The organism is Prochlorococcus marinus XMU1411 (assembly GCF_017696075.1).
Taxonomy (GTDB): Bacteria; Cyanobacteriota; Cyanobacteriia; order PCC-6307; family Cyanobiaceae; genus Prochlorococcus_A; species Prochlorococcus_A marinus_V.
In genome coordinates, this window is the sequence record NZ_JAAORI010000004.1 from 1 (window position 1) to 52,871 (window position 52,871).

At 30.6% G+C, this 52,871-nt stretch carries 82 protein-coding genes, 1 tRNA gene and 1 pseudogene (1 of these 84 running past the window's edge); 34 read left to right on the forward strand and 50 right to left on the reverse strand.

The window, feature by feature from the left end; all coding sequences use genetic code 11:
• Positions 1-78: 78 nt before the first annotated feature.
• Both HA145_RS06000 and HA145_RS06005 read right to left on the reverse strand, forming a co-directional pair.
• Positions 79-453 (reverse strand): annotated as a pseudogene (locus HA145_RS06000) (porin); the annotation flags it as partial.
• A gap of 144 nt (positions 454-597) precedes the next feature.
• The gene (locus HA145_RS06005) at positions 598-768 is read right to left on the reverse strand and encodes a hypothetical protein (protein ID WP_209128321.1); all 171 of its coding nucleotides are present in this window, start codon (positions 766-768) and stop codon (positions 598-600) included.
• Positions 769-1,387: 619 nt separating this feature from the next.
• On the opposite strand from HA145_RS06005, the gene HA145_RS06010 reads away from it, so the two are divergent.
• Positions 1,388-1,461, forward strand: a tRNA-Pro gene (locus HA145_RS06010).
• Between the two features lie 235 nt (positions 1,462-1,696).
• Positions 1,697-1,984 (forward strand): hypothetical protein, encoded by a 288-nt coding sequence (locus tag HA145_RS06015; protein WP_209128322.1) that lies wholly within the window; start codon positions 1,697-1,699, stop codon positions 1,982-1,984.
• Between the two features lie 76 nt (positions 1,985-2,060).
• Here the strand turns inward: HA145_RS06015 and HA145_RS06020 are convergent, their stop codons facing one another.
• The 10 genes from HA145_RS06020 to HA145_RS06065 form a co-directional block, all read right to left on the reverse strand.
• The gene (locus tag HA145_RS06020) at positions 2,061-2,438 is read right to left on the reverse strand and encodes a DsrE family protein (RefSeq protein WP_209128323.1); all 378 of its coding nucleotides are present in this window, start codon (positions 2,436-2,438) and stop codon (positions 2,061-2,063) included.
• Positions 2,439-2,907: 469 nt separating this feature from the next.
• The gene (locus HA145_RS06025) at positions 2,908-3,225 is read right to left on the reverse strand and encodes a hypothetical protein (RefSeq protein ID WP_209128324.1); all 318 of its coding nucleotides are present in this window, start codon (positions 3,223-3,225) and stop codon (positions 2,908-2,910) included.
• A gap of 2 nt (positions 3,226-3,227) precedes the next feature.
• On the reverse strand, positions 3,228-3,662 hold the full coding sequence (locus HA145_RS06030; protein ID WP_209128325.1) for a hypothetical protein: 435 nt from the start codon (positions 3,660-3,662) through the stop codon (positions 3,228-3,230).
• Positions 3,659-3,859 (reverse strand): hypothetical protein, encoded by a 201-nt coding sequence (locus tag HA145_RS06035; protein WP_209128326.1) that lies wholly within the window; start codon positions 3,857-3,859, stop codon positions 3,659-3,661. The genes HA145_RS06030 and HA145_RS06035 overlap by 4 nt, the downstream gene beginning before the upstream one ends.
• Positions 3,856-4,161: a hypothetical protein gene (locus HA145_RS06040; RefSeq protein ID WP_209128327.1), complete on the reverse strand. Its 306-nt coding sequence runs from the start codon at positions 4,159-4,161 to the stop codon at positions 3,856-3,858. Before HA145_RS06040 ends, HA145_RS06035 begins: the two co-directional genes overlap by 4 nt.
• Positions 4,162-4,509: 348 nt before the next feature.
• Positions 4,510-5,094 (reverse strand): hypothetical protein, encoded by a 585-nt coding sequence (locus HA145_RS06045; protein ID WP_209128328.1) that lies wholly within the window; start codon positions 5,092-5,094, stop codon positions 4,510-4,512.
• 23 nt (positions 5,095-5,117) lie between these two features.
• On the reverse strand, positions 5,118-5,507 hold the full coding sequence (locus HA145_RS06050) for a hypothetical protein (protein ID WP_209128329.1): 390 nt from the start codon (positions 5,505-5,507) through the stop codon (positions 5,118-5,120).
• A complete protein-coding gene (locus HA145_RS06055; RefSeq protein WP_209128330.1) occupies positions 5,507-5,887 on the reverse strand; it encodes a hypothetical protein in 381 nt (126 codons plus the stop codon). Before HA145_RS06055 ends, HA145_RS06050 begins: the two co-directional genes overlap by 1 nt.
• Positions 5,884-6,165: a hypothetical protein gene (locus tag HA145_RS06060; protein WP_209128331.1), complete on the reverse strand. Its 282-nt coding sequence runs from the start codon at positions 6,163-6,165 to the stop codon at positions 5,884-5,886. Before HA145_RS06060 ends, HA145_RS06055 begins: the two co-directional genes overlap by 4 nt.
• A gap of 413 nt (positions 6,166-6,578) precedes the next feature.
• Positions 6,579-6,911, reverse strand: coding sequence for an AIR synthase (locus tag HA145_RS06065; protein WP_209128332.1), 333 nt, complete (start codon positions 6,909-6,911; stop codon positions 6,579-6,581).
• Positions 6,912-7,105: 194 nt separating this feature from the next.
• Between HA145_RS06065 and HA145_RS06070 the strand changes: the two genes are divergently transcribed.
• From HA145_RS06070 to HA145_RS06100, 7 genes are all read left to right on the forward strand, one after another.
• Positions 7,106-7,888 (forward strand): GTP-binding protein, encoded by a 783-nt coding sequence (locus HA145_RS06070; RefSeq protein ID WP_209117969.1) that lies wholly within the window; start codon positions 7,106-7,108, stop codon positions 7,886-7,888.
• 6 nt (positions 7,889-7,894) lie between these two features.
• Positions 7,895-8,710, forward strand: a complete 816-nt coding sequence (locus HA145_RS06075) for a metallophosphoesterase family protein (RefSeq protein WP_209128333.1) — start codon at positions 7,895-7,897, stop codon at positions 8,708-8,710.
• A complete protein-coding gene (locus HA145_RS06080) occupies positions 8,707-9,429 on the forward strand; it encodes a phosphoesterase (RefSeq protein ID WP_209117971.1) in 723 nt (240 codons plus the stop codon). The genes HA145_RS06075 and HA145_RS06080 overlap by 4 nt, the downstream gene beginning before the upstream one ends.
• A 385-nt stretch (positions 9,430-9,814) precedes the next feature.
• On the forward strand, positions 9,815-10,024 hold the full coding sequence (locus HA145_RS06085) for a high light inducible protein (protein ID WP_025948082.1): 210 nt from the start codon (positions 9,815-9,817) through the stop codon (positions 10,022-10,024).
• Positions 10,024-10,284, forward strand: a complete 261-nt coding sequence (locus tag HA145_RS06090) for a chlorophyll a/b-binding protein (protein ID WP_209128334.1) — start codon at positions 10,024-10,026, stop codon at positions 10,282-10,284. Before HA145_RS06085 ends, HA145_RS06090 begins: the two co-directional genes overlap by 1 nt.
• Positions 10,285-10,512 carry a M protein gene (locus tag HA145_RS06095; protein WP_209116504.1) on the forward strand — a complete coding sequence of 76 codons (228 nt, stop codon included), beginning with the start codon at positions 10,285-10,287 and terminating at the stop codon, positions 10,510-10,512.
• 297 nt (positions 10,513-10,809) lie between these two features.
• Complete coding sequence (locus HA145_RS06100; RefSeq protein WP_245151818.1) at positions 10,810-11,022, forward strand: DUF3721 domain-containing protein; 213 nt, start codon at positions 10,810-10,812, stop codon at positions 11,020-11,022.
• A gap of 721 nt (positions 11,023-11,743) precedes the next feature.
• Here HA145_RS06100 and HA145_RS06105 read toward each other — a convergent pair.
• Complete coding sequence (locus tag HA145_RS06105; RefSeq protein ID WP_042850619.1) at positions 11,744-12,061, reverse strand: ArsR/SmtB family transcription factor; 318 nt, start codon at positions 12,059-12,061, stop codon at positions 11,744-11,746.
• Positions 12,062-12,176: 115 nt separating this feature from the next.
• Here HA145_RS06105 and HA145_RS06110 point away from each other — a divergent pair, with 115 nt between their 5' ends.
• Together HA145_RS06110 and arsJ are read left to right on the forward strand one after the other, a co-directional pair.
• The gene (locus tag HA145_RS06110) at positions 12,177-13,205 is read left to right on the forward strand and encodes an ArsJ-associated glyceraldehyde-3-phosphate dehydrogenase (protein WP_042850620.1); all 1,029 of its coding nucleotides are present in this window, start codon (positions 12,177-12,179) and stop codon (positions 13,203-13,205) included.
• A gap of 5 nt (positions 13,206-13,210) precedes the next feature.
• The gene (arsJ, locus tag HA145_RS06115; RefSeq protein ID WP_209128335.1) at positions 13,211-14,467 is read left to right on the forward strand and encodes an organoarsenical effux MFS transporter ArsJ; all 1,257 of its coding nucleotides are present in this window, start codon (positions 13,211-13,213) and stop codon (positions 14,465-14,467) included.
• On the opposite strand, the gene pstS is transcribed toward arsJ, so the two are convergent.
• A complete protein-coding gene (gene pstS, locus HA145_RS06120) occupies positions 14,435-15,406 on the reverse strand; it encodes a phosphate ABC transporter substrate-binding protein PstS (protein ID WP_209128336.1) in 972 nt (323 codons plus the stop codon). The two genes, arsJ and pstS, sit on opposite strands and share 33 nt — an antisense overlap.
• Positions 15,407-15,983: 577 nt before the next feature.
• On the reverse strand, positions 15,984-16,154 hold the full coding sequence (locus tag HA145_RS06125; protein WP_209128337.1) for a hypothetical protein: 171 nt from the start codon (positions 16,152-16,154) through the stop codon (positions 15,984-15,986).
• Between the two features lie 297 nt (positions 16,155-16,451).
• Between HA145_RS06125 and HA145_RS06130 the strand changes: the two genes are divergently transcribed.
• From HA145_RS06130 to HA145_RS06140, 3 genes are all read left to right on the forward strand, one after another.
• On the forward strand, positions 16,452-16,622 hold the full coding sequence (locus HA145_RS06130) for a hypothetical protein (RefSeq protein WP_209128338.1): 171 nt from the start codon (positions 16,452-16,454) through the stop codon (positions 16,620-16,622).
• Between the two features lie 71 nt (positions 16,623-16,693).
• Entirely contained in the window at positions 16,694-16,852 is a 159-nt protein-coding gene (locus HA145_RS06135) for a hypothetical protein (protein WP_209128339.1), read from the forward strand.
• A gap of 297 nt (positions 16,853-17,149) precedes the next feature.
• Entirely contained in the window at positions 17,150-18,142 is a 993-nt protein-coding gene (locus HA145_RS06140) for a hypothetical protein (RefSeq protein WP_209128340.1), read from the forward strand.
• Positions 18,143-18,321: 179 nt separating this feature from the next.
• Here the strand turns inward: HA145_RS06140 and HA145_RS06145 are convergent, their stop codons facing one another.
• Entirely contained in the window at positions 18,322-18,921 is a 600-nt protein-coding gene (locus HA145_RS06145) for an outer membrane beta-barrel protein (protein WP_209128341.1), read from the reverse strand.
• A gap of 313 nt (positions 18,922-19,234) precedes the next feature.
• On the opposite strand from HA145_RS06145, the gene HA145_RS06150 reads away from it, so the two are divergent.
• Positions 19,235-19,450, forward strand: a complete 216-nt coding sequence (locus HA145_RS06150; protein WP_209128342.1) for a hypothetical protein — start codon at positions 19,235-19,237, stop codon at positions 19,448-19,450.
• A 371-nt stretch (positions 19,451-19,821) separates the two neighbouring features.
• Here the strand turns inward: HA145_RS06150 and HA145_RS06155 are convergent, their stop codons facing one another.
• The gene (locus HA145_RS06155; RefSeq protein ID WP_209106613.1) at positions 19,822-20,130 is read right to left on the reverse strand and encodes a hypothetical protein; all 309 of its coding nucleotides are present in this window, start codon (positions 20,128-20,130) and stop codon (positions 19,822-19,824) included.
• A 338-nt stretch (positions 20,131-20,468) separates the two neighbouring features.
• Positions 20,469-20,882: a hypothetical protein gene (locus HA145_RS06160; RefSeq protein WP_209128343.1), complete on the reverse strand. Its 414-nt coding sequence runs from the start codon at positions 20,880-20,882 to the stop codon at positions 20,469-20,471.
• A gap of 782 nt (positions 20,883-21,664) precedes the next feature.
• Between HA145_RS06160 and HA145_RS06165 the strand changes: the two genes are divergently transcribed.
• The gene (locus HA145_RS06165; protein WP_209128344.1) at positions 21,665-22,033 is read left to right on the forward strand and encodes a hypothetical protein; all 369 of its coding nucleotides are present in this window, start codon (positions 21,665-21,667) and stop codon (positions 22,031-22,033) included.
• A gap of 597 nt (positions 22,034-22,630) precedes the next feature.
• On the opposite strand, the gene HA145_RS06170 is transcribed toward HA145_RS06165, so the two are convergent.
• The 7 genes from HA145_RS06170 to HA145_RS06200 form a co-directional block, all read right to left on the reverse strand.
• Positions 22,631-23,653, reverse strand: coding sequence for a hypothetical protein (locus tag HA145_RS06170; protein WP_209128345.1), 1,023 nt, complete (start codon positions 23,651-23,653; stop codon positions 22,631-22,633).
• A gap of 568 nt (positions 23,654-24,221) precedes the next feature.
• Complete coding sequence (locus HA145_RS06175) at positions 24,222-24,560, reverse strand: DUF3303 domain-containing protein (RefSeq protein WP_209128346.1); 339 nt, start codon at positions 24,558-24,560, stop codon at positions 24,222-24,224.
• A gap of 454 nt (positions 24,561-25,014) precedes the next feature.
• Positions 25,015-25,320 carry a DUF3764 family protein gene (locus tag HA145_RS06180; protein WP_209128347.1) on the reverse strand — a complete coding sequence of 102 codons (306 nt, stop codon included), beginning with the start codon at positions 25,318-25,320 and terminating at the stop codon, positions 25,015-25,017.
• A gap of 55 nt (positions 25,321-25,375) precedes the next feature.
• Positions 25,376-25,525, reverse strand: a complete 150-nt coding sequence (locus HA145_RS06185) for a hypothetical protein (RefSeq protein ID WP_209128348.1) — start codon at positions 25,523-25,525, stop codon at positions 25,376-25,378.
• Between the two features lie 62 nt (positions 25,526-25,587).
• Positions 25,588-25,767 carry a hypothetical protein gene (locus HA145_RS06190; RefSeq protein WP_209128349.1) on the reverse strand — a complete coding sequence of 60 codons (180 nt, stop codon included), beginning with the start codon at positions 25,765-25,767 and terminating at the stop codon, positions 25,588-25,590.
• Entirely contained in the window at positions 25,764-26,027 is a 264-nt protein-coding gene (locus HA145_RS06195; protein ID WP_209128350.1) for a hypothetical protein, read from the reverse strand. Before HA145_RS06195 ends, HA145_RS06190 begins: the two co-directional genes overlap by 4 nt.
• Positions 26,028-26,153: 126 nt before the next feature.
• On the reverse strand, positions 26,154-26,378 hold the full coding sequence (locus HA145_RS06200; RefSeq protein WP_209128351.1) for a hypothetical protein: 225 nt from the start codon (positions 26,376-26,378) through the stop codon (positions 26,154-26,156).
• 237 nt (positions 26,379-26,615) lie between these two features.
• Between HA145_RS06200 and HA145_RS06205 the strand changes: the two genes are divergently transcribed.
• The gene (locus tag HA145_RS06205) at positions 26,616-26,870 is read left to right on the forward strand and encodes a high light inducible protein (protein ID WP_209128352.1); all 255 of its coding nucleotides are present in this window, start codon (positions 26,616-26,618) and stop codon (positions 26,868-26,870) included.
• 224 nt (positions 26,871-27,094) lie between these two features.
• On the opposite strand, the gene HA145_RS06210 is transcribed toward HA145_RS06205, so the two are convergent.
• The 5 genes from HA145_RS06210 to HA145_RS06230 all read right to left on the reverse strand — a co-directional run bounded on the left by HA145_RS06210 (position 27,095) and on the right by HA145_RS06230 (position 31,772).
• The gene (locus tag HA145_RS06210) at positions 27,095-27,343 is read right to left on the reverse strand and encodes a DUF1651 domain-containing protein (RefSeq protein WP_209128353.1); all 249 of its coding nucleotides are present in this window, start codon (positions 27,341-27,343) and stop codon (positions 27,095-27,097) included.
• Positions 27,343-27,594, reverse strand: a complete 252-nt coding sequence (locus HA145_RS06215) for a hypothetical protein (RefSeq protein ID WP_209128354.1) — start codon at positions 27,592-27,594, stop codon at positions 27,343-27,345. Before HA145_RS06215 ends, HA145_RS06210 begins: the two co-directional genes overlap by 1 nt.
• Before the next feature lie 760 nt (positions 27,595-28,354).
• On the reverse strand, positions 28,355-30,109 hold the full coding sequence (locus HA145_RS06220) for an FAD-dependent oxidoreductase (RefSeq protein ID WP_209128355.1): 1,755 nt from the start codon (positions 30,107-30,109) through the stop codon (positions 28,355-28,357).
• Between the two features lie 205 nt (positions 30,110-30,314).
• The gene (locus HA145_RS06225; RefSeq protein WP_209128356.1) at positions 30,315-31,037 is read right to left on the reverse strand and encodes a pseudouridine synthase; all 723 of its coding nucleotides are present in this window, start codon (positions 31,035-31,037) and stop codon (positions 30,315-30,317) included.
• Between the two features lie 96 nt (positions 31,038-31,133).
• Positions 31,134-31,772: an SOS response-associated peptidase gene (locus tag HA145_RS06230; protein WP_209128357.1), complete on the reverse strand. Its 639-nt coding sequence runs from the start codon at positions 31,770-31,772 to the stop codon at positions 31,134-31,136.
• 191 nt (positions 31,773-31,963) lie between these two features.
• On the opposite strand from HA145_RS06230, the gene HA145_RS06235 reads away from it, so the two are divergent.
• The 3 genes from HA145_RS06235 (at position 31,964) to HA145_RS06245 (ending at position 32,723) form a co-directional block, all read left to right on the forward strand.
• Positions 31,964-32,110: a hypothetical protein gene (locus HA145_RS06235; RefSeq protein ID WP_209128358.1), complete on the forward strand. Its 147-nt coding sequence runs from the start codon at positions 31,964-31,966 to the stop codon at positions 32,108-32,110.
• A gap of 251 nt (positions 32,111-32,361) precedes the next feature.
• On the forward strand, positions 32,362-32,547 hold the full coding sequence (locus HA145_RS06240) for a hypothetical protein (protein WP_209128359.1): 186 nt from the start codon (positions 32,362-32,364) through the stop codon (positions 32,545-32,547).
• Positions 32,548-32,558: 11 nt separating this feature from the next.
• Positions 32,559-32,723, forward strand: coding sequence for a hypothetical protein (locus HA145_RS06245; RefSeq protein ID WP_209128360.1), 165 nt, complete (start codon positions 32,559-32,561; stop codon positions 32,721-32,723).
• A 68-nt stretch (positions 32,724-32,791) separates the two neighbouring features.
• On the opposite strand, the gene HA145_RS06250 is transcribed toward HA145_RS06245, so the two are convergent.
• Together HA145_RS06250 and HA145_RS06255 are read right to left on the reverse strand one after the other, a co-directional pair.
• Positions 32,792-32,959, reverse strand: a complete 168-nt coding sequence (locus tag HA145_RS06250) for a chorismate-binding protein (protein WP_209128361.1) — start codon at positions 32,957-32,959, stop codon at positions 32,792-32,794.
• Positions 32,960-33,020: 61 nt separating this feature from the next.
• Positions 33,021-33,329 (reverse strand): DUF3303 domain-containing protein, encoded by a 309-nt coding sequence (locus tag HA145_RS06255; protein WP_209128362.1) that lies wholly within the window; start codon positions 33,327-33,329, stop codon positions 33,021-33,023.
• A gap of 296 nt (positions 33,330-33,625) precedes the next feature.
• On the opposite strand from HA145_RS06255, the gene HA145_RS06260 reads away from it, so the two are divergent.
• The 5 genes from HA145_RS06260 (at position 33,626) to HA145_RS06280 (ending at position 35,788) form a co-directional block, all read left to right on the forward strand.
• Positions 33,626-33,886 (forward strand): DUF1651 domain-containing protein, encoded by a 261-nt coding sequence (locus HA145_RS06260; protein ID WP_209128363.1) that lies wholly within the window; start codon positions 33,626-33,628, stop codon positions 33,884-33,886.
• 930 nt (positions 33,887-34,816) lie between these two features.
• The gene (locus HA145_RS06265) at positions 34,817-34,960 is read left to right on the forward strand and encodes a hypothetical protein (protein ID WP_209128364.1); all 144 of its coding nucleotides are present in this window, start codon (positions 34,817-34,819) and stop codon (positions 34,958-34,960) included.
• A 112-nt stretch (positions 34,961-35,072) separates the two neighbouring features.
• The gene (locus tag HA145_RS06270) at positions 35,073-35,303 is read left to right on the forward strand and encodes a hypothetical protein (RefSeq protein WP_025933759.1); all 231 of its coding nucleotides are present in this window, start codon (positions 35,073-35,075) and stop codon (positions 35,301-35,303) included.
• Between the two features lie 2 nt (positions 35,304-35,305).
• Positions 35,306-35,527: a DUF3721 domain-containing protein gene (locus HA145_RS09575; protein WP_245151819.1), complete on the forward strand. Its 222-nt coding sequence runs from the start codon at positions 35,306-35,308 to the stop codon at positions 35,525-35,527.
• The gene (locus HA145_RS06280; RefSeq protein WP_025979844.1) at positions 35,528-35,788 is read left to right on the forward strand and encodes a hypothetical protein; all 261 of its coding nucleotides are present in this window, start codon (positions 35,528-35,530) and stop codon (positions 35,786-35,788) included. It abuts the gene before it with no gap.
• A gap of 27 nt (positions 35,789-35,815) precedes the next feature.
• Here HA145_RS06280 and HA145_RS06285 read toward each other — a convergent pair whose 3' ends face one another.
• The 7 genes from HA145_RS06285 to HA145_RS06310 all read right to left on the reverse strand — a co-directional run bounded on the left by HA145_RS06285 (position 35,816) and on the right by HA145_RS06310 (position 38,670).
• Positions 35,816-36,013: a DUF2839 family protein gene (locus tag HA145_RS06285; RefSeq protein ID WP_209128365.1), complete on the reverse strand. Its 198-nt coding sequence runs from the start codon at positions 36,011-36,013 to the stop codon at positions 35,816-35,818.
• A 408-nt stretch (positions 36,014-36,421) separates the two neighbouring features.
• A complete protein-coding gene (locus tag HA145_RS06290; RefSeq protein ID WP_209128366.1) occupies positions 36,422-36,712 on the reverse strand; it encodes a hypothetical protein in 291 nt (96 codons plus the stop codon).
• Between the two features lie 191 nt (positions 36,713-36,903).
• Entirely contained in the window at positions 36,904-37,074 is a 171-nt protein-coding gene (locus tag HA145_RS06295; RefSeq protein ID WP_209128367.1) for a hypothetical protein, read from the reverse strand.
• Positions 37,075-37,263: 189 nt separating this feature from the next.
• Positions 37,264-37,539, reverse strand: coding sequence for a hypothetical protein (locus HA145_RS06300; RefSeq protein ID WP_032516569.1), 276 nt, complete (start codon positions 37,537-37,539; stop codon positions 37,264-37,266).
• A gap of 367 nt (positions 37,540-37,906) precedes the next feature.
• Complete coding sequence (locus HA145_RS09625; protein WP_257469985.1) at positions 37,907-38,041, reverse strand: hypothetical protein; 135 nt, start codon at positions 38,039-38,041, stop codon at positions 37,907-37,909.
• Between the two features lie 180 nt (positions 38,042-38,221).
• Positions 38,222-38,437 carry a DUF2839 family protein gene (locus HA145_RS06305; RefSeq protein ID WP_209128368.1) on the reverse strand — a complete coding sequence of 72 codons (216 nt, stop codon included), beginning with the start codon at positions 38,435-38,437 and terminating at the stop codon, positions 38,222-38,224.
• A gap of 2 nt (positions 38,438-38,439) precedes the next feature.
• Positions 38,440-38,670 carry a hypothetical protein gene (locus HA145_RS06310; protein WP_209128369.1) on the reverse strand — a complete coding sequence of 77 codons (231 nt, stop codon included), beginning with the start codon at positions 38,668-38,670 and terminating at the stop codon, positions 38,440-38,442.
• Between the two features lie 154 nt (positions 38,671-38,824).
• Between HA145_RS06310 and HA145_RS09630 the strand changes: the two genes are divergently transcribed.
• Positions 38,825-38,950, forward strand: a complete 126-nt coding sequence (locus HA145_RS09630) for a hypothetical protein (RefSeq protein ID WP_011863239.1) — start codon at positions 38,825-38,827, stop codon at positions 38,948-38,950.
• Between the two features lie 224 nt (positions 38,951-39,174).
• Here HA145_RS09630 and HA145_RS06320 read toward each other — a convergent pair whose 3' ends face one another.
• The 4 genes from HA145_RS06320 to HA145_RS06335 form a co-directional block, all read right to left on the reverse strand.
• Positions 39,175-40,479, reverse strand: a complete 1,305-nt coding sequence (locus tag HA145_RS06320) for an NRAMP family divalent metal transporter (protein ID WP_209128370.1) — start codon at positions 40,477-40,479, stop codon at positions 39,175-39,177.
• A 362-nt stretch (positions 40,480-40,841) separates the two neighbouring features.
• Positions 40,842-41,198: a hypothetical protein gene (locus tag HA145_RS06325; RefSeq protein WP_209128371.1), complete on the reverse strand. Its 357-nt coding sequence runs from the start codon at positions 41,196-41,198 to the stop codon at positions 40,842-40,844.
• A gap of 77 nt (positions 41,199-41,275) precedes the next feature.
• Entirely contained in the window at positions 41,276-41,575 is a 300-nt protein-coding gene (locus HA145_RS06330; protein WP_209128372.1) for a hypothetical protein, read from the reverse strand.
• A 16-nt stretch (positions 41,576-41,591) separates the two neighbouring features.
• Positions 41,592-41,873, reverse strand: a complete 282-nt coding sequence (locus HA145_RS06335; protein WP_209128373.1) for a DUF3764 family protein — start codon at positions 41,871-41,873, stop codon at positions 41,592-41,594.
• Positions 41,874-42,006: 133 nt separating this feature from the next.
• On the opposite strand from HA145_RS06335, the gene HA145_RS06340 reads away from it, so the two are divergent.
• Both HA145_RS06340 and HA145_RS06345 read left to right on the forward strand, forming a co-directional pair.
• Entirely contained in the window at positions 42,007-43,350 is a 1,344-nt protein-coding gene (locus HA145_RS06340) for a sodium-dependent transporter (protein ID WP_077142384.1), read from the forward strand.
• A gap of 166 nt (positions 43,351-43,516) precedes the next feature.
• On the forward strand, positions 43,517-45,220 hold the full coding sequence (locus tag HA145_RS06345) for a protein adenylyltransferase SelO family protein (RefSeq protein WP_209128374.1): 1,704 nt from the start codon (positions 43,517-43,519) through the stop codon (positions 45,218-45,220).
• Between the two features lie 42 nt (positions 45,221-45,262).
• On the opposite strand, the gene HA145_RS06350 is transcribed toward HA145_RS06345, so the two are convergent.
• The 3 genes from HA145_RS06350 to HA145_RS06360 all read right to left on the reverse strand — a co-directional run bounded on the left by HA145_RS06350 (position 45,263) and on the right by HA145_RS06360 (position 46,155).
• Positions 45,263-45,685 (reverse strand): cupin domain-containing protein, encoded by a 423-nt coding sequence (locus HA145_RS06350; RefSeq protein WP_209128375.1) that lies wholly within the window; start codon positions 45,683-45,685, stop codon positions 45,263-45,265.
• Between the two features lie 52 nt (positions 45,686-45,737).
• The gene (locus tag HA145_RS06355; protein ID WP_209128376.1) at positions 45,738-45,899 is read right to left on the reverse strand and encodes a hypothetical protein; all 162 of its coding nucleotides are present in this window, start codon (positions 45,897-45,899) and stop codon (positions 45,738-45,740) included.
• Between the two features lie 73 nt (positions 45,900-45,972).
• Positions 45,973-46,155 carry a hypothetical protein gene (locus tag HA145_RS06360; protein WP_209128377.1) on the reverse strand — a complete coding sequence of 61 codons (183 nt, stop codon included), beginning with the start codon at positions 46,153-46,155 and terminating at the stop codon, positions 45,973-45,975.
• 149 nt (positions 46,156-46,304) lie between these two features.
• On the opposite strand from HA145_RS06360, the gene HA145_RS06365 reads away from it, so the two are divergent.
• The 3 genes from HA145_RS06365 to HA145_RS06375 all read left to right on the forward strand — a co-directional run bounded on the left by HA145_RS06365 (position 46,305) and on the right by HA145_RS06375 (position 49,000).
• Positions 46,305-46,574, forward strand: a complete 270-nt coding sequence (locus HA145_RS06365) for a DUF1651 domain-containing protein (RefSeq protein WP_209128378.1) — start codon at positions 46,305-46,307, stop codon at positions 46,572-46,574.
• Between the two features lie 163 nt (positions 46,575-46,737).
• The gene (locus HA145_RS06370; RefSeq protein WP_209128379.1) at positions 46,738-48,261 is read left to right on the forward strand and encodes a ferredoxin--nitrite reductase; all 1,524 of its coding nucleotides are present in this window, start codon (positions 46,738-46,740) and stop codon (positions 48,259-48,261) included.
• 10 nt (positions 48,262-48,271) lie between these two features.
• Positions 48,272-49,000: a hypothetical protein gene (locus HA145_RS06375; RefSeq protein ID WP_079296528.1), complete on the forward strand. Its 729-nt coding sequence runs from the start codon at positions 48,272-48,274 to the stop codon at positions 48,998-49,000.
• A 9-nt stretch (positions 49,001-49,009) separates the two neighbouring features.
• On the opposite strand, the gene moaB is transcribed toward HA145_RS06375, so the two are convergent.
• Positions 49,010-49,504 (reverse strand): molybdenum cofactor biosynthesis protein B, encoded by a 495-nt coding sequence (gene moaB / locus HA145_RS06380; protein WP_209128380.1) that lies wholly within the window; start codon positions 49,502-49,504, stop codon positions 49,010-49,012.
• A gap of 35 nt (positions 49,505-49,539) precedes the next feature.
• Here moaB and HA145_RS06385 point away from each other — a divergent pair, with 35 nt between their 5' ends.
• Complete coding sequence (locus HA145_RS06385) at positions 49,540-49,791, forward strand: MoaD/ThiS family protein (protein ID WP_079296532.1); 252 nt, start codon at positions 49,540-49,542, stop codon at positions 49,789-49,791.
• Positions 49,784-50,236 carry a molybdenum cofactor biosynthesis protein MoaE gene (locus tag HA145_RS06390; protein WP_209128381.1) on the forward strand — a complete coding sequence of 151 codons (453 nt, stop codon included), beginning with the start codon at positions 49,784-49,786 and terminating at the stop codon, positions 50,234-50,236. Before HA145_RS06385 ends, HA145_RS06390 begins: the two co-directional genes overlap by 8 nt.
• Here the strand turns inward: HA145_RS06390 and HA145_RS06395 are convergent.
• Both HA145_RS06395 and moaC read right to left on the reverse strand, forming a co-directional pair.
• Complete coding sequence (locus tag HA145_RS06395; protein WP_209128382.1) at positions 50,231-51,493, reverse strand: molybdopterin molybdotransferase MoeA; 1,263 nt, start codon at positions 51,491-51,493, stop codon at positions 50,231-50,233. The genes HA145_RS06390 and HA145_RS06395 overlap by 6 nt on opposite strands.
• A gap of 12 nt (positions 51,494-51,505) precedes the next feature.
• Positions 51,506-51,985 (reverse strand): cyclic pyranopterin monophosphate synthase MoaC, encoded by a 480-nt coding sequence (gene moaC, locus HA145_RS06400; RefSeq protein ID WP_199534171.1) that lies wholly within the window; start codon positions 51,983-51,985, stop codon positions 51,506-51,508.
• Between the two features lie 107 nt (positions 51,986-52,092).
• Between moaC and HA145_RS06405 the strand changes: the two genes are divergently transcribed.
• Positions 52,093-52,554 (forward strand): nitrate reductase associated protein, encoded by a 462-nt coding sequence (locus tag HA145_RS06405; protein ID WP_209128383.1) that lies wholly within the window; start codon positions 52,093-52,095, stop codon positions 52,552-52,554.
• Between the two features lie 9 nt (positions 52,555-52,563).
• On the opposite strand, the gene HA145_RS06410 is transcribed toward HA145_RS06405, so the two are convergent.
• Positions 52,564-52,871, reverse strand: the end of a protein-coding gene (locus HA145_RS06410) for a molybdopterin oxidoreductase family protein (RefSeq protein ID WP_209128384.1). The gene runs 1,804 nt beyond the window's last position; 308 of the gene's 2,112 nt are visible here — the last part of the coding sequence; its start codon lies beyond the right edge, outside the window — the gene reads right to left on this strand; it ends in the stop codon at positions 52,564-52,566.

Here is a 52,871-nt window from a genome sequence, read left to right on the forward strand (position 1 = left end):
TTCAATTAAAGAGATAGTACCAAAATACCTTTTACCTCTAAGAGGAGTTATTGACTCTACAGATATACCTCTAAATGTTGTAGAAGTAGCATTACCAGCATCAATTGAAATATCTAATGAATCTTCACCAGTGAAACTAGTGTTTAGATCAATTTGGAAACCATAGATAACACTGGTAGCTTCCTGACCATCAGTTGTAGATATAGTTAAACCTTGGCCATCAATAGCACCGATTGCCATATCAGCAGAGAATGATGCAGTTGTTGTTTCAGAGAAACTTCCAGCTTCAATGTTGTTTAATCTCGCTTCTAAGCCATCTACACGGCTGTTAGTTATAGCAAGCTGTTCTGCTGGAGTGAAATCACTAATAGTAATTTCATTTGCTGTAGCAGACATTGGGGCTAGTAAGCCTAATGTTGCAGGAGCTACAAGCAAGCTTTTGAAAAGCTTCATAAATTTCCTCACACGAAATTTAAAGTACACCTTAAAATAGTGTAATTTCGCAATAAAAATCAAGTGTTATAGGCTACTTTTTTTAAAATAATGTGCCAGTTTAATATCTGAACGTTTTAATTTTTGTATTTTAACAAACAAATTTTAGTTTTTTTGTTTTTTAGAAATCGTAAAAGGAACCTCTTTTGTTTTATACTTTTTTCTTTTACTATTTCCTAAAGAATCTACGTACCAACCAGAAGCCAATCTAGTATCTATTTCTTCATAACTCGCGCTACAACTGAGTTTATTTAGTGATTTCTTTTTATAATCCATCTATAAATTAAAACTTTTCCTAAAATATAGCATTCATGAAAGTTTTTCTACAAATATTCACATATTATGTACAAAAACTAATTTAAAACAAGAGAAACCGTTTAAAAATAAAATTTTTCTAAATTCTTTAGAAAAAAGAAAAATATATATAAATTTGTCTCAACTTAAAATTTTTTAAGTTAGATTTCCCGAAATATAAACCTGAGGAGCACAAGGTCAAATGACTCAACTTAAACTTATCGTCAATTCTCTTCCTAGAGATTTAACTGAATTTACTTTTTTTCTAATTATTGGATTTACTGCAGGATCAATGGGCCTTATTTAATTTCAAAAATACACTTTAATTTTTTTTATCAATTAATCCACAATATTACTATTTTAATTTTTTCGAGAAAACTACTCACAATTTGATTTTTTTTTAAATTCTATCCAAATAATTTGCTCGAAATTATTCATACCTTGAAATTTAAAATTTGGAAAAATTTGCAAAATTAAATTTAAAGAATTAAGAAAGAAATTTATTGAAAAAGAACTTGTTTATGGATAAATAAATTTTTTTATAAAATTTTTAGCAATTTACTCTTTTATAGATGTCTCCTATGAACTAAGATCTTATAAGCGGGGCGTGGCGCAGCTTGGTAGCGCGGGTGCTTTGGGAGCACTAGGTCGCAGGTTCGAATCCTGTCGCCCCGACTCAATCAAATCCAAGTCATACTAGCGAGTTTCCCAGACTCGCTTTTTTTTGGAAATTTTTGTCCACGCCTTAAGTGGACAGATAGTGGACAACTTCAATTCTGCTTAACGATAATTTTCTTGCTTTTTTCTTATATCTTCGTAAATATGCGTGTATAGGCTCTAATTTTCTCTAAATAGCTCTATTACTGGCTTATTTAGGCTTATTTTCCTCTAAAAAACATTCGCATAGGGGTTGACGATTATGCAAATTCCAGAAGAAATGTTGAAAGAAATTAGAGAAAGTGGATACGATCAAGAGCTTGTATTTACGCAAATAAGAAAGCTATTAGACAGCGATAAACCAATTAACGAAAACGAGTACAATCTAGAGCTTATAGACAATTACTTATTAGACAAAGATCCACAAGAACTATCTAAAAATACTGCTGAGATAGTGATGGCAGCAGAGCTTATAGACAATTACTTATTAGATAAAAGATTTATGAGAGAGCTTGAAGATGAAGAATATGATGCTGCATAAAAATAACTATTAAATATAGATGTTTTCTTCCAGCCATTGACAGTCGATCTAAATTGGGGAGCAGTTAGCTCCTTTTTTAATAGCAAAGTACGCTATCCGCTTTAATTGATTCTTCAACTAGGACATCGGGCATTACAAACTCTGCTGAATAACCATCTAGAAGCTTCTCATCGTAACCCCTAGATTTAGCAGACATACCTGAAACATATATGGTAACTTTTGATTTCTTCAAATTTTGAAGATGTTCGTATAAATCTCCAGTACCTTGACCAACTATTTCACCAGCTTTTTTGCAATCTAATATTTGTACTCCGTCCCCTGCTAGAAAAAGAGTTACTTTATGATCGTTTTTTTCTGCAGTAAGGGCAACCAATAAACCTAAAGTTACTTTATTTTTGGATTCTAAACCGCTGTAAATATGAACTAACACTGTATTGTCGGTAATGATAGACATTTTATACTCCCTAAATTTTTTTTATCTTAAATAAAATCTATTATCATTAGCTGTTTTTTTGTGAAACGATTACTACTTGCATAAAAAAAAGCTAGGGCTGCACATGATTCTGAAAAAGTGGACAAATAGTGGACAAATGTTGCTTAAATTCTCAGGACAAACTACACAGAACTAAGCAAAAAAATAGTCATAGCTTGAAAGCCTAGTGCTGCACTAGAGCTGTTAAGTGCTTTGGGAGCACTAGGTCGCAGGTTCGAATCCTGTCGCCCCGATCAGTTATAGCAGTAAGTCTCAGCTAATAATATATTTACCCTAAAAAGTAGAGTGCCCAAAAAGTGCCCAAAAGTTATTTCCCCAGAATAATTAGCATAACTTTAGAAGGAAGTTTGGTATTTGGTTCTGCCCGACTTATGGCGTAACTTTCTAGGGGTTTTCTGTCGCCACTTTTTTTATGCAAGTAGTAAGCATTTTATTTAATACCTATTCTTTGGCAAAAAGCTGCTGGTTGTTCTTGCGATTCAAGTGGTGGATATAAATTCAACTCTTTTTCTAATTCCAATTTTAATTTTTTGATATTTCTATTTAATTTATTAATGGCCTTTTCTAGATTTTTTTCTTCTCCTGAATCTTTGCTTATTAGGGCATAAGACTGCTCTTGAGATAATACGTAATCCCTACATAAGTTATACAAATAAGCTTTTCTTGATATTGGAATTAATTGAACAGCAATTATAGAAGTGCTTAAAGCAATCACAAATAAAAGAGCTTTTTGTATTGAACTATTCAAAATCAGTACTTAAAGTATTTAAGAATCCTAAAATTACTGAATTTTTTATCATATAAAAGATCAGATGAATAATAAATAATATCGTTTTTTATGGCTTTGACACCATAACCCAATATTTGCCTAGTTTCCCTTTCTTCTGTGCAATATCTCTTAAATTTAATTTGTTCAATAGATTCTAAATTTCTTTTTGCTAATCGTTTTTTTTCATTGTCCATGAAAAAAGTAGAGTCTTTAATTTTTTCATATTGTTTTTTTAACTTTGAATACTTTTTATTTTTATTAGAAGAATCAATAGAGGAGTAACTAATTAGATCATTCTTCCATTTATTACAAGCTTCCAAAGCTTCAGCTTTTGAATTGTATTTACCAAACCAATTTGCTTCCACAGCAGCAGGTAAAGCGAAAGCTGCTAGTAGTGGGAGTAGTAAGCGTTTCATTTTAAGTACCCTTTATATCTACAAGTTCCGATCAATCCAGATCCACTTCCATATCTTCCACCCCTCATTCTCCACTTTGCTGTCGCTTGTTCTTCTGTATATCTTCCATCATAAAGTCTTTGGCAAATATCATCTTTTGTAGGGAAAAACCACCAAATCCCTGCAAATCCTATGATGATTCCAAAAAGAATTTTCATAGAGCTTTTTTAATAGCGTATATTGCTGCTATTGGTAATGGCATTCGCAATAAATGAAAAACTATTGTGTTTATACCTAAGGTTGTTGAAAGACCCTTTTTAGCTAACTCCTCATTCAGGCTGTCTTTAACCCCATCACTACCAGTAAAAGTTACGTAAGCCCAAAAAGCTAGTAAAGCAATAACCCACCACGAAAAGAAACGTAAATTAAAGAAAATTATTCCAACATAAATGTAATTAGAAAAAGGTAGGAAAAAAGGTATTCCTAAAATAAAACCAATAATAAGTAGTAAAGGTCTCAAAAAAAAAGGAGCTAATTGCCCCTTATTTTAGATCGACTGTCAATAAAAAACTAAATAGACTATGTGCCCAAAAAGTGCCCAAAATCCAAGACATTAGTCCGAACTAGTCCATACTTGTTTCTCTAAACGGACTGTTATAGCTGTAAGTCTCAGTAATAGCCTTGTTGGTGCAAGTGCTTTGGGAGCACTAGGTCGCAGGTTCGAATCCTGTCGCCCCGATCAGTTATAGCAGTAAGTCTCAGCTAATACCTAATTCACGCAAATTATTGCTTCACGCAAAACTCACGCAAAAGTAATATGAGAGCGACTAAATTCTCTAATTTCTTATTTACAAAAGCAATCGCAGTTCTACCAGTCTTTTAATTTATATTTTCTTTTAAATTCTTCATCACCATATCTATCCTTAAACTCATATCCATAAAGTCTGCATAATTCATCCCTTGTATCTGCGCCACTTTCACCATGACCATAATAATCTTGCCCAATACCAAACTCTTCGACTTTGTTTAAATCAATAATATTATGTTTGCTCCTAACTTCCTCCATACCAGCGGTGTAATACCAAAGATAAAACTTAGGTTTTTCATAACCAGCTAGCTCTAATATTGGAACTAAAGTTCTTGCGTAAGCATCCCTTTTTTCTCTACTAATTGCGTTTAATCTTCTATGTTCTTTTCGTATAGATTTATAGGGTTCATCAACTACAGACCAATCCCAAAGTTTTTCTCCTCTAGCTTCAAATTTTTTTTGTTCTTCCTTAGCGGCAGGAAGCCAAACATTCATAGAATAATAAATACTTTTATTAGATGCTCTGAAGCTAACATCATAAGCAGTCTGACTTTTTAAACATAAAATTTTTGGATCTCTTACTAACTCAGCAATTACTTGTGAATCAAATAGAAATAGAATAGTTAACAGAAGTAAGCGTTTCATTTATAAATCGTTCATCTTTTAAGTTATCTTACCCAACCATCTTTAGTACATTTTCCATATCCATGATCCCAAGAGCTGTATCGAGAATATGTAGCTATAGGGTTAGCTTTGTTTACTGCCTGTATATGCTCTTCTGAACAGTAATATCTTTCTGTCCCATATCTATTAACTTTGATGATATCTTTATTTATTATTTCTGCTTTTACGTTGGTCTTTATCCAACAACCATTGGATCTAATATCACATCCGTCAGCAGATGCACTATCGGCTGAATTAGTGAACCAATAAAAATATCCTTCTGAATCAATTATTCCTGACCAAGAACTTGGCGGTCTTTCAGTCGTATAAATCGTATATTTTTCTGCTAATACAGGACTAGAAAATAATATTATTGCAAATAGTAAGTTTTTCATTAGTTCCACCCATAGCAACGTTTAATCCTTGTTTCAAAGCTACCTGAGTAACAAACGTCTTTTGCTTTTTTTATATAAAATTCTCTTTCTTTTTTAGTAAGTTCTCTTGAACTGCAATGAGTGCCCGCAGTACTTGGAAAGTACGAATATCGCTTATCAATTTTTTCAGGCCATAGAAAACTTTTTGGAAATTTATATTTTTCATCACCATCATCTTCAAATAACATCGCTCTTCCATTTTTAAAAAAAATTGCATGTCTTGGTTCTTCATCATCACATCGAATTTCTACACCATTTTGATAGAAGGGATGATAATAAATACCTGCATTAGCTGAAGGAATTAAGCCTAAAAACAATGGTGCAAGTAATAAACGTTTCATTCGTATCCTAAGTGATTACAAAATCTGTAAGCGTTGGCTTCGGCAACTTGTTTAAGTGTTATTTTGCTTTCTCCATCATCACCATAAGCGGGATTTACAGTAAATTCTTCAGTTAAGTTTCTTATACATTTATTTTTATACTTTGCTTCTTGTATAACTGGACTTAAGTACCAAGCAAACAAAATTAAAAAACCACCAAAAGTAACTACTCTTCTATGATTTCTCCACCATTCATAAGTATTTAAATTAAAAACTTTTTTCCAATCTTTTTTTGGCATAAGAAAGGAGCTAATTGACCCTTATTTTAGATCTATTGTCAAATAAATCTCACGCAAAACTCACGCAAATCAGGACTAAATAGTCCGAATTAGGCTACACTTTTTTCTCTAAAAGCCCTGATATCAAAATAAGTCTCAGTTATAGCCTTGTTTCTGCGGGTGCTTTGGGAGCACTAGGTCGCAGGTTCGAATCCTGTCGCCCCGATTGACTTCTCACGATTCTTAAATAGTCCTTGGGCGATCCCTGGGCGATCATTTGCTATACCTTGCATAGCTTTGCATACTGCATCGCCCGCTAAAACAACTAAATAAGCAATATTAAACAGACCATTGCTCCAATACTAAAAATTAAGATCTACCCTTGCGAGTTAATAGTCTTTCAAAATAATCATTTTTTCATTTTAAATAGGTTTTTATTTATTAAATTTAAAACCCGAACCACAAGAACTTTTTGTCGCGCCTTTTGGAGTACTAATCAAGAATCCTCCTCCGGATAAATCCTGATAATGATCAAGTGATAGTTCATCTAGTAAACTTTTTTGAGATTCTGGAGCGTAGACAGTTAAGCCATCAGTTCTTGCAATCGGAATTCCTGATTTTTCCCAGGTATTAACTCTCAGAAACATCCATCCATCATCAAGAATATCAGGTTGCAAATATAGGAATATTTCTCCAGGTGTACCACGATAAATTGATTGCCTGAGCAATTCATTTGAAGCAGCCTTGGTAATAGTTAAAGAACTCAATTTTTAAATACACTTAGTACATAGATTAATTATTTTTTAATTCAATAACAAGCATTCCATAATGTTCTCACTTTATTAGCTGCGTAATTTCTCTGATTTTTTTTATTTCCTCTCATAAGAAATATCTAAAAACACAAACAAAAATGATTTTCATTTTCATTTTGGTGTAAATTTTATACATCAGGTAGTTTTTTATGAGTCAAACTTGGATAATATCAGGGCCTCCAGGATGCGGTAAGACAAGTTGGATACTAAATACTTTTAAGAATCACTCTGGAAATTGTGGTTATGTACGTCTTGGCGGATATTCAGAAATTAATTTAGAGCAAGCAATAAATTCAAAAATTGATTTTGCTTTTTTGAAAGATCAAATTCCTAATTTATTAGATTTGTCAAGTTCAAAATTGCCCTTAGAGGTAGAGAAAGAGAATATTTTGATTATTATTGAATTTCCTCAATTTTTCATACCTAAATTTCAGGGTATTAGTGGTATTGATTTGAGAGTTATAAAAGAGCTTGAAATAAATAATCTTCAACCAAATAAATATTTGCATTTTGGCAGAGATCTAGAATTACCAATAAAGGATACTTTAGATTTTAAAGCAATTGAATCATGTAGTATTGACCTCAAAAAAAATATTTGGGATCCTGCAAGTTTAAATACTTTTTGGTTCGAATTAGTGAACGGTGCTTATGGAGACGTATATAGAGCAAAAGCATTAATGAACTTACCAGATGGTCGTTATATCTTGTTTAACTGGATATTGACTCAGAAAGGTTCTCAATATCAAACCTTAAATCAAGTTGCTCCTCTTAATGGAAGACCAGAAAGACACTCTGAAATTGTCATACAGGGGAAAAACTTAAACTTCCAATTAATAAAATCAACTATCAATAATTGCCTTCTTAGTGATGCTGTTCTAGAGCATCATCAAGCCACACTTAGAAATTCACAATTACAAACTTCTCGAAATTAATTAAAAATGAATCAAGCTGTTATTTCATGTTTACATGCAAATCTACCTGCAGTAGAAGCCGTATTAAAAGATATTGAATTACAAGGGATTACGAATATTACCTGCCTTGGAGATTTAGTAGGTTATGGTCCTCAACCTAATGAGGTTATTGAGTTAATCAAAGAGAAAAAAATTGCCACTTGTCAGGGTTGTTGGGACGAAGATGTAGTTGATGGATTAGATGCCTGCGATTGTAGTTACCCTTCTCAGATCGCTGAAAGGAGAGGTCATTTCGCTCATCAATGGACTACGGAAAAATTAACAAAAGAAAATAAGGATTTTTTAGCTAATTTACCCTACTCAATTCGTAAAGATAAATGTCTTTTTGTTCATGGTAGACCTAATAGTCAACATGAATATCTGCTGCCCGATATGGATGCATTCGCAGCTCTTGAGAGAGTTGAAAATGCCAAAGCCGAGATTCTATTTTGTGGACATACTCATCAACCTTATATACGTGAACTAGCAAATGGTTCAATTGCCGTAAAGGTCAAAAACAGTGGTTCGAAAGATATTCAAAAGAAAGAAATGAATTTGCCGATGCGAAGAATAGTAAATGCAGGTTCAGTGGGAGAGCCACGGCATGGAGGAACTAAAGCTACTTATGTGGTTTATAACGACATCACTAATGACGTAAAAATTAGAGAAGTTGAATATGATATCGAACTTACCTGCAAAGCAATAATAAATGCTGGTCTTCCTCCGATTTTTGCATGGCGTTTAAAAAACGGATTTGAATTTGCCGAACGAGCTGAAGATGCTTCTCATGTTTGTGAAAGATGATAGAACGCTGGGCACTTATAAGTGGGTTAAAAGGGGATCTAGATACTTATGAACTTATTCAAAAAGATTTAAAAAAAACTCCTGGGAACATAACCCTCTTTGTTTTGGGGGATATGATAGGCCCTGAAAAAAACTGTAATAAACTTCTACACAGATTAATTAATCCAAAAAGTAATGATTTACAACCATGGTGCATATATGGTTGGTGGGAAGAACAAATCCTCTTAGAAAGTGGTTACCGTGGCAATCAAAGAGCTGAGGCTTTGAGAATAAATAAAGGTGAAGAAGTGGTCAAATCTCTAATAAATGCTGTTGATAAATCATTTCTTGATTGGATAGCAGCACTTCAATTTGGATTTGTTGAACTTGATTGTGGTTTAATTCACGGGAGCTCAAAAGATGTTGGCGACGATTTAACATTAGATACCCCGCCATTAACACTCCTGGATAGACTTACACGTCTTCAAGTAAACAGATTATTTACTGCGAGAAGTACACAACAATTTCATTTGGAATTAACAGAGGGGATTCTTAATTCGGAAGTACACGATTTAACCGGAAATCATAAGAAGGAGCAGAAGGTTCCTCAAAAAGCTGTCATTGGTGTTGGAGCAGGCAAAAATTATACTCTCTATGATGTAGGGACTGATAATACTCAATTCGTAAGGGCTGGATATCAATCAGTAAAGAAAAAAAATGGATTTGGATTACATTTTTAAACACTAGGTCGCAAGCGGGCGATCCTCGGGCGATCAAATGCTTAACTTTGCAACACTTTGCTGCATATAAGACAATTCTTGAGACTCATTTTGATAACAAATATTTCAAACTAAAGTCATAGCCTCACTTCGTTCTCATGGGTGCTGTCGCATTTTGCTGATCGAGTGCTTTGGGAGCACTAGGTCGCAGGTTCGAATCCGGGAAGCTTTTTCTTGTCTCCATGATCTCTTAATTATTAGCTTCAACTATAAAAATAAATAACTAACTGTTACGGATCTGTATCAAGATTGCCTTAAAAGTACCGAAATACACATATTTTAAACCTTTTTCTTTACATTAGTTAATAAGAATGTTACGTTTGTTAACAATTAAATTCTTTAACTAATGACTAATTCTTCATACATCACTACGGAATCAGGCGGAAGGCAAAATATTTTTCCAACTGAGCCTCGTCCTTATGTTGATCAATCTGTTTCTTATGATGGATATCCTCAAAACGCAGAAAAAGTTAATGGACGATGGGCAATGATTGGTTTGGTTGCACTTTTGGGAGCTTATGTAACTACAGGTCAAATAATTCCTGGTATTTTTTAATGTCGCCTCTTTCAGGCTTTCTAGCTGTAATCGTATTCTTAACAGCTATCCTCGTTGCTTATCTAACCAAGCAATTTCAAAACGAAAATTTAAACTATCTAACTTCAAATCCAATGACAAATTCAAACCCTAAAGTAAAAACAATCGAAAAAGAAAAAGTTGTTGCAGAAACTCTTAATGGCAGATTCGCAATGCTTGGATTAATTGCTGCTGTTGGAGCTTACTTAACAACAGGTCAAATAATTCCTGGTTTCGTTTAAATGCTTTTACTCTCTGTACCATTCTACGATTTTCCATCTTCGCCCATACTCATAATTGGCGCGATAGGGATTGTTGTAGCACTAGCTGTATTTTTTCTCGCTTACAAAAAGTACTTCAATTCTCCATTTAACAAAGAACTTCAGTTAAAGAAAAAAGCTCTATTGAAGGAGAAAACAGAACTAAACAAAAAACTTGAAAAAATAGAGCAAGATTTAAAAAATTTATAGTAAAAACCAATGAACATTGACATTTTCTTAATCTCTTTCTTTACTTATCTCTTAGTACCAGTAGTAATGATCGCTAAGGGGAAAAAAGCAACTAACTAAGAAAGATTTAGACTCCCAAAAATAAGAATTTAAACTCTATTCAATACTTACAAGGTATTAATAATTTACGCATTAAAAAAGAGGGTTTTATCCCTCTATAATAAATTGACTGTCAATCGATATATATATGTAAAGAATTTAAGTTTTTAAATATTTCCAAAGATGTTAAATACTAAGCTGCATTGATTTAAACTAATTTTGAAACACATTATTTCTCTTATTCCTTTTCTTTCGATATCAATTCTTATATTCGGATGTTCAAATAAACCAGTAGAAAAAGAAATGAAAATGCCAATGTTATTTAATACGAAAGAAGAGGCAGAAAAAGAGGCCTATAAATTTGAATGTGAAGGCGCTCATCAAATGGGTGATAAATGGATGCCATGCAGAATGCACAAACATGACCATTAAAAAAAATAGGGTTTTATTTCTCTATGTTAGATCGACTGTCAATCAATTAGTAATTAATTAATTTTCTATTTTCATCTCTTTTATTTATTCTTAACCCAATAAACAGCATCCATATAACTGCAAAGACAATTGGTAAGAAAACGATAGCAAGTTTCATCATTTTTTAAAAGTGTTATTTGCTGAAAATAATAACCTTTAAATAAAAAATTAAGGATAGGTACTTTATCTAAAAAAATGTAGCTAATTGCTCGATAGTTTAGATCGACTGTCAATCAAAGAAATTATGTCATATTTATGTCATAGGAGGGTTTATTTGTCAGGAGAAATAACGCACTAATGAGCAAGATATTAGAAATAGCTCGAGAACGTAATGCTGGCTTGTGGGCGTCGAGTGCTTTGGGAGCACTAGGTCGCAGGTTCGAATCCTGTCGCCCCGACCATTTAAAAACCAAGTCATACTAGCGAGTCTCCCAACTCGCTTTTTTATTTCTCAGAAGTCTCAATAATTTAAATAGCGATTAAATAGCGATTATTTGTATAGCCTTGTATAACTTTGTCCAGTTAATCGCTAACCATCACTAGGTTTATTAAACCTCTAAATAAATAAAATAATCAATAAAGTACCAATACTGAAAATTAAACTCCAACCCTGAGAATTAATTTTCAATTTAAAAATTATTTATATGTAATGAGTAAAAAACCTAAATAGGTTAAAAACCATTTATTCACAAGACCTTTTGCTTGATGATGACTGAATTAAATTACCCATCCAATTTTTAATATCTGATAATACTTCCAAATCTAATTTGTAGTAAACCCATCTACCTTCTTGTCTATCAGAGATAAGACCTGAATCCTTAAGGATTTTTATATGATAGGAAATTTTAGATTGAGATAATCCAGTTACTTTAACTATGTCGCAAACACATATCTCTCCACCCATCATTAATTCAAGAATATTTATTCTAATCGGATCTGAGAGGGACTCCATTATCCCAATAAATTGATCACTATCAATCTTTTTAAGTTGTTCTAACAAAATCAAAAGATCATTAACTTTTTAAATACTAACCTAAAAAATTTAATTACACATATCAAGAATTATTGATATATCAATTATTTTTGATATATATTATATTAGATTTGATATTTCTATGAAAATTGGAATTAACGGATTTGGAAGAATTGGCAGGTTAGTTTTAAGAATTTTATGGGAAAGAAAAGATATTGAAATAACTCATATAAATGAAATTAATGGGGATTCTTTAACTGCATCTCATTTACTAGAGTTTGATTCTGTTCATGGTAAATGGAATAAAAAAATAGCTTCGAATGACAACGAAATAATAATTGAAGATAAAAAAATTTCCTTTACATCAATAAAGAACTATCTTGATGTTCCATGGAATAAATCTTCGGTTGATCTTGTTTTAGAATGTACAGGTAAAAACAAAGCTCCTAAAGAATTAAATCCATACTTTGATTCTCTTGGAATAAAAAAAGTAATAGTTGCTTGTCCTGTGAAAGGAATTGTGGGAGGGGAACAAGCACTTAATATTGTTTATGGAATTAATCAAGCCCTTTATAAACCTGAAAAACATAAATTAATTACAGCAGCATCCTGTACTACAAATTGCTTGGCTCCCATCGTAAAAGTTGTTAATGAAAATTTCTCAATTAAACATGGGGTTATAACAACTATTCATGACGTTACAAATACACAATCTCCAGTAGATTTTTACAAAAGTGACTTAAGAAGAGCAAGAGGATGCATGCAAAGCTTAATACCTACTACAACTGGATCAGCTAATGCGATTGCTGAAATTTTCCCTGAATTAGAAGGAAAACTAAATGGTCATGCAGTAAGGGTTCCACTTCTAAACGCCTCATTAACCGATATAGTTTTTGAATTAAATAAGGAAGTAACTGAAGAGCAAGTAAATAATGAATTTAAAAAAGCATCTGAAACATACTTAAAAGGTATTCTTGGATACGAGGAGAGACCCTTAGTATCCGCTGATTACTTAAATGACTGTAGAAGTTCAATAATTGATGGGCTTTCAACGATGGTTGTAAATTCTAATTTATTAAAGATTTATGCCTGGTATGACAATGAATGGGGTTATAGTTGCAGGCTTGCAGATCTTACTTCTTATGTAATTGAGAAAGAAAATAAATTTTAGTTTTTATGAAGTTATCTAGCCTTCAACAATATAGTGTCGTTACCGCAAACTATTGGGCATTTACTCTTACTGACGGTGCATTGAGAATACTAGTTGTTGGTCATTTTCATGAACTTGGTTATTCAACTCTGCAAATTGCTTTACTTTTTCTTTTCTATGAATTTTTTGGAATAATTACAAATCTTTTTGGAGGATGGATAGGGGCAAGATATGGGTTGAGACTTACTTTATGGATAGGAACGATTCTGCAAATTCTTGCTCTTTTCATGCTGATTCCAGTCAAAGAGAATTGGTCAATAATCTTTAGCGTCTCATACGTTATGTTAGCCCAAGCACTTAGTGGGGTAGCAAAAGATTTAAATAAAATGAGTGCAAAAAGTGCCGTTAAATCAATAGTTCCAGATTCAGAAGAGAATAATCAAAATAGTCAAAAACAATTATTTAAGTGGGTTTCAATTTTAACAGGATCTAAAAATGCACTTAAGGGTGTTGGTTTCTTCCTAGGGGGTCTCTTATACAAGCTATTGGGCTTTAATAATGCAGTTGGAATAATGGGTTTAGGTCTATGCTTCGCATTCTTTTTAACTTTATGTCTTCCTAAAGATTCAGGGAAAATGAAAAGAAAGCCAATTTTTAAAGACCTTTATTCAAAGTCTAAAGGTATTAATATTCTTTCAAGTGCAAGGTTTTTCTTATTTGGTGCAAGAGATGTCTGGTTTGTAGTAGCTCTTCCAGTATTTTTAGACATTTCTTTTGGATGGGATTATTTAGAAATAGGGCTGTTCTTGGGTGGATGGATAATAATCTATGGTTTCTTTCAAGTATTAGCTCCATTACTAAGAAAAGTATGGGGGAAAAATAATAGCCCAACAAAAACTACCGTTCAATTTTGGGGACTTATCTTGACGGTTATTCCTTTATTTATTGCAGGAGCATTAAACGGTGATAAATCATTAGGTCCTGTAATTGTTATTGGATTAATAATATTCGGCTTTATTTTTGCAATGAATTCATCTACTCATTCCTACTTGATTTTGGCTTATTCAGATAATGAGAAAGTAAGTTTAAATGTTGGTTATTACTATATGGCTAATGCAGCAGGAAGATTATTTGGAACCCTACTATCGGGCTTATTATTTATGCTCGGTAAAAATGCCACTATTGGTATGCAGTATTGTTTATATACTTCATCTATTTTGATTTTTATTGCTTGGCTTACTAGTTCTAAACTACCTTCCTATTCTTCCAACAGCTTCAATTGATTTTTTTAAAATTTCACCTTTCAAGGGAACGAAACCCAAGGCAGGAGCTTTATCTTGGTATTCATCGCTGAGCAATTTATAGAATGTATCTTGAATTGCCTTAGTATTCCTTCCATTGCCTGTTTCATAAGCAAGTATCCAAGTTAAGGTTGCTATTGGATAAGCTCCTTTAGCAATGGGGTTTGGATTTTTACCAGCCAAGTTCTTATCAAGAGTTATTCCATTTAAAGCTATCGCGCCTGATTCAGTATTAGGGGTAACGAATTCACCAGATAGGTTTTGAAGTGCAGCAGCTTTAACATTGCCTTTAATATATGACTGGTTTACATAACCGATTGCGCCAGGAGTGTTTTGAATAACACCTGCAACACCAGAATTCCCTTTTGCTCCAACTCCCGAAGGCCATTTAACAGATTTACCAGTACCTAGATTCCAGGTTTTAGAGAAAGCCTCCATAGAATTTGTAAAAGCTTTAGTCGTGCCTGAGCCATCAGAACGATGGGCCCAAGTTAATTTACCTGACTTACATCCTAATTCCTTCCAATTTTTAATCATTCCCATTGCTACTTGAACAGCTTGTTCTTGTGTTAGTTTCAAGTCGCAATCGTAGTTATATCCAAACGCAATTGTTCCACCTACCATCGGTATTTGAACAAGTCCTCTAGTAACTTTTTTTATATCAGAATCTTTCATTGGATCGTCAGAGGCTCCAAAATTAACAGTTTCATCTATGAAAGCTTTTCTTCCAGATCCAGAACCTACTGCTTGATAATTAACTCTAGGGCCTCCAGATTTAGCTAAGTCAAAAAACCACCTAGTATAAATCTTCGAAGGGAATGATGCACCAGCACCACTCAATCTTTTTGAAGCAATCGCAGATGGAGAAAGCATTAATGAAATTGCAGAAGATAAAATGAGAGTTTTTTTGAAAATACTCATTAGCCACTTAGATTGAAGACAATTTATTTATAGCATCAAACAAAAAGCGAAATACAAAGATTAAGAAATACATCAAAATATTTTGATATAATCAATAATTATTGATATATACGACCTGTTCGCTCTTTTTAAACGCTTATTACTTGCATAAAAAAGAGGGTTTTATCCCTCTATGTTCGATCGACTGTCAATCAATGATATTTTACAGCTCCTAAAGCACTAGGTCTTTGTTTAGCGATTATTTAGCGATTAATTGTATATCTAAGGATAATTTTGTATAACTTTGGCCTATTTTTAAGACTCGTAATTTTGTAGATATAGCAACTAACAAGCTATAGCCTGACTTGTTTATTTAACCCACTGTCTCAAATTGGAGGGCGGGTGCTTTGGGAGCACTAGGTCGCAGGTTCGTATCCTGTCGCCCCGACCATTTAAAAACCAATTCATACAAAAGATTTTTTTCGAGACTCTCTTTTCATTGCCAACTATAAGAAATATAAGAATTAGCAATTATATAGCGATTATTTGCTACACCTTGCATAACCTTGCCACCTCAATCGCTTTTAATCAAAACTATTTAGTAATGAAAAAAAGGTACTTCCTCTACTTGTTTTGGAGAATAATGACATATACCAAACTGCATACATTCCATTTGGTCATCACTTAATTTTCTTTCAAATGAAATCGCATAAATAAAAGAATTAAAAGCATTTTGGAACTTATGTTTAATAGGATTTCCGCAAGCCATAATTAACCTCCTTTGATCTAGTAGTTATTTAGTATCACTTACTTTTAAAATCAAGAGTCCAAATACTTAAGAAAAAAAACCAATTAATCTATTTTTTATATTTCACTTTTCTAATAAAGAGTATTTTTGCTCTAGGAAATTTAAATCATTGCATCTAATTTAGTTCCACTGATTGAGGTTTAACTTCATGAGTACTTACAAAACAAAATACTTCAAAAATACCAAGAAGATCGATAACACTCTTTGGTTAGACAAATTAATTAATCAACTCGAGAAAAAAACAAAAGGAGTTTAATTATGAATACTTTCAGGAATAAACAATTCAAAAACGAATTAGATCCTAAGTATGCGTTTTATGATTGTCTCCGTAGTTGCGAACTTAAAAGTTCTTCTGAAAAAACTTTAGAAGAATGTGTAGACAGTTGTGATTGGGAATCCTTGTCAGATGATTTAGATTCCCAAAAATAAGAATTTAAACTCTATTCAATATTGATTATTTCGTTATAGAGTTTTTTTATAAATTTAAGGAGGGTAATCTTATGACCAACCTTGCTATAGAGCTACTTGTATTAACTGTGGTTTTAATAAATTTCGGAGCAATTCTCACAGCTAATATTTATTCAAAATCATTAGAAGAAAATAAACGCAATAGATTATTTTGCGGAAAATCTTTGAGTAACCCTTATTGCATTATTTGATAAAAATTACTCCCTTGTAGCACTAGGTTTCAGCTCAGGAATTATTTAGCGATTATTTGCATATCTATGCCATGCATTGCTGAATATATGGAGGAGTTAGAGGGGAATAATTGCTTTAACTAACAAATAGAAATTAAAATAATTATTTTGTATCCATTAAATTCATCATCGAAGAGATTAAGTATTTAAGTATTTGAACTTCTTATTAAAAGTGTTTTCAAATTTTAATTTGTTAAGAAATTACAGTTGTAAATTTCAAGTTAATATATAATTTCAAAAAATTTAAATCTTAAAAAAGTGAAAAAAATAATCTTTCCACTCTTAGCTTTTATTGCATTACCCACATCTATTCAAGCAAATATTGATCCTAAAGTTGCTGAGATTTGCATGAAAGCCGCTGACTTTAAAGGTTGCGTTGAAAGTATGTCTGGTCCAACAAATAAAAATAGTTCTCCGGTAAGTTCTAAATATGATGAGGCCTTAATTTTCTTTGAAGCAGGTGACACGTCCTCTGCAATGAAAAAGATTAATTCTTTTATTAAAGATAATAATTCATCCAAAGAAGCTTATTTAGCTAGAGGAATCATTTATAGCTACGACTTGATGGAGAATGAAAAGGCCATGGAAGATTTTAATAAAGCTATCGAAATAGATGATCAATATGCCATAGCTTATGCTCTTAGAGCAGATCACTTGTACTGGGAATTAGGGAACGCCTCACAAGCAAAAAAAGATATTGAGAAAGCCTATAAATTATCTCCGCAAGATACCTATGTGAATCTCGCGAGAGGGAATATACTTCTTGATTATGCTTACGTATTAATAGATAAAAATAAAAATGATTTAGCTATTAGCAATGCAAAAAGTTCAATAACAAGTTTTGAAAAAGTAATTTCAGATAAAAACCCTGAAAAGAATTTAATAATAAAAAGATTGTTCCCCTTAGGTGTTACATATGAAGCTCACTCCTATCTAGGCGATGCAAATTTTGACATTTTATATATCGCTTACAAAAATAATGGTGACCGAAATGGTGCTAAGAAATATTTAAAAGATTCGATAAATCATTACACAAATGCAATCGCTATTGCTCCAAGCCAAGAAGAATCTGAAAAATACGAAATCGAAAGGGATTTTGATATGATCACACTTGCAGAACTTCATTTGTATAGAGGTAATGCCTACAGTTGGATAACAAAAGATTGGAAAAAAGCATGTAAAGATTGGAAAGTTTCCAGAAAGCTAGGAAACGAAGAAGCCGGCGTAAATGCAAGACAATGGAGATGCTAAATAAATTTTTCGAAGTGGACAAATAGTTGAAAAATATTGCTTGATTTTTCTAATTAAACTGGGCAGAACTAAGAAAGAATTCAGACATAGCCTGGAACCACTAGTTCTTGCAATATGTGCTTAAGTGCTTTAGGAGCACTAGGTCGCAGGTTCGAATCCTGTCGACCCGACTCTAATAATCAAAATCTAACTCTTAATCCTATTGTTCCATTTGAATAGTTTCCATTATTTATTATGACTGTTGAGTTATTAACAGTAGCAAAGGTAAGTTCTGGTATTACAATTGTTTGACCCTTGAAAAAAACTTCTACTTGATCGGATGTTTTATAACTTACACCATAACCAATCCCGTAAGAGGATCCCGAATCAGAAGCACCATCAAAGTCAACATTAGTAGCTCCTAAAGACGCTCCAATAAATGGACTCCATTGTTTGTCTTCTCTAAAATCGTAATAAACCGAACCCATAATAGAATCGATTGTCGAATCAGCTTTAACAGTGTATCCAAGCCATGAAGTCTTATCGGATTGTCCTCTAACCCAGGTCCCTTCGACACGAACTTTACCAAAATCATATCCATAGCCTAAATCCAGACCTAAGCCCGTTTCAAATTCAATATCGGAACTTACTCCTGATACATCAATATCTCCTATTTGACTACCACCGATACTTCCTGTTAAGTATGACCCTTTAGTTGAATATTCATTCGCATATATTGGAGCACTTAATAAAGATAATCCAGTGAAAGTAGCTGAAATTAACTTTTTTAATTTTTTCATAATCAAATTTAATTATTTTGCCAATACTTATACAATGGATTTACAAGAAATTATCTTACATGTCAGTATTTAAAGATAGAACAACTCGCTTTATACAATGTTAATAATAAATTGAACACAAAAAAAGTTACACCCAAAAGTTATATTCTCCAAAATATTTGGCATAACTTTAGAAGAAAGTTTGGTATTTGGTTATGCCAGACTTATGGCGCAACTATCAAGGGATTTCTGTCGATCCTTTTTTTGTCTAAATATTGAAGTGTTTGCATAATTTCCTAACTCTGTTAATTTTAGTGGACTTGAATAAGTTCAAATGCAAGATCAAAGAATTGAAAAGATAGCATCTGTTGCAGTAAACATAACTAAGGTGCTGGTAATAACTTATCTAGGCTTCGTAGAAGTATTTAAAATTGGCAAATTACTTAAAGAGAAGTTAGATGGTGAATTTGATATTTCTAGAAAATGGGCTTCACAAGCTTATTTGATTCTAAAAAAACGAGAAGCGGAACGAAAAGTAGCGGGAGTTTAAAAATTTTTGCTATAAATTAATTGAGGCCAAACCTCATCAGCACACTCTGCGTTTGCTGCAAGACATAGATTGATTCAATATAGTTGCGAGTCAATTTAATAACCCTTTCAGTAGTTGGAATTTCTGGGAGGGTTTCTTGTTTAATACCCAATTAATAATTAAATTTTTTATTTAATTTATTTATATTTAGCCCAATGAACAGCAACTATATAATTAGCAAAGACTATTAGTAAGAAACTATAGTAAGTTTAATCATTTTTAAATAGTGTTATTTGCTAAAAATAATAACCTTTAAATAAATAACTAGGATAGGTACTTTACCTAATATTTTTCGTTAGCTGTAGAAGGAATCAATTTATTATAAGTATTAATTAGCTTCTTCTTACCCAATCAGGAGACCCACTAAACCAATCAGCAATATCATCATTTTTAGGATCAAAATGACTTTCAGTTTCTAAACCATCAAGTCCAAGTGATTGGATCAGTCCATTTATTCCATCTGAATTTTGTTTCCCATATCTTCTTAAGCTGTTAGCTTTCTTTAACCATGTCCATATAGTTGAATTATGTTTTGCAAACTTTTCCACATAAATCCTTTCCTCCAATGAGACTGGCTCATCTATTGAAATCCTCTTAACGATATCCTTAATTTTTAAACGAGTCTTGTTTGTTAGAAACATAATCATAAAAGAAGTTAATGTTTTATAGAAGTTTTTTTTATGAATGTCTTGTCAATCTTTATTTCAAGAAAAAGTTTGTTTTAGGGTGTTTTCGTACGCAAAAATATTCATTTCAAAATACACAAACTTATTTGGTAATATCTGCTACTTAAGATGATTTGAATAACTTATGCACAATCAATAAATATATAAGGTTCTCTAAAAAATTTATTATTTTTTAAAGATTCAAGAAAATCAACTTTTCTTGGTTTACTTAACAGGCCTTACTTATAACAACTTTTATAAAAAGTGGACAAATATTGCTTGAATTATCAGGATAAATTTCGGACAAAAGATGCTTAGTTGAAAGGCGAAGTGTTATTAGTAGGAGCTATTAGAAGGATTTCAAAAACTATCCCAGTTAAGGCAATTGGTAAAACCCAAATACCAATAAATCTATGATCAAAAAATCTTAAATGATCTTCACCACTAAAAACACTTCGTAAAGAAGTAAATAAGGTTTCTGGTTGCTTATAAGATGGCCCATTTTTAGAAGGAGAATATGGCTTAACAAAGGCGGAAGAAGCAGAAAACTTTACAATTTTTCTTAAAAAATAAATAGGTAAAACCCATATAGCAACAAATCTTCCACCAAGCCACTGTCTTGCATTAGGCAGTGCATACTCTTTGATAGATTTATTCTCTGGCATTCCAGATTCTAAATTCTTATAAATTTTTTCTAATGTAGAATCATTACTTGATTTATTGATCATTTGTTTTTAAGAAAAAATTAACCTTAAAATAAAAATATTCCTAACTACTAAAATAACTAAAACGTAGTTAAGAATATTTTCGTTGGCTAGGTTCATAAAGACGGAATCTATACCGTTGCAGATTCGCCAAATATCTACATATTATTTATAAATAAAAAACTCTTTTTTAAAAAGTAAATAATATACATAAGAAGGAATAATATTTAATAATTTAGGGTTGAAATTAAAAATTTAATTTAATATTCATTGCTATTAAAAAATATTTAAACCTCATTTTCTAAGATTGCGAAAAAGAAAATGAGGTCAAAGGGAGGTTCTCATTACGAACCGCTTTATCAAAGCTAGCGGTTAGTAGATTGCCCTAATATCTACTTATATATTTATATAATGAGTTTCAAAAAACAGGAAGATTAATTTTATACAATTAAGTGTTTAATATTTATGTGATTATTGTTTATGAAAAGCTAATTAATGAGCTTACTATGGTCATTGAAAGATAAAAAAATGCATAAATAGAAACTGCAAAAAATAAATACTGTTCTATGGGAATCATGGCAAGGTATTAAATTAAGAGTAAGAAAAATTTGATTATTATTTTGTCTTTTTTACTTAATTAAATGATTTGATCATTAACTTATATTTAAAGAAAAACCCTAAATAACATTGATTCTAATCATTAGTAACATCAAGAAATGATTAATTGATTTACTTAAAGTATATTTTTTGAATTGCGATATTTAAGATATTTTTTTGATGTAAATTTTAGTTTATTAGAAAAAAATATGGAAACCTTTAGATTTTTACTTTTTGGTTTTGCAGGAGTTAGTGTAGTTTTTTGGGTAGCCATAATCGCTTTATGGCATGCATACATGTTTCCAAGATTCTTCAATGAGGATAAAGGTCTAAATTCAGTAATTAATGAAGAAATTAGTTATCCCAAAAAACCAATCTTAGGTAGTTTAGTTAAGAGCAATAATTTCAAAAATAGAGATAAATATTCAATGAAAAGTTTTGTTATTGCTGACTTTTCATCTGCAAGTAATAATTTCAAACTAAATAAACTCTACACAACAGTAATGATTGGAGTTACTTTTGCAAGCTTTATTTTTCTCACTTATGGATTAAGCAGTTCAATAACAACAGTAAGTTAAATGGAATCTATATATGTAATTGTTTTTATCACTTGCTTCGCTTATTTAATTTTTGACTCATTCAAAAATATAAATATTAAATAGATTGCTAATGTTTTTTGCCAGCTAATAAAATTTTTCTTCTTATATAAAAGAATACTAATGTAGTTGTTATCATTACGGGTGGATGAAATGATATTGAATTTAGATATTCGAAGTAATTAAATGATTCCAAAATTTTTGATCGTAATTTCCTAAAACTATATTTCATCTCTCAAATTTTTATTGATTTAAATAGATCAACATCTTGTATAAAATGCTATTTAAATTTTTCTCAACTATGATTTTGCGTACAAACTGCGCACAAATATTACTTTATTTGTCACGATAACCCTCTCAGAACCAAGCAAAAAATTTGATATAGATTGAAAACCTAGTGCGGCACTTTGCCTATTAAGTACTTTGGGAACACCAGGTCGAAGGTTCTAATCCTGTCGCCCCAAACAGTTATAGCAGCAAGTCTCAACTAAAACAAAATTTATCCTAAAAAGTGCCCAAGCATATTTCTAAATATCCCCTTAATAGAAAATAAAGTTATGAATTTTTTTTCAATTACAATCAGTAACTAAATTTAGTATTGATTGAAAAACCTAATTCAGGGCTTACCTGATTGGTTTCTCTAACAAAAAAAACTGGAATAATTTTTAATTTATCTGAAATATTTATCTCACTCCAACCCTCGTAACCAATTTTTTCCTCTGAATTATATGTACCAACTGCAATACCAATTTTTTTGTTCTGGAGACCTTGTTGTAATGCAAAAACCCAATTTTTTATTGTTTTACCTGAATCCATATCCTTGTATTCAATAGATGCACTTATTGAAGGAAAGTTCTTTGGTTTATAGAAAGTTGCAATACCATAAGCCTCAAAATCATTATTCAGATTAGTTGTGATGGTTCCCCCAAAAGTTTTCTTTATTAATCCAATTTGATTAATAAAGTGTATTGATTCATTGTCAATTTGAGAGCTATCTGAAGCAATTTTAAAAGAGGCATTTAATCCATTCTTTTTCCTATTAGATATCCCAATACCTGGACCAATTCCAGATGATGTTGTGAAATTACTTCCATCTAAAATTGCAATCCTTTCATTGTAAGCAGTAGATTTTCCTGCTAAACCATGGTAACCAAACATCTTAGGTCCAATTATTACTTCAAATTCATCATCCAACTGAAATCTATACAAAAGGGTTGAGATTTTAAGGTTATCCCCTTTTTTACTTTGTAAATCAAGCATCAAGGGGCTATCTAATGCATTCCCTGATTCAAAAACCGTCAATAAATTATCTGTTCCTTTGAAACTAGTATTTAATCTAATTTTATTCTCATACGTAAAGTGTAAAGACTCACTTGAAGTGGACTCCGATAGTGCTCCTAAAGTAAAAAATAAACTACCTTTAACATTTGTAGTGGGGAAATATTTTTTTTCTAATTTATCTTTCAAATTTATTTTTTCATCAACTTTTTTCGATGATCCGTAGGCATCTAAAAAGAAAAACTGAAAGACAAAAAAAATAAATACTGATAAATTCTTCTTTTTAATCACTGGTAAAATCCATAACGATAAAGGGGTTTGCAAAAGTCAATATTTACTAGCTTAAATAATGAAAAAATAATTAGCTTGATTTTTTGTTCAAGAAATTGAAAAGATTCCAAATTTAAATCAAAATGTGAAGATAACAGTGCCCAAAAAGTGCCCAAAGCTGTGAAAATAATTTTATTTTTTTTAATAATCTTTCTCTAAAACTATTGAAAAAGATTAAGTCTTTAAAAATCAATATAAATTGCGGGCGCTTTGAAAGCACTAGATCACAAGTTCGAATCCTGTCGCCCCGACCTCTTATGGCAGTAAGTCACAGCTAATACATAATTCGCGCAAAACCCACGCAAAGCACATTTTTATAGTCTGATGCCAAACAAAAATATTCTTTCTTCATTTATATATAATTTATAAATGGAAGAATTAATAGAATTTACTAAAGAGCTTTTGCATAATCAACCAAATACAGTGTTTGGTGTATGTGTAGTAACATTAGTTTTATTGGTAATTTATATAAAATTACTCGATATATATCAGTAGTATTTTTAATCTTTTGGGCTCTTTTAACAGAGAAAAAAATATTTATAATTTTAATTTCAAAAATTAATTAACTTGTGAATCCCATTTTCTGTTCTGCTGCCATTAATGAACCAACAAGCTTATGCTCTACAACTTTTTCATCGTCAGTCATAACTGGCTTGATGTCAAAATCTATATCAAACTTAACTTTCCAGGGAGCAAAGTGTTCAGTCATTTTTATGCTTGCTGAAGCTTGGACAATAATATAAACATTATTTGAATAAGAGGCATGATACCTTCCCAAAACCTTGAATCCTTCAAACTCATCATTCAAAGTTCCATCTTCAATAACCTTTAAAAAAAGATCGTACGCAGCACCCATTAGAGCAACATTTTTAAAAGTTGCAGTAACTAAATAAGTATTCATTTGATTAATAAATCTATAAATCTTTATAGGACATCGCATTTAAAATTGAGTTAAGAATCTTGAAATGAATACTTCTGCTGAAGGAATTATTTTAGATTAACTGTCAATCAATATCAAACTACATCATGTTTTGGCAATCAAAATTAGTTTTTTACTTTGCTGCCTTATGCAATAGTCCAACAGCTTCTTCTCTTCCAGTAGCTTGTAGCTCCTGAAGCTGTTCGATAAAAAGAAGCTCTTTTTATTATTCGAAACAGGAGAAGATTAAACCTCCCAATCTATCTCGTAATCGTCATTAATATCTTTTTCATAACCCCTTGCAAGTTCTCTTAGTAAGGTTTTTACTTCCATATCTGTAGCACCAGATTAAGCTTGGAACATGGTAAAAATTGTCTTAAGTTGGTCATAAGCTTGTTCTAGCAGTATTGTTTTTTGATCTGGATTTGCCATTTAATTAATCACAACAACTATCCTTTGTTAATGAAGCAGTCCAAGATGATTCCTCCATTGTTGATAAGTCAACTCTATGAGTTGCCATCCATTCAGCATTGGCTTCCACAAACTTTTGAACATTCCCTTCTGGAGCTTGATGAATTACAATTATTTTTTGAGGATCTTCCTTGCTTACTCCTCTGAAAAGTGGCTTTATATTAAATTCTGAATGCCTTTTATCTGCTTCTGTACTATCAAATATTGCAGTCCATTCATCGAAAGTGCTTTCAATTTTAAAAGTAAATACGGAGGTAACTGAACAAGACATAAAAAAGGAAGTAAGTTTATCCTTATTTTAGATCGACTGTCAATCAATATAAATTTTAATTCTCATCAACTACTTTTCCACCATATTCTCTTGCTATTACATCTAAACACCTAAGAATATCTTTGTTTTTTAATAGATCTGTTTGCTCTAAATAATTAAGAAGAGTTCTTATTTGTTCAATAGTATTTTCTTCTAATTCCTTCATTAATTTCTTTCTATTAACTCTATCTTATATCCATCAGGATCTTCTGCGAACGCTAAGAATATTTATCTTGTTGCATTAGTTTTTTTCTTTAGTCTTTCATATTCAACGTGTAGAACACCTAAACGCCAAGCATCTTTCAATCCTTTTACACCTCCCATGAGTAACTTTGCATCAGCAAGAGAATGTGACTTCATGTTCAAGAAATCTTTTTGCCAAGATTTATCATTCCATTTATTAGTCATTCAACCAGCTCAAGTTTATAAACTATATCTTTACAGTTATTCGCTTTATCCCATTCCCTAGCCCATTCAGTATCTAAAATCTCTGTAAATTCTTCCAAGCTTGAAACTGTATAAAAGGAATGAGACTTGTGATCATTGATTTTTACTAATTCATAATCAATTACAATTCCATCTCCTTGTTCTTTTACCCACTGCTTAACAGTCTCTTCATAATATTGAAAAGAGCAATCAAAGGTACAAATGATAAATAACTTTTCCATAAATAAAGAGTGTTTTATCCTTTCGATTTTAGATCTACCTTCAAATTAAATCTCACGAAAAACTCACGCAAAAAATAATTTTGCATAAATTTAATTTTATTAAAATAGCAAGCTTTCACTTCATTTTTAATAACTTGCAAAACTATTCCAATCATTAATAGCATCATTAGCAGCTTCAATATGTTCAGAAGCTTGATCATTCATTTCATCAACGAAATCCTCAATACACTGTTTAAAATTATCTACATCATATCGATCACTCTTATCCCATGGTTCTGAACAACTATGAGATGGAGAAAAATAATCTGCCCTAAGAGATGGTAATAAAAATAACCATAATAAAAGGAACAATAAATACTGTGGATATTTAAAGCTCATAAACAAAACATCTGAAGATATTACTTAAATCTAGCAAAATTCAATTCATCTAAAACTAAGCAAAAAATTAGATATAATTTTGCCCTAGATGACTAAGTAGTTCCTAGGCAATAGTCAGAAAAAGATAAAATATATTGTTTATGAAATACTTTTTTAACCTAATTACCCTTTTTAGTTTTTAAGATATAACAAAACCAAATTTTTATAAAAATGATTGAAAAAAAAGAAGACAATATTCGAAGCGAAAGCTATTACCCAGATAGTAATTATTATCTTGATCAGGACAATAATCCTAAAGAGACTCCACTTTCAGAAGATCAATTTTCTAATAAGACCAAATTTGAATGGCCAAATAGCTATTGGTTTATCGCAGAAAGAACAAATGGAAGGCTCGCAATGATAGGCTTCATGGCTGTCATTATTAATTACACCTTATTTGGATGGATAGCATATCCAATCCTTTAAATTGGTAATCCAAATTTTGACAAAAATGTTTTAGACAACTCTGGAACGCATTGGTTTCAATATTCTGTGTTTGTTTGAACTGCATTTGCTATTTATTTTGTTTGGGCATTTTTCAATGATGTTAATTTTCATCATTTCGCTGTAAAAATATTCAATTTCTGGAATTGCAAAGGATATAACCCTTTAAATTATTGTGTGATACGTTGGAAAGTAAACTTCTATCCTTAAAAATAACTCCTAAAAATACTGGTCTTTTTCCAACCTTCCTCTAGTAATCGTTTATATTCTTTCCTTGCTGCTTCGATAGTTTCAACTCTACTTCCTTTCATAACTGGTTTACTACTTTTCTTATAAACACATCCATAACTAATCATCATTGCATTAATAGATGGTGTAGGTCTGGAAACATCTTCAAATGGTTCAAAGACTTTAATTCTGCTTCTATTTTTATTTATAAGAGTAAATTTCTTCATTACTTGCCTTTAGATAAAAGATAATTTAGAAAAATACCTCCAGAAACTATTAAACCGCCCATAGCTATAAATCCAAGTAAATCAATTATTGATTTATCAGTATTTATTTTTAGAAAAGTTAAGATAAAAGTTATTAGAGGGAGTAATAATATTGTTTTTGGTATTAGTGCTTGATTCCATTTCTTTATATTAGTATCTTCTTCATTTAGTTCTCGATACATATTTTCTAACTTTTTTCTTTCTTCTTCCATTAAACAAGAAATAATCAAATAATTGCTTAAATATTAAAGATTAAGCTTCACCTTTGCGAGTTAATAGTCATTCAAATAATTCAAGTTTATAAAAAATAACATTAGAATTATTAGCCTTATCCCATTCAGTATCTAACATCTCTGTAAAGTCTTCCAAGCTTGAAACTCTATAAAAGGAATGAGACTTGTGATCATTGATTTTTACTAAATCATAATCAAGTAAAATTCCATCTCCTTGTTCTTTTACCCACTGTTAAACCGTCTCTTCATAATATTGAAAAGGGCAATAAAAGCAATAAAAATAGTGTTTTTCATCCCTAAATATGATCATAAAAATCTATCTATCAATAACACAAATATCAGAATTAAGTATTTTCTACGTTGTTTTAATTTTAAATACTGTTTTGAATAAGAGAAGCCATAGATATTCTTATGAAAACAACATTTCTGAATTTTATTTATTGGATATTAGTGAAGTCTGCAGAGAGTTACTATGGCGACTCAATGAAAACAGAAGTTCCATATACTCCTTATTTTTAATTTTCAGACACTATTATTTGAGTAAGTAGTTTTGGTTTCACTTATTCCCAAGCTTTCACTTATTCCCAAGCTTTCACTTTCATATCAGCAGTTCCTTGTGATCTTTGCATCCAAGAATATATCTACGCACCATTTTCATTTTTAAATATGCACGTATAAGTTGAAAAATTTCTATTTTAATTTCCTTTATAACCAAAGATTTCATTTAAAGTAAAAAAGTTTACTCAAGCAGTTTATTCCTAATATCTTCTTCTCTATTTGCATTTGAAACTATTTTTTTTTGTTCTTGATTTAATTCTTTTAAGGGTAGTTTAGATATTTTTAAATTACCGTTATTATCCATACTTACTTTACAATTAAAATTACATCCAGAGTCAAGTATTGGGAAATCACTTCTTTGATGTGCACCCCTACTCTCATTTCTTTGGAGTGCCGAAAAAATTGTCGCTTTTGCACTAAAAAGAGAAGATTGCAACTCAAAAATCAAAGCTAGATCTTCGCAATTATATTTATCGATTCTTACGTCAATATCAATAAGTTTATCTTTGATCGTTTCAATTTTTGATAATCCCTCTAAAAGTAATGTTTCGTTTTTAATCACACCGCAATATTTCCACATTATTGATCGCAATTCATTTTGCAGGGGCCTCACTAATTCATTTCCATTTTTAATAAATTTATTAATATTTTCATGAGCAATAGCGATGGCTTTATTTGATCTTAATTGGCGATCAATGTTTTTTGAATATTCTGAAGCTGCAATGCCCGCACGTCTACCAAAAATAATTATTTCTGCTAAAGAATTCCCCCCCAAACGATTTGCTCCATGAAGTCCTCCTGCTACCTCCCCAGCAGCAAAAAGACCCTTTACAGAAGTTGCCAAATTTTTTGGATTTACTAAGATTCCACCCATAGAATAATGGGCAGTCGGGGCAACCTCCATTGGTGATTTTGAAATATCAAGCATTTGTGCCTCAAGAAACTGTCTATAAATGCTTGGCAATTTTTCAACAATGAACTCCTTACTTTTATGGCTTATATCAAGAAAAACACCTCCATTTTCTGTTCCTCTGCCTTCTATTATTTCTGTATAATTAGCAATCGCCACTCTATCTCTTGTTGATAATTCCATCCTTTTCGGATCATACTTTTTCATGAATCTTTCTCCTTTGCTATTTATTAACTTTCCACCCTCACCTCTTACAGCTTCAGTAACCAAAGTGCCTTCAAAATCTTCAGGTAAAACCATCCCAGAAGGGTGGAATTGAACCATTTCCATATCTATTAGTTCACATCCTCCTTTTAGAGCCAAATAATAACCATCGCCTGTATTTTCATTTTTTCTAGATGAGCTTTTTTTCCATAATCTTGTATGCCCTCCTGTACATAAAACAACCGCATCTGCAAAATATACAGTCCTCTCTGAAGATGACATATTAAATGTCATTGCTCCAAAGCAAGTATTTTCTCGAATTAATAATTCAGTGACGTATTGATTATCATAAATAGGAATTTTTAACTCATCTGATTTTTTTAAAAGAGTTTTTAAAATTGACAATCCAGTATAATCTCCTGAATAACAAGTTCTACGATATTTATGGGCACCAAAAAATCTTTGATCTAGTTTGCCATTTTTCAACTTTGCAAAATTTGCTCCCCATTTATCTATTTCTTTTACTAGTGATGGGGATTCTTTAGCCATAATTTCAGCCTTTAAAGGATCCCCAATGCCATACCCCTCTAGATAAGTATCAATAAAATGTTGTTCCCATGAGTCTTCTTTATCTAAATTCCCTAAAGCAGCATTGATCCCTCCTGCTGCTAAGACCGTATGAGCGTCAGTCTTTGGTCTTTTTCCAAGAATACATACATCAAGACCAGATTTTTTTATTTCAATAGCAGATCTTAAACCAGCCCCTCCACAACCAATTACGAGAACATTTGTTATTTGAGTGAGGTGTTCTTTAAAAAGCAATGTTTTTAATTTAGTAATTTAATATTAACTCTTTAGTGTCAGGAAAAATAAGTACTTTGAATCTTTTAGATATGAATATAAGCATTGAATTCATGGACGTTTTTTTGAGTCTTATTTATTATCAAGAAAATACTGCCCGCGACGAAAGCATGCAAACAGCTGACGAGTCTAGTCATATTAAGTTAACTAATAAGTGAATTTTTAATTACTCAAATGTTTTTGAGGAGTTTTCTAGTAAATTATTTAATTCTAATAGTTCTGCTTTGGTAATCTCTCGATATTTGCCTGTTGGTAAGTCTAACTTAATATTCATAATTCTTACACGCTTTAATGATTGCACTCTGTAGCCCAAGGAATCGCACATTCTTCTAATCTGACGGTTAAGTCCTTGAGTAAGTATGATTTTAAATTTTTTTGGACCCAATTTTTGCACGAAACATTTCTTAGTAGTGGAGCCTAATATTTCAACTCCATTACTCATCCTTTGAATAAAGTCTCTACTAATAAAACGATTTACACTTACAATATATTCTTTTTCATGATTGTTTCTTGCCCTAAGTATTTTATTTACGATATCTCCATCATTAGTTAAAAAAATTAATCCCTCACTAAGTTTATCCAATCTCCCAATAGGGAAAATTCTTGTTGGATATTCGATGTAATCTATAATATTGTTGGGTTCAACTCTTGTATCAGTTGTGCAAACAATTCCAATAGGTTTATTAAAGGCTAAATAAATATTTTTTTGTTTCGTTGATTTTTTTACTATTTGGCCTTCAACTTCTACCTGATCACCCACCTCAACCTTAGCGCCCATTTCAGGAATTTCCCCATTTATGGTTACTTTCCCTTCTTTAATAAGTTTATCTGCTTCTCTTCTAGAACAGTAACTCACTTCACTTAAATATTTATTTATTCTTATAGCCATGTTGTCAAAGTTACCCTATTGTTTATCTTAAATTTATTTGCATTCAAAAAAAAAATAATTATATTTATTGAGCAGTTTTGGTTGTAAAAATTTCACTTAAAACAAACTCATTTGATCAGCTTTTTTATTCTTTAAATCTTCTACTAACCATCCATCGGGTTTCCAACTCATCATAATTGGAAACAAACCTTTTAGTTCATCAGCATCTTTTACTTGCTCTGTCCATTGCTCCTCATATCCATTAGGCACAATAACTGGCATGCGGTGATGTAAAGGTTTAACTAGTTCATTTGGTTCAGTTGTTAAAACGCAGCAACTCTCAAGTTCTGCCCCATCTGGTGATGCCCACTTACTCCAAATCCCTCCCAACCAAAAAGTTTCATAATTCGCTTTTCGAACAAGATATTTTTTTTCAAAAAAACCACTTGCAGGTATTAGGCACCTTTTATGTTTCCAACTTCCACTAAATAGTATTTTTTCTTCCACAGTTTCTGATCTTGCATTAAATGGTCTTGGTTTCTTTTCATCAAATGGGTCTTTCGCCCAAGGCGAAATAAAGCCCCATGTCATAAAAGTAGTTTTAATTCTTCCTTCGTTTTTTATTACAAGCACAGGATCATTAGGCCTTATTAGATTTTGAGTCTCATATTTAGAATCAAGTCCATTTGGATAGTCTTGTTTTAAAACCTTTGGCAACTTATCAAATTTAGTTTTCAGCTCAAATCTTCCGCACATTGATTTTTAAAATATTTTTAAAACTCACTTTTGAAAAGCAGCAAATTTTCCTTATTTTAGATCTACTTTCAGTTTTCTCAAGTAAAAAACAATTTTTTGATGGTAGAAAGTTTCTTATATAAATAATTAAAAGATAATTTAGATATTAGAAAGATTCCTCAAATTTAATTTGAATGTTTCAAACTTAAGTTATGACAGATCCAATTCTTTACTTATCTATGTTACTTGGACTTGGAGGAGTTTATGTATTAATCTCCTCTTTCAATGATGATGACGATGGTGATGATGATGGAGAAAAATATATTTATAATCTCGAACACACTAATTTAGCTAGATAATTTAATATGTTTATAAAGCAATATTTTTAAGAAAAAGATGCTTTTAAAAACTGGTTACTATTTAGAAAAAATAATATAGGATTAACGGAATTATTATTTCTTTCAAAATAATTTACAAAAACATTATATTCATTTTTAAATTTAATTGTTGGTCCTCTATCCGTATATTTTTGTGCCTTAAACCGTACATTTTTATTAGTCGGTTGATCAGCATGCTTAGTTAGAACTTAGTTGTTATAGAAATAAATAAAATGCCTTCAACACCGATCAAATCTTGTAATAAATATGTGTTGAGTTACAAAGATTCATCAAATAAGACACATGAAGTTGGCTTCTACGCACGCGATGCATACGATTGCCTAATGCTTGCGAGAGAATTCAACTCTTACGTACACAACAATCCAGGTTCTGTAATCAGAATCCAGCAAAAATTTTGAGGAAATTAATCATGAATTTTAAAAGACAACCATTCGCAATTCAAGATAAAATTGCAAGAGATCTTGATAATGCAAAAGATTATCCAACAAACGCAGATCTAATGAAAGCACAGAAAGTTCAACAAAATGAAGGAAATACAGTTCACCATCGTAGAGATTTAGACTCTCTCGGTTAGTCTACGAGGATGGCGATTTACTAATTTTTAAAAATTAAAGATCATGATGAATGCTATTTGCATCTCAATCATAAGAAAATATTTTCTTCCTCAAGTTTTTTTTTAAGCTCTATAGGCATATATACAATATCTTTCTTTATTGCATTAATGGCATCTCTATACTTTTCAGGTTCAGCTAAAAGCATTTTTATTAAATTGTATTGAATTTCAATTTCTTTAGAAGAAAATTTTCCCATAAAACAGCTACTCCCCTCTTATTTGTGAACAACAGCCAAACATTCAAAAGGTCAACTATTATTAAGATGCTGCTGCAATTTCTTTATGGACGGAAAGAAATTCCTTATCCGTTAAAACTGGTGTAACTTCAATTTCTACTCCAAAATTATCGACCCAGATACTACTCCATTTCCAAATGTTCTGATGGTTTGAAGATTCAACTATTGCCCAACCATTAGCTCCCTCAGGATTTACTACTCGATTAAGAACTTTAAACCCATCAAATTCATCACCTTCGCATCCTCCTTCTACAAAACCCGCAAAAGCTTCGGCCCCTTGCATATGACTCTCTTGATCTGGAAATTGCCAGTGCACTATGTAAGTTTGCATGAATAAAATTACTTTTTTTTAAATTATTAATTATCGAATTTAAAAATTAAATAAAAAGTCTTTAAACACTAATTAAAAACTCATAAACCCAAAGGCAAAAAAACAAAAAAAAAGACTCTTACGAGCCTAGGTGATGGGGACTCCTATAATGACAAATTAAACAGAAACAAACAACCCCATCAATAGGTAATTTTAAATACTTACAAACACCATATGTAGTGCTAAGATTTTAAAAAGGCTGGGTGATGGGGATTATCACGCTTTTTTATTGGGGCAAAGCTAACGCCCTTTTTTTTATGGAAAAATTTACTTTAATCAATAAAGCCAGATCGAGGATTAAAGTATTTGAAACTTTTGAAGATAGTTCTAAGAACTCTTCTATAATTAATGCAATTTTCATATCTTATGATTGTGTTTTTAAGCGATCATGTAAGCCAGTTATGAAAGGCTCTAGAGTTGAATCTATCGAAGAAGAAAGACATAAATATAAAAAACTATTAGAGGAAGGGTGGAAAAAAGCTACAGGTACAATATTTTTTTCTAAAAATGGTGATTAGGTACTTTACCTAAAATTTGACATTATTAAATATTAATTGCTAGATAAGCTTCGGAATTGGTAATTGATAATGAAAAAAGACATTTATTCAAATATTAAAGATTCAGATGCTTTGGAAAGCTTTTTTGAATGTATAACTTCTTGTAGCATAAATAGTGAGGGAGTAGATTGCACAACAGCATGTTACGTAAAACATTTAGAACCATACAATATCGATTATCCTTTAAAATTTTCTTAAGCAAAGCTTATTGATAATTGTTATATTCTATTGATGTTATTTCCTCCTCCTCAAGTTATTTTTGGTCTATTGCTTTTATCTATAGCAGTAGTTCTAATCTGGGATATTAGATACAATCCTTTTGGAGAAGACGAAGACGGAATTTAATCTTCAACTAGGAAGCTGATTTGTAGGTGGTGCGTGAAATTGTCTTTTCTTTCTTTTGAGTCTTTTGTAAGCAACTAAACAGCCTAATAGTAACAATGTAATAGCTATTGAGTTAATCATATCGGGTAGTTTTATATATATAAAAACAAATATGTTCTAAATATCAATGGCTAAAGTTATTTTTTCAAAAGTAGTTAATTATGGACTAAGTTTTAATATTTAGCTTTTTCATTAGGTACCTAAAACAACCAAGAGAAAATACTTATCTGACCAAAAGTCATTGCTATGCAATAAGAATCACTTTTTCTTATTTCTCATTTGATATTGCAGAACAGCTTTTAAATGTTGTACTTCTTTTTCTAAAGTCTCAATTCTTTTTTCTAGTTCTTCATTAGTTGCCATATTTTATAAAGATAAATTCATTCATATTTATACTATTAAAAAAAGACTTTTTACTCATAGTAAATGTTTAATAAGTAATAGAACCTATTGATGTACCTAATCTCTCTAGATAAATTATGCAGAGTATAAATTTAGGGGTAATTTATGAGTGGAGATTATGAGACACTAGAAATAAATCAACCTAAAATTAAATATCTTAAGAAAAGATCCGAAAATAATACAGAATGGTTAGATGAATTAATCAACCAAATTGAAGATATGAAAAACAATATATCCAAATCTGCTTAATGACAGAAAAAGAGTTGAAGGAATTAGAGAAATTTGTAAAAGAAAATGGATACAATGACGAGCTAAAAGATATATATTTAAGGGAAGTTATTGACAGAGATAAAGAATACGAATGAGATCTAATTTTCGACCAAACATTAGACTTGCTACAAACATTCTTTTAGTTATTGGTACTTTTGCAATTGCTTTAAAGATTACTCCAATAGCTAAGGTATATAAGGAAAAAAATTTATGTATTAAATATTTAAAACATCAAATAGATCGAGACAAACTTATCAAAAGACTAAAAATAGTTAAACAAGCAAACCCATCTAGTATTTGTGACTCTATCCTCAAAAGTTAAAAATGCGTATTATTCTTAGAAATTTTAAATTTTTTATTTTTTTATTTTTCCTATCTCTAAATTTCAATAATTATTCTCTTGCACATATGAGGGGTACATTTCTTTCTGAGGAGGAAGCTGAAAAAAGGGCTTTAGAAATTGGTTGCGAAGGAATACATAAGAATCAAGATAAATGGATGCCATGCAAAAACGAAAAAGAATTACATATCTATTTGAGGAAATAGATGGAAAAATTAAAAACAAATCAAAGAAAAATTCACAGAAAAATAACCGCAATTTCAGCAATCCCCTTACTAATTACTATTGTATCTGGGACTATTTATAGTATTCTTCAACCATTAGGAGTAGATGCTTTTTGGTTAATAAAATGGCATACGGGTAATTTTGGCATTATTAATTTGCAACCTTTTTACTCGATATTTCTTGGTATAGCTTCAATAATCTCAATAATATCTGGCGTTAAACTATTACAAAAAAAATCTTAGATATATTCTAAGCCAAGCAAAATCTAACTAATTAATACTATTTGCGCCCCCACTTACTAAGAAAATTATCGCTCCTATTGCCATTGTTGCTACACCCATGTAAGGGTATTTCTTAATTTTTGATTTAGTAATTGGAAGCCATGAAAGGTATCTATCAGATTTATTTAATTCATTTTTTTGTCTAGGTGGCAATCCTAATTCTTCTCTTCTTTTAGCTTCGCCCATAATCTTAAATTTGTTTATGTATCAATATTAAAAATTATGTTCTACACCTGCGAGTTAACTTTATTAAAAACAGAGATTCTTTATAGATAAACAAATTATTTTAAATTTATTTAGCCTTCTTTAAATATAGATTCTTTGTATTTGCCTGATCCGATGTAAATAACAAAATTAAAATAGTTCCAACTAGAAATGAAAAAATCATTGTCAAACCAACAACTTCAACCATTTCACTAGGCAGATAATTTAGAAACATTAATAAATAGATCTCTTATCTTAAACTTAGCAATTGTATTTTTTATGTAAAGTAAGTATTCCTCCTTAAATTTCGAAAAGAACTTTCAGAGACTTTTTAATCTTTATTTATTTTTATTTGCGGGATAAATCTAGTTCTAGCTGATCACAATTTTCTTACTTAGCTATTCCTATTTTCTTAAGCAATTTAAGGTAAGGCAAGGCCCAATTACCAAAGGTAAAAGAGATTGTCGTATTTTTTGTAGTTGGAAATAATGTTTTAGAACGTGTAGAGGCTAATTTAGAAAATATCTTAATAGTCTCTGCTTCTAGGTTATCCATATACAATTTTTTTTGAACACCTCGATCTCTCTTTTGGGGCAAATAATTTTCTATAAACCATAAAACTTGATCTAAATTTGATTTATTGGGTACAGTTTTAATTTGTTTATTTTTCTTTTTAAACATATTTATTTACCTCTTAATTACTGAATTAAATTTGCCATTTATATAATTTAAATCAATAGTAAAAGCATCAAAATTATTTTCTTTTTAATAATCGATAATCAAAAAAAAAATTAATAATTACGTTGTTTTTATAAAAAGAAAAAAAGAGAGGGATAAAACCCCCTCTTAATTGATCAGTTTCAAAAAAGAATTTAATTTTTTGAGTCTTTCAATTTCATTTCTTTTTGTGTTTTCCTGATTCTTTCTTCAAAGACGGATCTTCTGTATGGAGTAACTTCTCCACTTTTAGTTGCCAAAAGTTGAGCTTCATATAGCCTATTGGCTTTTTTGATTTTTTCTCTTATTTGTAAGAGGTTATTCATGGTCTTTTGCAGTTAATGAGAATCCCGTTCCCTAATCCCATTTCATGCGTCCAGAGATATAAACTTGGATGAACGTAAATGAACAATAACATCTTTAAAAAAATTCTGCGAGAGTAATTTTTACTAAATTTTTCTCAAAAAAATAAATATTGAATAGATAGTGTAAATAAGGTTTTAATATTTCCTAAATTAGGATAAGAAAATTGTTTGCGACCCATCATTATTATCCTGAATCACTATTTTTTTATTAGGGAAAATATCTGATAATATTCTTTTCAAATTTGAATTATCTGAATGAATTATATTACTCATATTTTTTGAATTAATTTTCCAATTTTCATCTACAAATAGTTCTTTATCATCGCCTTTTTCATTCTCCAGTGATGTCTTATTTAGAATCTTAAGTAACAGTTCTGAATCATAATCTTTAAATTCTTCAGGGCCCTCTTTAAAATTTTTAATCATTATTTAGAAATCTAATGTTTCTAAATCTTGCATAATAAATTTGAAGAATACAAGGTATTAATTACCTAAAAATTTCTCTTAAGATAAAAAATCCAGATGCAATTAAAATAATTTTCTTTAGAAAATTTAATTCCAAAATAGCTAAAGAATGATATTTAAAAAGATTAATTAATCATTTACACCATTTATTTACTTGTTAGTTTGCAATTAAGGGAATCAGAAAAAGATGCCAAGAGTAATTAACAAAAAAATTAGACTTTTAAGATGGTTAAACTCAGGCATGATACTACCATTTATCATTATGGCTGCATCATCATCAATCATTCTTTATGGTGTTTTATTTATCCTAATAAAATAGTTTTTTAATTTAAGCAGCTAAGTTTTCCTCAGATTTAGACATAATTATTGCAGCTTTTTTTAATAAACTAACTACTTCTTTTCTTCCAACTGCATTATCAGCTTGACGCATTATTTCATAATATTTTTTATTTATTTTCTTCATAAATAGTTTTAATTTAATCTAAAATTACAACACCATATCATGGTGTCAACTGTAAATAATTCTCATATATTATTTCTTTGATTATTTTTGCACAATAAAAATTGCTTATTCATTATCCTTCAAGTTTTTTAATTGATGATGCCAAAAATTCATAAATATCAAAATTAATAATCCTTTTAATTAAGCTATATGGAAGGATTTGAAAACATAAAATAAACCTCCTATTAGGATCAATATCGCAGCTCCATAAAAAAGAAAAGGGATAATTGGATATTTATACAATGTAGTCCTGACTTTTTGTTGTATGGCTTTTTTATCAAGTTGAGGTAACTTTATATCTTTAGTTTTTTCTCTAGGCGGAATACCTAAATTTTTTCTTCTCTTTGCCTCTCCCATAATTAATACTGAGGAATTCCCATACATTTTAAATAATTTTTATCAGCTAAATCTAAAATTTTATTCCATTCTTCATGAGATGTTTCCAAATTATTTTTAAAATCTTTTTCGAATTTAAGAATACATCTTTTTTCTATATTTTCTGGAGAATTATAGTTTCTTAAAAAAGTAAAACTCAAATACGATAATGATGAAAAAACTATAAGTACTTTAGCGATTCTAAAATTATTCATATCTTAGATCCTATTTCCTTATAAATAAATAAATTACTTTATGGTTCTATAATTAATTTAATCTATTTTAAAAAATTATCAAATGATAAATTCGGTAAATTTTAACCATTTGCCTATTCAGGATTTGGTTGTTTCAGGGTTAATAATCTTTATAATGTCGACGATTATTGCCAATATTTATGACCCATTATTGGGAATAACTTATGCATTTGGGAATATACTTACTCTTACTTTTTTGAGTTGGTTATACAAAGAGACTTGGAGTGATCCAAAGAAATAAATCAAATTCAAAAAAGATAAATAAAAAAACTACTTCTGTATTTTTAACTTTGAAGAATACTTTAAATTAACAATGTAAGTTGCAACAAGAGATAGTATCAAAAAAAATAATAAGCTCTCTAGAGTAGATTGAGGCATAACCATAATAAGTACCAAAAATAATACATTTCTACAAAAACGAATTCTGAAGAAAAATCAACCCTTTAATTATTTTTTATTTTGAAATTAATAAATCCCAATCCCAAAAAATGAATGTGCAATAAACAATAAACTAAATAATGTTAAGAAAATTAATCCTATCCAGCTTATTGTTTTTAGAAAAAATCCATATCTATTTTTAATTGGTACTAATTTGCTATTTATAGTATCCATTGCCATCCATGCAAATAACGGTGCAGTTAGAAAACTTCCAGTCATTGCAGCAAATACAAAATCTTTTACTCCTATACCTCCTGACCTTGCAATCAGCAAAGCTATTAATGATGCAAAGATATGTACAATCATCCAAATTTGAAATCTATTGCGCTCTGCTTTGGAATCCAGGTGTCCAAAATCAGTGCCTCTCAATAAACCTTGAATAGCAGAAATACTTCTTGGATATGCATCTAGACAAGTAATTGTAGTACTAAACATTGCAGCAAATGCTGCAGGTATTATGATCCATTTAGCCCAATTGCCGATGGATTTAGTGTAAAGGAGTATTAACTTTTGAGCAAAGGAGACTCCACTTCCGGAAAGCATTCCATCGCCAGTACCATACATTGTTATTGCGCCAAGAGTAAGGAAGAAAATAGCCGTAACAACAGTTATTAAGTAACCGAGATTAAAATCAAATTCTGCTTCACTGATATTTGGCTTATAATTTGAATCTTTCGCTCGAGAAAACATCCATAAAGAAGGCCAAACACATAACTCTACTGGGCAAGGCATCCATCCCATTAAAGGGATCAAAAAAGCTAAATTTGTTAACTTCCATGGACTGATTTCTGGTTCAAAAAAACTCATATTTAAGGGCTCATTTATTGACCCTTTGAACAAAAGCGATAAAACTGCAAATAATGTTAATAAAGTTAGTAGAGATACTAAAAATTTTGAAATTCTATCAAGGGCTTTATATTTACCAAGAATTAATATCATTCCAGAAACAATCAGGATTCCTATCGACAAATCCATGGCTGGAAAACTTGAGAAAAAGGGAATATTAGTTAAAAGGACACCAGAGACAAAACTTACAGCAGCTATTGTGAAAGTACCTGTAATTAGACTAACTATTAGAAATAAAGGAAGATATAAAGAATTCCTCTCTTTAAAACCTTCTAATAATGATTTACCAGTAGAGGCTGTAAATCTAGTCCCAACCAACAAGAATGGATATTTCAAAAGATTAGTAAGAAGGATTAGGCCAACTAATGAAAATCCAAACTTCGCACCAGCAGTAGTGGATGATAATAAATGAGAACCCCCAATTGCCGCTCCAGCTAGGACAATTCCTGGACCTAAACTTTTTTGTATTCCTTTTGTTAAATTCATGTTTTAATCTAATGATTTAATTTACTTTTTGAGCTCTTCTAAATTTATTTTTTAATACTCTTTTTTTAACCCAAAAACACATAATGAATCAAAAATAAAAAGTATAATTAGGAATCCTATTCGAAGTTTCATAAGATATCTCCTTCAAATATGCTTTTATAAGATATTTATTTTGTATTCAACCTCTTTTCTCCATAAAATCCTCAAAAACCTATCTAAAACATCTAATTCTTTTTTTTTAACCTTTTTTAGATTTTTATTATTTTGTTTTTGCATAAATTATTGCTTAAGTATTTCAAATTTAAACTAAGCTAAAAAAAACACAATAAGTAATACTTCTTAAAATTTTTTGTATTTTTTTTTTAATTTGATATGTATTTTTCTGCCCTTCTTAATGCTTTTATTGCTCCTCTGTAATCATGATTTTTTAATTTTTCCTTACTTTTACGTTCCAACATTTGTACTATTTCATTTCTCTTTATTTCATCAATTTTAAGCTTATGATCAAATATAAGATCGAATTTTGAAGAGTACAAACTAGATAATTCTTCTCTATATTTTTCAATAATTTTTTCATCACAAGATTTAGATTTCAATATCTCATTAGCTTTAATTTTGTCTTCTAAAGCTCCTTTAAAATTTCCAATTTTAAATTTCTTTTCACTTGATCGGGTTAGCTTAATAATATTTCCCAATATCAATCGCCCAGAATCTTCCATTTTTATTTTTTTCTAAATTCAAGATAATCTTATCAGCATAAATAAAAAACAACTTAATTTTTTTAATACTTAAATAATTAACCAATAACAAGTCCTTTTTCAAGAAGTAAATCAAAAACCTCCACACTTTTCGTTTTCCCAAATTGGGGGGGCTTATGTAAATCTAATAATTGAGCAAGGCACATAATCCAATAAGTATCTTTTTTTAAATTTAGCCCTTCGCAAACATGGGAGGGGGCCGATTTAAAACAGCCAAAATTTGTAGATATATTAATATTCATGATTTGAGTTTCAAGTTCTAGATTTAAGAGTTCTATTTCTTGCTCAGAAAGAGATGACCCAAGAGAATATGATTCAATTAAAAGTTGGTAATTCATAAAAAGAATTATTTTTTTAAGAAATCCAGCGAGTGATTTTTGTCCCCGCGTAAATATGTCCTGAAGCTTCAACTATAGGTTTTGTTTCAGGATTCATAAAAATATCATATAAAACATTTTCTGGTCCTTGAAAAATTACAGTTGCCCTTTGAGGATCATCTAATGATTTACCAATATAAAATGTTTTAACTCCCATTTCTTTAAACATCGTCTGCTGTTCTTTTGCATTCATATGTGATTCATACTCCTCATAGGTATTACTTAGTTGAAAATCTAAAATAGTCGTTTCAATAGTCATAAGAATAATTAAACTTTTTTAAGTCTAAATCTTTATAAAAAAATTAATCTAAAAAAATTAGTTTTTATTAAGCAAAGTGTTAACTAATTTTCATTTATGAGTTATAAATCAACTATAAAAAACGATTTTGATTTTGGACTCAAAAATTTCTCAGAGAGAACAATGGACTAGTAAGCTAGGATTCATTCTCGCAGCTGCTGGTAGTGCAGTAGGTCTAGGCAACCTTTGGGGTTTTGCTTACAGAGCATCTCAGGGTGGAGGTGCGGCGTTTGTACTTTTATATATATTGATCGTTTTAATTGTATGTCTTCCTGTATTTGTTGCTGAAATGGCTCTAGGGAGAAACGCTATGGCAAGCACATTGCTTGCTCCTGTAAAGCTGGCAGGGAAGAATTGGTATCCATTAGGAATTCTTTTCTTCATAGCTCCTTTAGGAATAGCATCATATTATTCAGTGATAATGGGATGGACTGCAGATACCTTGTTCCATTCTTTATTTTTTGGATTACCAAAGAATTTAACTGAAGCAGAAACCTTCTTTGGCTCGATTAGTAGTGGCAGCAGTGTTTTGTTGGGCCACCTATTAAGTCTTGTACTTACAGCAATAATAGTTTCATCAGGTATAAAAAAAGGTATAGAAAAGGTTACTAGATATTTTATGCCAATCCTTTTCATAATTATTGTGATTCTTGCTATTTGGGCCACTTCACTTTCAGGTGCATGGGAAGGATATAAAACATTTCTACTTAAGTTTGACTTTAATGAATTGAGAAATCCTCAAACAATAAGAAACGCTTTTACACAAGCATTCTTTTCATTAAGCTTGGGGATTGGAATTATGGTTACCTACGCATCCTATTTAAATAAAAAAAGTAATCTTCCAAAACTAAGTGTAGGAGTTGCATCATTAGATACTTTGGTTGGACTAATGGCTGGATTTATAACTTTCCCAATAGTTTTAACATTCGGTTTAAGTGACGCTATTTCTGAATCCACTGTTGGTGCTTTATTTATCTCAATTCCAACAGGTTTAGGTTCATATGGTGCGGCAGGAAGAATTGTAGCTGTTGCATTTTTTGCACTAGCTTATATCGCAGCCATAACTTCATCTGTTTCATTATTGGAGGTTCCAGTTTCCTCTTTAATGGATAAATTCGGCTTTAAAAGAGAAAAATCGGTTTGGTTGATAACTCTATTCTTGTTTTTAGCAGGCATTCCTTCTGCATTAAATTTAAATATTCTTGGAACTGTTGATTCGATTTTTGGTGGCGTATTACTGATCTTTGGTGGATTCTTGGTTACTTTCTTTATGGGATGGGTAGTCCCTGGAAAATTTAATGAAGAACTTAGTGATTCAAAAGTTGGAATCAAAACGACGCGTTATTTGAAATTCATGACAAGATGGATTGCACCCCCAATTATTGGTTTTGGACTATTTATTAGTGTGTTTGATTTGCTGAAAGGCTGGGTTAGTTAAACAATATTTTACTGCGGAACCTTTTTTTAAGTAAATATTAAATTTTAACTTCTATTAAATCTCAAAAATAACGACAGAAAACATCCCTGAAAAAAAATATATAAGATATATCTAGATGTTGAATTTAAAGAAATTACAACGCAATCAACAATAGATTAAAAATTTAATGTCAACCAAGTCCAATTCATTAAAAGAAAAGCTTACGGAAAATTTTTCTGAATTTTCTCAATTATCCGACTATTCTTTTATGAATTCTCTTAAAGCAGATCCTCAATCAACAAAAGATGGAAATGATCATAAGCCGCGTTCAGTATATTCAGGTCATTACGTACCAGTTGTTCCAACTGCTATTCCAGAACCAGAATATATTTCCCATAGCAACAAACTTTTTAAAGAACTAAGGCTAAGCTCAAATCTTACTAAAGACCAGAATTTTTGTCGTTTTTTCTCAGGTGATATTTCTGTTGCTAATTATCCAATGAGTCCTGTTGGTTGGGCAACAGGTTATGCATTATCTATTTACGGGACTGAATATACCCAACAATGTCCCTTTGGCACTGGTAATGGTTATGGCGATGGCAGAGCAATTTCTGTTTTTGAAGGTTTATTCAATGGGAAAAGAATGGAAATGCAACTTAAAGGAGGAGGTCCAACTCCCTACTGTCGTGGAGCAGATGGTAGAGCTGTCTTAAGATCTAGCGTACGAGAATTTCTTGCACAGGAATTAATGGATGCATTAGGAATCCCTACCTCAAGATCTTTAACACTTTATGTCTCACGTTCAGAAATAGTTAGAAGACCGTGGTACTCCAAAGGGTCTAGGTATTTTGAACCTGACATCATGATTGATAATCAAGCGGCAATTACTACGAGAGTTGCTCCATCTTTTTTACGTGTAGGCCAGATTGAACTTTTTGCAAGACGAGTTCGTAATAATGCACATGATGAGGCCCTCAATGAACTAAAGATGATAGTTAAACATCTTATTGATAGAAATTATAAAGATGAAATTGATTATGAGATTTCAATTGAAAGTAAGGTAATAAAACTGGCATCTTTATACAGATCAAGACTGATATCACTTATAGCCAACTGGATGCGAGTCGGTTATTGCCAGGGTAACTTCAATAGTGATAATTGTGCTGCTGGAGGTTATACCTTGGATTATGGCCCCTTTGGATTCTGTGAATTATTTGATCCAAGATTTCAACCATGGACAGGTGGAGGTGAACATTTCTCATTTTTCAACCAACCTTCTGCTGCGGCAATCAACTTTAAAACATTCTGTTCCTCTCTTAGTCCGTTACTTTCAGGAAACAAACAAGATCAAGAAAAGTTAGATCAAATCGAAAAGGATTTTTCAGAATTAATGAACAAAGAGTTGAAGAAAATGTGGGCAAACAAACTTGGTTTAGAACATTACAACGAAACTCTAATAAATGAATTTTTTAATCTCATGGTCATTTCAAAAGCAGACTATACAATTTTGTTCCGTAAACTCTCTGAAATACCTGATAACTTATATTCTTTAAAAGACAGTTTCTATTTTCCAATTGATTATGAGCTCAATAATAGATGGGAAGTATGGCTTAAAAACTGGCAATCAATCTTGAAGAAAGAGGGAAATATTAAAGCGAAATCAGCCTCAATGAAATCCCTTAATCCAGTCTATACTTGGCGCGAATGGATGGTCGTTCCCGCATATGAAGAAGCTGAAAAAGGAAATTACAAAAAAATAAAAGAGTTACAGGATGTCTTTAGCCATCCATATATAGAACAACCCTCAGAAATAGATCAAAAATATAATCGACTAAAGCCAAGCCAATATTTTAATTATGGAGGCGTATCTCACTACAGCTGTTCCTCATAAAAGTTTAGTCCTCATCCAGATTGAATAACTTTGAGAAAAATCTTATTTATTAATGGCCGTAGGAATTCCAACTACTGATACAACTCCCACATGAAGTATAGCCGGCTTCTTCCCAACATTTTTCACATAGTGGGGTCCCCCATTATTACTCTCTATAAATGCATCACCCGCTTTAAAGAAATTAATTTCTTCACCCCTCACATGCTTTAATCTTCCTCTGGTGACATGAATCAACATTGGGGAAGGATGAGTATGAATTGGAGTTTTCAAGCCAACCGGAATTTTTACTTTTAAGAGTCTTAATTCAGGCTTACCCTCGAGATAATTAAAATTTTTACCACTAAGCCCTTTTGAACTTTGAATAAGGGGTATAACTTCAATCTTTTCTTCAGCAAAAGAAGTTTCTGGTAAAGCTAAAGTCCCAATAAAAAGAAAGCAAAATGGAATAATTTTTTTTAATTTCATTAGATATTTGATTTTCACTAATAATAGGTATTTTGCAAAAAAAATAACTAATTTATTTTTTATATAACTTTTCTAATTGCTTGATTTCCTCTCTTAAATCCTTACCTCTATTATTTAATTTATTATTCTTAATAACTATTGGGATAATCCACCAAGCTTGAATACCTAAAAAGATAAATAGTAGGATCAATAATTCAAAAGTACCAGGCTGCATTTGATAAATAACCCTTATTTGTTAATAACATTATTCTAAAAGTTATTAAACATTCATGAGATATTCAATATTTCTAGGCTGCCTCTAATTCAATGTTAAGTTCAATTCCCTTTGAAATAATTGCTTGTTTAAATTCAATAAGTTTGGAAATTATTCTTTGCTTCTCAGGATCAGTTTTATGGATATCATCTACAACTTCCTGCATTGCAAGTGTTACTTTTTGTAGTTTGATTTCTAGATCTTCCCTGTAATTCATAAGCTTAAAGAAATTATCTTATTTATTAAAAAACAAAATAATTATTAGTAAATAAGTACTTAACCTTAAAAGGATTGACAGCAAAACAAGGAGGATATATTTTATAGTACAAATATACTAATAATCAACCAGTCAATTAAAGGTAAAGTATGGAGCCTAAGTACTCATTTGGTTGTAGCACGAGCAAACCCAACGGATGCCTACTAAATCCCGAAGGCAGCAGAATTATCTTTTTCGAAGAATGCAAAAATTCTCCTATAACTAATTCAAAAATTCATGCTCATCTTTTCTATACAAATCACCTTGGCGAACCTGGAGGGTACAAATCCTCTGAAAAACTCAACATAGACTCAGCCTGGGAAAAGTGGAACGAACTTCACCAAAAAGGGTGGACAGAAGTATCGCACAATTACGGATAAGGGATCCGGACAAGAAAAAGCCTTTATGTTTTTATAAGCTTAAGAGTTTCCTAAAATATGGAATTCGGTGTCAAAAATAAATAATCAATATTTATTGACATTTGTATATGAGAAAACATTAAATTGTCTAAAATCTTATAAAAGTAAATAAATAAAAATTAATATGCAATATTATTTAAATGATAAAAAATTAAATAAGATTGAAAAGCAAAAGGCGGAGAAAGATGGTCTGAAAATTTTTGAAGAATTAGATGATTATGCTCTTAAAGGCTGGGAAGAGATGGATGAAGTAGATTTGCAAATGCGCTTAAAGTGGTATGGCCTTTTTTGGAGACCAAAAACTCCTGGAAGATTTATGATGAGGCTTAGAGTTCCCAATGGAATTTTAAACTCTAATCAGTTGAGAGTAATCGCTTCAATAGTTGCTAGATACGGAGAAGACGGTTCTGCAGATATAACAACTAGGCAAAATATTCAATTAAGGGGGGTTTTGATAAATGATCTACCAGATATTATTAAAAGACTTAGAGAGGTTGATATCACATCCGTTCAGTCTGGAATGGATAATCCAAGAAATGTTACTGGCAATCCACTAGCGGGAATTGATCCTGAAGAAATTATTGATACAAGAAAATATACTTCTGAATTAGAAGATTACTTAACAAATTCTGGTAATGGTAACCCCGAATTCTCCAATTTACCGAGGAAGTGGAATACTGCAGTTGCTGGAGCAAAAGATAATTTTCTTCTACATAATGATCTTATCTTTCATCCTGTTTTTAAAAATGGAATATTAGGCTTTGGTGTTTGGGTTGGAGGAATTTTATCAGCAACTTTAAATGCTTATGCTATACCTCTAGATGTCTGGGTAGAAGAAAAAGATATATGTAAAATAACTGGAATTATTACTTCCCTTTGGCGAGATAATGGAGATAGATTTCTAAGAAATAAAGGAAGATTTAGATATTATTTAAACTCTATAGGTATTGAAAAATTTAGAGAACTTGTAGAAGAAAAATTTGGAACTTTGTCGAACGATCCAGGCTCAATTTTCAATGAAAAACAAAGAAGTTTATTTGGGATTAATAAACAAAAACAAAACAATCTTTACTTTGCTGGATTACATATTCCTGTAGGAAGATTATGTGTAGAAGATATACAAGAAATTGCAAGATTAAGTGAAAAATATGGCCAAAGTGAAGTAAGACTAACCGAAGATCAAAATCTAATTATTGTTGGCCTGAAAGATAGCATTTTAGAAGAATTTGGTAATGAAGAAATTATTAATAAATTCAAATTAAATCCATCCCATTTTTCAGCGAGTACCGTTTCATGTACAGGGAGTAGTTATTGTAGCTTTGCTCTTGCAAATACCAAAGATATAGCAAGGAATATTTCTGAAAAATTAGATCGAGAACTTGAATTATCAGAGGAGGTTAAAATCCATTGGACAGGATGTCCAAATAATTGTGGGCAAGCTCATATGGGTGGTATTGGCATGACCGGCACAAAGGTAAAAAAAGAGGGAGGTGGAACTGAGGATGGATATAATGTCAGTATTGGAGGCAGACAAGATCACCTGCAAACTTTAGGTGAAACCGAATTTAAAAAAGTTAGTAAACATGAAATTTATAATTTAATCAAAGAAATTTTAATCAACAAATTTAATGCAAAGTTAAAAACCTAAAAACATATTAATGAGCAAAAGTGAATCTGAAATATTAGAAGTTTTAAATGGATTAGGTTCAAAAAAATTAGATCTTGATATTCTATTTTCCTACTATTCATTGGAATTATCTTTTGAGATTCGTAAAGTTATTGCGGAAAAGATAGGTATGCAAGAAAGGAAAGGATATTTTTTACTTGAAAAGATGATAAAAAAATTTGGCCTTAAAGTTGAATTAATTGAGGCCCTTAAATTAACAAATGAAAAAAATGCAAAAGATCTTTTACTAAAAAATCTTTATCAAAATAATAAGTTAAATATTCATATAATTAATGCTTTAGAGCCCTGGGGAGGAGAAATTGAACTTCAATTAATAAGAGAAATATTCGATATTTGCGAAATAGATTTTTGGATTGCAGGCCTTAATATTCTCCATTTCAAAGCTCATCAATTAACTGATGAAAAATTATTATATTTTATTGATCAAATAAAAATTTACGATAATTTCAAAATCAACTACAAGATAATCTCTATCTTAAAAAGAAGAGAAAGCGAAATAGTTTGTAAATTGCTCTATAAATATTCTTTAAATAAAGAATTAGAAATCGCTAAATATGCAATTTTTTCTTTAGGGAGTATTTGGAATGATAATAGTTTTGAACAATTATCAAAATTAGAAAATGAAATAAAAGATCCTTCTCTACTTAAATGCATAAAAAATCAAAAAGTAATCTCAAATCAATTTCTAATAAATAAATAAACTAGAAAATTATTGTTTTAGCTTATCAATGAGATTTATTAAATTACAAGGTTTTGTATTTTCATTAAGTTGATAAGAAATTATATCTTGCCAACCTGTCATCACAGCATCCTTAGATCCAGGCAAAACGAATAAAAACTTACCATTTGCAGACCCCGCAATACACCTACTTTGTAAAGTACTTGTTCCTATCTTTTTAAATGATAAAAATCTAAAAGTTTCCCCAAAACCATCAATCTCTTTATCTAATAAAGGTCTAACAGCTTCAGGAGTAACGTCCCTAGCTGTAATTCCTGTACCACCTGTTGTAATAATCACATCAACATTTGGATCTGAGATCCAATCGCTTATATATTTTCTAATTAAATAAATATCATCTTTGCAAATTATCTTATTAAAGATATTGTGTCCTGATTTCTCAGCCTCTTGAAGTAGATAATTTCCACTCTCATCATTTTTTGTGTTACGAGTATCAGAAACAGTAAGCAAAGCTATAGAAACCACTTAAAATTAAACCATTAGTTACTAGATCACTATAGATGGAAAGTGAAAAATCTAACAAAATTAAGGTGGTTTTATTATCTAGTATCGCTGAAGATCTAGGATGGAATGAAAAATTTCTTACAATTGAAGGCTCTCAAATGAAGGTTTTTTCTGTATGGAAATTAATTAATTCTAATTTACCTAAAGATAATATTATCGTTTCTATTAATCAAGAAATTACAGATATGGATGCGAAGATTAATCCAGATGATGAGGTGGCATTTATGCCAATGTTTACCGGTGGATAATTTAAGAATACAATTTAAAATCCTAGAAGAAACTTTTAATCCTTATAAAGAATTCGAACTTTGGGAGAAGGTCAATAAGAATTCAGCAAACTCTCTTTTTATTGGAAGAGTAAGGCCTTTTGATCAATTTGGAAATGATTTAAAGAAACTAGAAATTGTTCATTATAAAGGAATGACCGAAAATTATATTAAAAGATATTTAATGAAAATTTCTGAAAAACAGGATGATTTATGTATTTTTCTCTTACACAGGATAGGTTTCATTTACCCTAATGAACCTATTATTTTAATAGCAGTAAGTGCAAATCATAGAGGCATTGCAAATAAATATCTCCAAGAAATACTTGAATTTACAAAATACAAAGTTCCTTTTTGGAAAAAAGAATGGACTTTCAAAGGATCCTCATGGGTAAAAAAGAATACTGAATTAGGCTTTGAATTATAAAAAATTATTTTTTAAAAGTTGTGCCCATAATAAATTTCCTTTTTGACAAAAATCAATTTCAGAAGGTATTTCTATTAATAAATCTGAATTAGATATTGAACTAATCTTTGATGAGGATTGTTCTTCAGAAATATCTGCAATTAATTCACCTTCTTCATTAACGATAAGTTTTCCTCTAAGCAATTCAGGTCTCCCTTTTCTTCTTTTCAAATCAGAATTCAGCTTAACCTTAATCCTAAGAGGGAATTCAATATTAGTAATTCCTTCAAGTTTCTGAAGTGCGGGCCAAACAAGTTGGATAAAAGTAATAGCTGCTGAAACGGGATTCCCAGGTAATCCAAAATAAGGAATTTTTTTGTTTATCAATCCAAAAGCAAAGGGTTTTCCTGGCTTTAAAAATAGTTTCCAAAATTTAATCTCTCCTATCTCGTTAATAATATCTTTTAAAAAATCTTTTTTACCCACTGATATCCCGCCAACTGAAATAACCACATCATTAAATTCAGAAATATTTCTAAGAGAATTTTTTATATTTTGATAATTATCTTTTTCTATATGAATTTCATTAATTTCAAATCCAAGATTTTTTGCAATTGATTTTATCAAAATACTATTACTTTCCCATATTTCTCCTTTCTTTCTTACAGTTCCTGATTTGATAAGTTCATCTCCAGTAATTAGTAAACCTAATTTAGAAGTTTTACTAACTTTTATAGTTTTTATCCCACAACTTGCTAATTTACTTAAAATCCCAGGTGTAATCTTTACCCCCTTCTTAATTAATATTTCACCTTTAAATACTTGATCATTTTTTTCTCTAATCCAAGAGTTATTAGATGATGTTTCTTTTTTAATAATATACTCATTTCCTTTTAATAATTCTAAAGAAACTTGTTCTTGAGGAATCACAGAAAAACAATTATCTGGCACAAATGAACCTGTGCTAATAGTTACAGCTTCACCTTTTTTAAGAAGATCATTAAATGGCTTTCCGGGAAAAGACTCTCCGACAATTTTCCATTTATTCCCTTTAGTTGATTCTCCTAACGCATATCCATCCATAACTGATGATCTATAACCTGGCATATCTTCCTCAGATAAGATTTCCTCCATAGAAACTTTTCCAAGTGCTTCGTCTAAATTTATCTCTTCCTTATGTAAAATTTCATTATTCACCATTAAAGTATCCATCTCTTCTAAGATTTTTTTAATAGCATCGTTTAAATAAAGACCCTGATTATTGATATCAATTCCCATTATTGTGAGTACTTAACTTCTTTTTAATATTCCATTTTTACCACCTTTTTTTTCTAAAAGGCGAATATTATCAATAGTCATAAAAGGATCTAAAGCTTTGAGCATGTCATATAGAGTGAGAAGACCAATTGAAACTGATGTAAGAGCCTCCATCTCAACACCTGTTTTAGAATGAGATTTGCAAAAAGCAATAATTTTAATTGCTTTCATTGATTCACAAATTTCAAAATCAATTGTGATTTTATTCAATGATAAATTATGACAGAGAGGAATAAGTTCTGAGGTTTTTTTTGCACCATTTATTGCAGAAAATCTAGCCGCTGCAAAAATATCACCTTTTTTAATTTTTTCATTTTTTATTTTTTCTAATATTTCTTTGTTTAAATTAATATATCCTTCTGCTAAAGCCTCTCTTCTAGTTTCTACTTTATCTGAAATATCAACTATGTTCATTTCTCCCCTTTCATTAATATGAGTTAAAGATTTATCCATTTCCATTTAGCAATTTATTCAATAATACAAAAAATAAAATTTTTAATAAAGCTAATATCAATTTTTTATACTTAGCATTAATTTATTAATAAAATATCAATTTAATTTTGGTTAATAGTCAATCAAATCATTATTTTAATTTCGAGGATGATTTTATTAAAGACTTAAGATGCATTCCTCTATGTGTTAGAAGGAAACTTGATTTAATTGGAATAAAATTAAAACTTACTCATTGGCAAGATTTTAATTTAATTGAAAAAAATAAGATAGTAGATTGGCCAGATTCAAAAAAAGATCTCATTGATTTAAAAACTTTTTTAAAAGAAATTACATCTAATTCAAAATATGGAGAAGCAAAAGAAATAGAAATTTCAATTAATCAACCTTGGCAAAATAAAAATAAAGTTCCTGACCAAGTTTTAAAATCGGCACTAGCAAGGGGAATTAATATTTCAGTTGAAAAATGGAGAAATTTAAACGAATTAGATAGATTTGCTTTTTGCAAATTAGTTAGACCAAGCCATGAACACAACAATTTGGATAAAGCATTTGATGAGATTCTGAAATAAGATTATTGACTAGTTTGGAACAATTATTACTGAGCATGCTTTTAATTCCGGTTGTTTTGATATCGGGCATGACTTTTCATGCATCAAAGAGTTTACTTCACACATATTTTTTTGACTAAAACCCCAATGCATTGGTAAAAAAACTGTACCTGCTTTAATTTTGTCAGTAATCTGAACTTTTGCTTGAACTTCCCCTCTTTTGGATTTAATTTTTACTATTTCATCATTTTTGATTTTTAAAGATAAAGCATCTTTAGAATTAATTTCCAATAACGGTTCTGGATTCTTTTTTGTAAGTTTTGGAACTTTAGAAGTTC

Coding starts and splice junctions, on each gene's coding strand:
- HA145_RS06005 (WP_209128321.1), bottom strand. CDS start 768: ATGGATTATAAAAAGAAATCACTAAATAAACTCAGTTGTAGCGCGAGT.
- HA145_RS06020 (WP_209128323.1), bottom strand. CDS start 2,438: ATGTCTATCATTACCGACAATACAGTGTTAGTTCATATTTACAGCGGT.
- HA145_RS06030 (WP_209128325.1), bottom strand. CDS start 3,662: ATGAAACGCTTACTACTCCCACTACTAGCAGCTTTCGCTTTACCTGCT.
- HA145_RS06035 (WP_209128326.1), bottom strand. CDS start 3,859: ATGAAAATTCTTTTTGGAATCATCATAGGATTTGCAGGGATTTGGTGG.
- HA145_RS06045 (WP_209128328.1), bottom strand. CDS start 5,094: ATGAAACGCTTACTTCTGTTAACTATTCTATTTCTATTTGATTCACAA.
- HA145_RS06050 (WP_209128329.1), bottom strand. CDS start 5,507: ATGAAAAACTTACTATTTGCAATAATATTATTTTCTAGTCCTGTATTA.
- HA145_RS06055 (WP_209128330.1), bottom strand. CDS start 5,887: ATGAAACGTTTATTACTTGCACCATTGTTTTTAGGCTTAATTCCTTCA.
- HA145_RS06060 (WP_209128331.1), bottom strand. CDS start 6,165: ATGCCAAAAAAAGATTGGAAAAAAGTTTTTAATTTAAATACTTATGAA.
- HA145_RS06070 (WP_209117969.1), top strand. CDS start 7,106: ATGAGTCAAACTTGGATAATATCAGGGCCTCCAGGATGCGGTAAGACA.
- HA145_RS06075 (WP_209128333.1), top strand. CDS start 7,895: ATGAATCAAGCTGTTATTTCATGTTTACATGCAAATCTACCTGCAGTA.
- HA145_RS06080 (WP_209117971.1), top strand. CDS start 8,707: ATGATAGAACGCTGGGCACTTATAAGTGGGTTAAAAGGGGATCTAGAT.
- HA145_RS06085 (WP_025948082.1), top strand. CDS start 9,815: ATGACTAATTCTTCATACATCACTACGGAATCAGGCGGAAGGCAAAAT.
- HA145_RS06090 (WP_209128334.1), top strand. CDS start 10,024: ATGTCGCCTCTTTCAGGCTTTCTAGCTGTAATCGTATTCTTAACAGCT.
- HA145_RS06095 (WP_209116504.1), top strand. CDS start 10,285: ATGCTTTTACTCTCTGTACCATTCTACGATTTTCCATCTTCGCCCATA.
- HA145_RS06110 (WP_042850620.1), top strand. CDS start 12,177: ATGAAAATTGGAATTAACGGATTTGGAAGAATTGGCAGGTTAGTTTTA.
- arsJ (WP_209128335.1), top strand. CDS start 13,211: ATGAAGTTATCTAGCCTTCAACAATATAGTGTCGTTACCGCAAACTAT.
- pstS (WP_209128336.1), bottom strand. CDS start 15,406: ATGAGTATTTTCAAAAAAACTCTCATTTTATCTTCTGCAATTTCATTA.
- HA145_RS06125 (WP_209128337.1), bottom strand. CDS start 16,154: ATGGCTTGCGGAAATCCTATTAAACATAAGTTCCAAAATGCTTTTAAT.
- HA145_RS06130 (WP_209128338.1), top strand. CDS start 16,452: ATGAATACTTTCAGGAATAAACAATTCAAAAACGAATTAGATCCTAAG.
- HA145_RS06135 (WP_209128339.1), top strand. CDS start 16,694: ATGACCAACCTTGCTATAGAGCTACTTGTATTAACTGTGGTTTTAATA.
- HA145_RS06145 (WP_209128341.1), bottom strand. CDS start 18,921: ATGAAAAAATTAAAAAAGTTAATTTCAGCTACTTTCACTGGATTATCT.
- HA145_RS06150 (WP_209128342.1), top strand. CDS start 19,235: ATGCAAGATCAAAGAATTGAAAAGATAGCATCTGTTGCAGTAAACATA.
- HA145_RS06155 (WP_209106613.1), bottom strand. CDS start 20,130: ATGTTTCTAACAAACAAGACTCGTTTAAAAATTAAGGATATCGTTAAG.
- HA145_RS06160 (WP_209128343.1), bottom strand. CDS start 20,882: ATGATCAATAAATCAAGTAATGATTCTACATTAGAAAAAATTTATAAG.
- HA145_RS06165 (WP_209128344.1), top strand. CDS start 21,665: ATGGAAACCTTTAGATTTTTACTTTTTGGTTTTGCAGGAGTTAGTGTA.
- HA145_RS06175 (WP_209128346.1), bottom strand. CDS start 24,560: ATGAATACTTATTTAGTTACTGCAACTTTTAAAAATGTTGCTCTAATG.
- HA145_RS06180 (WP_209128347.1), bottom strand. CDS start 25,320: ATGTCTTGTTCAGTTACCTCCGTATTTACTTTTAAAATTGAAAGCACT.
- HA145_RS06185 (WP_209128348.1), bottom strand. CDS start 25,525: ATGAAGGAATTAGAAGAAAATACTATTGAACAAATAAGAACTCTTCTT.
- HA145_RS06190 (WP_209128349.1), bottom strand. CDS start 25,767: ATGACTAATAAATGGAATGATAAATCTTGGCAAAAAGATTTCTTGAAC.
- HA145_RS06195 (WP_209128350.1), bottom strand. CDS start 26,027: ATGGAAAAGTTATTTATCATTTGTACCTTTGATTGCTCTTTTCAATAT.
- HA145_RS06205 (WP_209128352.1), top strand. CDS start 26,616: ATGATTGAAAAAAAAGAAGACAATATTCGAAGCGAAAGCTATTACCCA.
- HA145_RS06210 (WP_209128353.1), bottom strand. CDS start 27,343: ATGAAGAAATTTACTCTTATAAATAAAAATAGAAGCAGAATTAAAGTC.
- HA145_RS06215 (WP_209128354.1), bottom strand. CDS start 27,594: ATGGAAGAAGAAAGAAAAAAGTTAGAAAATATGTATCGAGAACTAAAT.
- HA145_RS06225 (WP_209128356.1), bottom strand. CDS start 31,037: ATGGCTATAAGAATAAATAAATATTTAAGTGAAGTGAGTTACTGTTCT.
- HA145_RS06230 (WP_209128357.1), bottom strand. CDS start 31,772: ATGTGCGGAAGATTTGAGCTGAAAACTAAATTTGATAAGTTGCCAAAG.
- HA145_RS06235 (WP_209128358.1), top strand. CDS start 31,964: ATGACAGATCCAATTCTTTACTTATCTATGTTACTTGGACTTGGAGGA.
- HA145_RS06240 (WP_209128359.1), top strand. CDS start 32,362: ATGCCTTCAACACCGATCAAATCTTGTAATAAATATGTGTTGAGTTAC.
- HA145_RS06245 (WP_209128360.1), top strand. CDS start 32,559: ATGAATTTTAAAAGACAACCATTCGCAATTCAAGATAAAATTGCAAGA.
- HA145_RS06250 (WP_209128361.1), bottom strand. CDS start 32,959: ATGGGAAAATTTTCTTCTAAAGAAATTGAAATTCAATACAATTTAATA.
- HA145_RS06255 (WP_209128362.1), bottom strand. CDS start 33,329: ATGCAAACTTACATAGTGCACTGGCAATTTCCAGATCAAGAGAGTCAT.
- HA145_RS06260 (WP_209128363.1), top strand. CDS start 33,626: ATGGAAAAATTTACTTTAATCAATAAAGCCAGATCGAGGATTAAAGTA.
- HA145_RS06265 (WP_209128364.1), top strand. CDS start 34,817: ATGAGTGGAGATTATGAGACACTAGAAATAAATCAACCTAAAATTAAA.
- HA145_RS06270 (WP_025933759.1), top strand. CDS start 35,073: ATGAGATCTAATTTTCGACCAAACATTAGACTTGCTACAAACATTCTT.
- HA145_RS09575 (WP_245151819.1), top strand. CDS start 35,306: ATGCGTATTATTCTTAGAAATTTTAAATTTTTTATTTTTTTATTTTTC.
- HA145_RS06280 (WP_025979844.1), top strand. CDS start 35,528: ATGGAAAAATTAAAAACAAATCAAAGAAAAATTCACAGAAAAATAACC.
- HA145_RS06285 (WP_209128365.1), bottom strand. CDS start 36,013: ATGGGCGAAGCTAAAAGAAGAGAAGAATTAGGATTGCCACCTAGACAA.
- HA145_RS06290 (WP_209128366.1), bottom strand. CDS start 36,712: ATGTTTAAAAAGAAAAATAAACAAATTAAAACTGTACCCAATAAATCA.
- HA145_RS06295 (WP_209128367.1), bottom strand. CDS start 37,074: ATGAATAACCTCTTACAAATAAGAGAAAAAATCAAAAAAGCCAATAGG.
- HA145_RS06300 (WP_032516569.1), bottom strand. CDS start 37,539: ATGATTAAAAATTTTAAAGAGGGCCCTGAAGAATTTAAAGATTATGAT.
- HA145_RS09625 (WP_257469985.1), bottom strand. CDS start 38,041: ATGAAGAAAATAAATAAAAAATATTATGAAATAATGCGTCAAGCTGAT.
- HA145_RS06305 (WP_209128368.1), bottom strand. CDS start 38,437: ATGGGAGAGGCAAAGAGAAGAAAAAATTTAGGTATTCCGCCTAGAGAA.
- HA145_RS06310 (WP_209128369.1), bottom strand. CDS start 38,670: ATGAATAATTTTAGAATCGCTAAAGTACTTATAGTTTTTTCATCATTA.
- HA145_RS09630 (WP_011863239.1), top strand. CDS start 38,825: ATGTCGACGATTATTGCCAATATTTATGACCCATTATTGGGAATAACT.
- HA145_RS06320 (WP_209128370.1), bottom strand. CDS start 40,479: ATGAATTTAACAAAAGGAATACAAAAAAGTTTAGGTCCAGGAATTGTC.
- HA145_RS06325 (WP_209128371.1), bottom strand. CDS start 41,198: ATGGAAGATTCTGGGCGATTGATATTGGGAAATATTATTAAGCTAACC.
- HA145_RS06330 (WP_209128372.1), bottom strand. CDS start 41,575: ATGAATTACCAACTTTTAATTGAATCATATTCTCTTGGGTCATCTCTT.
- HA145_RS06335 (WP_209128373.1), bottom strand. CDS start 41,873: ATGACTATTGAAACGACTATTTTAGATTTTCAACTAAGTAATACCTAT.
- HA145_RS06345 (WP_209128374.1), top strand. CDS start 43,517: ATGTCAACCAAGTCCAATTCATTAAAAGAAAAGCTTACGGAAAATTTT.
- HA145_RS06350 (WP_209128375.1), bottom strand. CDS start 45,685: ATGAAATTAAAAAAAATTATTCCATTTTGCTTTCTTTTTATTGGGACT.
- HA145_RS06355 (WP_209128376.1), bottom strand. CDS start 45,899: ATGCAGCCTGGTACTTTTGAATTATTGATCCTACTATTTATCTTTTTA.
- HA145_RS06360 (WP_209128377.1), bottom strand. CDS start 46,155: ATGAATTACAGGGAAGATCTAGAAATCAAACTACAAAAAGTAACACTT.
- HA145_RS06365 (WP_209128378.1), top strand. CDS start 46,305: ATGGAGCCTAAGTACTCATTTGGTTGTAGCACGAGCAAACCCAACGGA.
- HA145_RS06370 (WP_209128379.1), top strand. CDS start 46,738: ATGCAATATTATTTAAATGATAAAAAATTAAATAAGATTGAAAAGCAA.
- HA145_RS06375 (WP_079296528.1), top strand. CDS start 48,272: ATGAGCAAAAGTGAATCTGAAATATTAGAAGTTTTAAATGGATTAGGT.
- HA145_RS06385 (WP_079296532.1), top strand. CDS start 49,540: ATGGAAAGTGAAAAATCTAACAAAATTAAGGTGGTTTTATTATCTAGT.
- HA145_RS06395 (WP_209128382.1), bottom strand. CDS start 51,493: ATGGGAATTGATATCAATAATCAGGGTCTTTATTTAAACGATGCTATT.
- moaC (WP_199534171.1), bottom strand. CDS start 51,985: ATGGATAAATCTTTAACTCATATTAATGAAAGGGGAGAAATGAACATA.